This is a genomic window from Nitrospira sp. CR1.1 (genome assembly GCA_014055465.1).
Lineage (GTDB): Bacteria > Nitrospirota > Nitrospiria > Nitrospirales > Nitrospiraceae > Nitrospira_A.
Map to the genome: position 1 here is coordinate 1 of WIAF01000005.1, position 57,671 is coordinate 57,671.

51 protein-coding genes (1 of these 51 running past the window's edge) are annotated in these 57,671 nt (G+C 57.5%); 3 read left to right on the forward strand and 48 right to left on the reverse strand.

Going from position 1 to position 57,671, the window contains the following annotated elements; genetic code table 11:
- Positions 1 to 233: 233 nt before the first annotated feature.
- The 3 genes from GDA65_10380 to gmd form a co-directional block, all read right to left on the reverse strand.
- Positions 234 to 1,685: a lipopolysaccharide biosynthesis protein gene (locus GDA65_10380; protein MBA5863098.1), complete on the reverse strand. Its 1,452-nt coding sequence runs from the start codon at positions 1,683 to 1,685 to the stop codon at positions 234 to 236.
- 11 nt (positions 1,686 to 1,696) lie between these two features.
- Positions 1,697 to 2,395 (reverse strand): sugar transporter, encoded by a 699-nt coding sequence (locus tag GDA65_10385; GenBank protein ID MBA5863099.1) that lies wholly within the window; start codon positions 2,393 to 2,395, stop codon positions 1,697 to 1,699.
- A 1,065-nt stretch (positions 2,396 to 3,460) separates the two neighbouring features.
- A complete protein-coding gene (gene gmd / locus GDA65_10390; GenBank protein MBA5863100.1) occupies positions 3,461 to 4,474 on the reverse strand; it encodes a GDP-mannose 4,6-dehydratase in 1,014 nt (337 codons plus the stop codon).
- Between the two features lie 360 nt (positions 4,475 to 4,834).
- Here gmd and GDA65_10395 point away from each other — a divergent pair, with 360 nt between their 5' ends.
- Positions 4,835 to 6,709: a hypothetical protein gene (locus GDA65_10395; GenBank protein ID MBA5863101.1), complete on the forward strand. Its 1,875-nt coding sequence runs from the start codon at positions 4,835 to 4,837 to the stop codon at positions 6,707 to 6,709.
- 87 nt (positions 6,710 to 6,796) lie between these two features.
- On the opposite strand, the gene GDA65_10400 is transcribed toward GDA65_10395, so the two are convergent.
- The 19 genes from GDA65_10400 to GDA65_10490 form a co-directional block, all read right to left on the reverse strand.
- Positions 6,797 to 7,897 carry a UDP-N-acetylglucosamine 2-epimerase (non-hydrolyzing) gene (locus GDA65_10400; protein ID MBA5863102.1) on the reverse strand — a complete coding sequence of 367 codons (1,101 nt, stop codon included), beginning with the start codon at positions 7,895 to 7,897 and terminating at the stop codon, positions 6,797 to 6,799.
- A gap of 197 nt (positions 7,898 to 8,094) precedes the next feature.
- Complete coding sequence (locus GDA65_10405) at positions 8,095 to 8,334, reverse strand: hypothetical protein (protein ID MBA5863103.1); 240 nt, start codon at positions 8,332 to 8,334, stop codon at positions 8,095 to 8,097.
- A gap of 110 nt (positions 8,335 to 8,444) precedes the next feature.
- On the reverse strand, positions 8,445 to 9,344 hold the full coding sequence (locus GDA65_10410) for a response regulator (GenBank protein ID MBA5863104.1): 900 nt from the start codon (positions 9,342 to 9,344) through the stop codon (positions 8,445 to 8,447).
- The gene (locus GDA65_10415; GenBank protein ID MBA5863105.1) at positions 9,341 to 9,703 is read right to left on the reverse strand and encodes a hypothetical protein; all 363 of its coding nucleotides are present in this window, start codon (positions 9,701 to 9,703) and stop codon (positions 9,341 to 9,343) included. The genes GDA65_10410 and GDA65_10415 overlap by 4 nt, the downstream gene beginning before the upstream one ends.
- On the reverse strand, positions 9,700 to 10,965 hold the full coding sequence (locus GDA65_10420) for a SpoIIE family protein phosphatase (GenBank protein ID MBA5863106.1): 1,266 nt from the start codon (positions 10,963 to 10,965) through the stop codon (positions 9,700 to 9,702). The genes GDA65_10415 and GDA65_10420 overlap by 4 nt, the downstream gene beginning before the upstream one ends.
- Positions 10,966 to 10,988: 23 nt before the next feature.
- Positions 10,989 to 11,339: an anti-sigma factor antagonist gene (locus GDA65_10425; protein ID MBA5863107.1), complete on the reverse strand. Its 351-nt coding sequence runs from the start codon at positions 11,337 to 11,339 to the stop codon at positions 10,989 to 10,991.
- 32 nt (positions 11,340 to 11,371) lie between these two features.
- Positions 11,372 to 11,710, reverse strand: a complete 339-nt coding sequence (locus GDA65_10430) for an anti-sigma factor antagonist (protein MBA5863108.1) — start codon at positions 11,708 to 11,710, stop codon at positions 11,372 to 11,374.
- A 30-nt stretch (positions 11,711 to 11,740) separates the two neighbouring features.
- A complete protein-coding gene (gene cheB / locus GDA65_10435) occupies positions 11,741 to 12,787 on the reverse strand; it encodes a chemotaxis-specific protein-glutamate methyltransferase CheB (GenBank protein ID MBA5863109.1) in 1,047 nt (348 codons plus the stop codon).
- 62 nt (positions 12,788 to 12,849) lie between these two features.
- Positions 12,850 to 13,467, reverse strand: coding sequence for a chemoreceptor glutamine deamidase CheD (locus GDA65_10440; protein MBA5863110.1), 618 nt, complete (start codon positions 13,465 to 13,467; stop codon positions 12,850 to 12,852).
- A gap of 5 nt (positions 13,468 to 13,472) precedes the next feature.
- Positions 13,473 to 14,291, reverse strand: coding sequence for a hypothetical protein (locus GDA65_10445; GenBank protein ID MBA5863111.1), 819 nt, complete (start codon positions 14,289 to 14,291; stop codon positions 13,473 to 13,475).
- Between the two features lie 4 nt (positions 14,292 to 14,295).
- Positions 14,296 to 14,757: a DUF420 domain-containing protein gene (locus tag GDA65_10450; protein MBA5863112.1), complete on the reverse strand. Its 462-nt coding sequence runs from the start codon at positions 14,755 to 14,757 to the stop codon at positions 14,296 to 14,298.
- 203 nt (positions 14,758 to 14,960) lie between these two features.
- On the reverse strand, positions 14,961 to 17,417 hold the full coding sequence (locus tag GDA65_10455; GenBank protein MBA5863113.1) for a methyl-accepting chemotaxis protein: 2,457 nt from the start codon (positions 17,415 to 17,417) through the stop codon (positions 14,961 to 14,963).
- A 25-nt stretch (positions 17,418 to 17,442) separates the two neighbouring features.
- Positions 17,443 to 17,952, reverse strand: a complete 510-nt coding sequence (locus GDA65_10460; protein MBA5863114.1) for a chemotaxis protein CheW — start codon at positions 17,950 to 17,952, stop codon at positions 17,443 to 17,445.
- A 60-nt stretch (positions 17,953 to 18,012) separates the two neighbouring features.
- Positions 18,013 to 20,136 (reverse strand): chemotaxis protein CheA, encoded by a 2,124-nt coding sequence (locus GDA65_10465; protein ID MBA5863115.1) that lies wholly within the window; start codon positions 20,134 to 20,136, stop codon positions 18,013 to 18,015.
- A 93-nt stretch (positions 20,137 to 20,229) separates the two neighbouring features.
- Positions 20,230 to 20,601: a response regulator gene (locus GDA65_10470; protein MBA5863116.1), complete on the reverse strand. Its 372-nt coding sequence runs from the start codon at positions 20,599 to 20,601 to the stop codon at positions 20,230 to 20,232.
- 37 nt (positions 20,602 to 20,638) lie between these two features.
- Complete coding sequence (locus GDA65_10475; GenBank protein ID MBA5863117.1) at positions 20,639 to 21,754, reverse strand: hypothetical protein; 1,116 nt, start codon at positions 21,752 to 21,754, stop codon at positions 20,639 to 20,641.
- A gap of 41 nt (positions 21,755 to 21,795) precedes the next feature.
- Positions 21,796 to 22,026 carry an STAS domain-containing protein gene (locus GDA65_10480; GenBank protein MBA5863118.1) on the reverse strand — a complete coding sequence of 77 codons (231 nt, stop codon included), beginning with the start codon at positions 22,024 to 22,026 and terminating at the stop codon, positions 21,796 to 21,798.
- 144 nt (positions 22,027 to 22,170) lie between these two features.
- The gene (locus GDA65_10485) at positions 22,171 to 22,944 is read right to left on the reverse strand and encodes an OmpA family protein (protein MBA5863119.1); all 774 of its coding nucleotides are present in this window, start codon (positions 22,942 to 22,944) and stop codon (positions 22,171 to 22,173) included.
- A gap of 84 nt (positions 22,945 to 23,028) precedes the next feature.
- Positions 23,029 to 23,799: a flagellar motor protein gene (locus GDA65_10490; GenBank protein ID MBA5863120.1), complete on the reverse strand. Its 771-nt coding sequence runs from the start codon at positions 23,797 to 23,799 to the stop codon at positions 23,029 to 23,031.
- A gap of 129 nt (positions 23,800 to 23,928) precedes the next feature.
- Between GDA65_10490 and GDA65_10495 the strand changes: the two genes are divergently transcribed.
- On the forward strand, positions 23,929 to 24,171 hold the full coding sequence (locus tag GDA65_10495; protein MBA5863121.1) for a hypothetical protein: 243 nt from the start codon (positions 23,929 to 23,931) through the stop codon (positions 24,169 to 24,171).
- Positions 24,172 to 24,229: 58 nt separating this feature from the next.
- On the opposite strand, the gene GDA65_10500 is transcribed toward GDA65_10495, so the two are convergent.
- The 10 genes from GDA65_10500 to GDA65_10545 all read right to left on the reverse strand — a co-directional run bounded on the left by GDA65_10500 (position 24,230) and on the right by GDA65_10545 (position 34,634).
- Positions 24,230 to 24,748, reverse strand: a complete 519-nt coding sequence (locus GDA65_10500) for a chemotaxis protein CheW (GenBank protein MBA5863122.1) — start codon at positions 24,746 to 24,748, stop codon at positions 24,230 to 24,232.
- Positions 24,749 to 24,775: 27 nt separating this feature from the next.
- Positions 24,776 to 26,422, reverse strand: coding sequence for a HAMP domain-containing protein (locus GDA65_10505; protein ID MBA5863123.1), 1,647 nt, complete (start codon positions 26,420 to 26,422; stop codon positions 24,776 to 24,778).
- A 52-nt stretch (positions 26,423 to 26,474) separates the two neighbouring features.
- Positions 26,475 to 28,160, reverse strand: a complete 1,686-nt coding sequence (locus tag GDA65_10510; GenBank protein ID MBA5863124.1) for a DUF3365 domain-containing protein — start codon at positions 28,158 to 28,160, stop codon at positions 26,475 to 26,477.
- Between the two features lie 48 nt (positions 28,161 to 28,208).
- Positions 28,209 to 29,306 (reverse strand): chemotaxis-specific protein-glutamate methyltransferase CheB, encoded by a 1,098-nt coding sequence (cheB, locus tag GDA65_10515; protein MBA5863125.1) that lies wholly within the window; start codon positions 29,304 to 29,306, stop codon positions 28,209 to 28,211.
- An 81-nt stretch (positions 29,307 to 29,387) separates the two neighbouring features.
- A complete protein-coding gene (locus tag GDA65_10520) occupies positions 29,388 to 30,371 on the reverse strand; it encodes a response regulator (protein ID MBA5863126.1) in 984 nt (327 codons plus the stop codon).
- A gap of 87 nt (positions 30,372 to 30,458) precedes the next feature.
- Positions 30,459 to 32,354: a chemotaxis protein CheA gene (locus GDA65_10525; GenBank protein MBA5863127.1), complete on the reverse strand. Its 1,896-nt coding sequence runs from the start codon at positions 32,352 to 32,354 to the stop codon at positions 30,459 to 30,461.
- Between the two features lie 8 nt (positions 32,355 to 32,362).
- On the reverse strand, positions 32,363 to 33,013 hold the full coding sequence (locus GDA65_10530) for a hypothetical protein (GenBank protein ID MBA5863128.1): 651 nt from the start codon (positions 33,011 to 33,013) through the stop codon (positions 32,363 to 32,365).
- Positions 33,014 to 33,039: 26 nt separating this feature from the next.
- Complete coding sequence (gene cheY, locus GDA65_10535; GenBank protein ID MBA5863129.1) at positions 33,040 to 33,420, reverse strand: chemotaxis protein CheY; 381 nt, start codon at positions 33,418 to 33,420, stop codon at positions 33,040 to 33,042.
- Between the two features lie 9 nt (positions 33,421 to 33,429).
- Positions 33,430 to 34,305, reverse strand: coding sequence for a protein-glutamate O-methyltransferase CheR (locus GDA65_10540; GenBank protein ID MBA5863130.1), 876 nt, complete (start codon positions 34,303 to 34,305; stop codon positions 33,430 to 33,432).
- Between the two features lie 98 nt (positions 34,306 to 34,403).
- Complete coding sequence (locus tag GDA65_10545) at positions 34,404 to 34,634, reverse strand: helix-turn-helix domain-containing protein (GenBank protein MBA5863131.1); 231 nt, start codon at positions 34,632 to 34,634, stop codon at positions 34,404 to 34,406.
- Positions 34,635 to 34,838: 204 nt separating this feature from the next.
- On the opposite strand from GDA65_10545, the gene GDA65_10550 reads away from it, so the two are divergent.
- Positions 34,839 to 35,768 (forward strand): P-loop NTPase, encoded by a 930-nt coding sequence (locus GDA65_10550; protein MBA5863132.1) that lies wholly within the window; start codon positions 34,839 to 34,841, stop codon positions 35,766 to 35,768.
- A 33-nt stretch (positions 35,769 to 35,801) separates the two neighbouring features.
- Here the strand turns inward: GDA65_10550 and GDA65_10555 are convergent, their stop codons facing one another.
- The 16 genes from GDA65_10555 to GDA65_10630 form a co-directional block, all read right to left on the reverse strand.
- Positions 35,802 to 36,422 (reverse strand): hypothetical protein, encoded by a 621-nt coding sequence (locus GDA65_10555; protein MBA5863133.1) that lies wholly within the window; start codon positions 36,420 to 36,422, stop codon positions 35,802 to 35,804.
- Between the two features lie 59 nt (positions 36,423 to 36,481).
- Positions 36,482 to 36,826, reverse strand: a complete 345-nt coding sequence (locus GDA65_10560) for a hypothetical protein (GenBank protein ID MBA5863134.1) — start codon at positions 36,824 to 36,826, stop codon at positions 36,482 to 36,484.
- The gene (fliS, locus tag GDA65_10565) at positions 36,813 to 37,205 is read right to left on the reverse strand and encodes a flagellar export chaperone FliS (protein MBA5863135.1); all 393 of its coding nucleotides are present in this window, start codon (positions 37,203 to 37,205) and stop codon (positions 36,813 to 36,815) included. The genes GDA65_10560 and fliS overlap by 14 nt, the downstream gene beginning before the upstream one ends.
- A 15-nt stretch (positions 37,206 to 37,220) precedes the next feature.
- A complete protein-coding gene (gene fliD, locus GDA65_10570) occupies positions 37,221 to 38,615 on the reverse strand; it encodes a flagellar filament capping protein FliD (GenBank protein ID MBA5863136.1) in 1,395 nt (464 codons plus the stop codon).
- Between the two features lie 27 nt (positions 38,616 to 38,642).
- Complete coding sequence (locus tag GDA65_10575) at positions 38,643 to 39,002, reverse strand: hypothetical protein (protein MBA5863137.1); 360 nt, start codon at positions 39,000 to 39,002, stop codon at positions 38,643 to 38,645.
- 67 nt (positions 39,003 to 39,069) lie between these two features.
- Positions 39,070 to 39,897, reverse strand: coding sequence for a flagellin FliC (locus tag GDA65_10580; protein ID MBA5863138.1), 828 nt, complete (start codon positions 39,895 to 39,897; stop codon positions 39,070 to 39,072).
- Positions 39,898 to 40,133: 236 nt separating this feature from the next.
- Positions 40,134 to 40,676 (reverse strand): hypothetical protein, encoded by a 543-nt coding sequence (locus tag GDA65_10585; protein MBA5863139.1) that lies wholly within the window; start codon positions 40,674 to 40,676, stop codon positions 40,134 to 40,136.
- Positions 40,677 to 40,721: 45 nt separating this feature from the next.
- On the reverse strand, positions 40,722 to 42,398 hold the full coding sequence (locus GDA65_10590; GenBank protein ID MBA5863140.1) for a hypothetical protein: 1,677 nt from the start codon (positions 42,396 to 42,398) through the stop codon (positions 40,722 to 40,724).
- Entirely contained in the window at positions 42,395 to 44,212 is a 1,818-nt protein-coding gene (locus GDA65_10595; GenBank protein MBA5863141.1) for a glycosyltransferase, read from the reverse strand. Before GDA65_10595 ends, GDA65_10590 begins: the two co-directional genes overlap by 4 nt.
- Positions 44,209 to 45,510 (reverse strand): hypothetical protein, encoded by a 1,302-nt coding sequence (locus GDA65_10600; GenBank protein ID MBA5863142.1) that lies wholly within the window; start codon positions 45,508 to 45,510, stop codon positions 44,209 to 44,211. The genes GDA65_10595 and GDA65_10600 overlap by 4 nt, the downstream gene beginning before the upstream one ends.
- On the reverse strand, positions 45,392 to 50,692 hold the full coding sequence (locus GDA65_10605; GenBank protein ID MBA5863143.1) for a glycosyltransferase: 5,301 nt from the start codon (positions 50,690 to 50,692) through the stop codon (positions 45,392 to 45,394). Before GDA65_10605 ends, GDA65_10600 begins: the two co-directional genes overlap by 119 nt.
- A gap of 102 nt (positions 50,693 to 50,794) precedes the next feature.
- On the reverse strand, positions 50,795 to 52,420 hold the full coding sequence (locus GDA65_10610) for a radical SAM protein (GenBank protein ID MBA5863144.1): 1,626 nt from the start codon (positions 52,418 to 52,420) through the stop codon (positions 50,795 to 50,797).
- A 72-nt stretch (positions 52,421 to 52,492) separates the two neighbouring features.
- Complete coding sequence (locus tag GDA65_10615; protein ID MBA5863145.1) at positions 52,493 to 54,331, reverse strand: thiamine pyrophosphate-binding protein; 1,839 nt, start codon at positions 54,329 to 54,331, stop codon at positions 52,493 to 52,495.
- 25 nt (positions 54,332 to 54,356) lie between these two features.
- Positions 54,357 to 55,847 carry a radical SAM protein gene (locus tag GDA65_10620; GenBank protein ID MBA5863146.1) on the reverse strand — a complete coding sequence of 497 codons (1,491 nt, stop codon included), beginning with the start codon at positions 55,845 to 55,847 and terminating at the stop codon, positions 54,357 to 54,359.
- 1 nt (position 55,848) lies between these two features.
- On the reverse strand, positions 55,849 to 57,069 hold the full coding sequence (locus GDA65_10625; protein ID MBA5863147.1) for an aminotransferase class I/II-fold pyridoxal phosphate-dependent enzyme: 1,221 nt from the start codon (positions 57,067 to 57,069) through the stop codon (positions 55,849 to 55,851).
- Positions 57,066 to 57,671, reverse strand: the 3' portion of a protein-coding gene (locus GDA65_10630; GenBank protein MBA5863148.1) for an NTP transferase domain-containing protein. The gene runs 165 nt beyond the window's last position; the window shows 606 of its 771 coding nt (coding positions 166–771); the start codon falls outside the window, past its right edge; it ends in the stop codon at positions 57,066 to 57,068. Before GDA65_10630 ends, GDA65_10625 begins: the two co-directional genes overlap by 4 nt.

Here is a 57,671-nt window from a genome sequence, read left to right on the forward strand (position 1 = left end):
GCCAGAATTTGCTCTTCCGTATGCCCTCGTCGTCGTGCCATCGTCGGGTCCTCCTTGGGGTCAAGAAGACCACGCCGCCGACCGTTTTCTCAAGCTGCCGTTGGCCTAGTTTTCGGGTTTTGGGTCATGATCGATCTAAAAGTCTGGCTCTATCTTTGACTCAAATAGAATTTGGATCTATATTCGCATGGAATCGTTTCTGCTCGAATTCATCAAATTTGAGCCACATGAAACTATCCTTTGTAATTGACGGCAGATAGCACAGGAATACCCAAGTCCTTCTCCGCCTCCTCCGGTCGGGTATATCCTTCTTCAATATAGGCAGCCATGAACGCACAGCTGATGCCGCCAATTATTCCGGCAACAATGCCGAGTAAAATATTGAGTCCTTTTTTGGGTTTGACCGGTTTCGGAGGGACGGCGGCGGCTTGGATGATGCTTAAGTTAGCCATTTTGAGCTCGTCCATTTTTTCCGAAACGTGAGCCTCTTCCACCTTAGACAAATACATTCGGTAGTTATTCTGGTCGGCCTCCACCTTGAGTTGCAGCGTAGCCAATTCCTTCTCCAACTGATCGAGTTGGGAAAGATGTCCGTCCAACTGTCGAATCTGCTGTGTCGTCTCAGCTATCTGAGTGGAAACGGAGCTTAATTCGGATTCTGTTCGTAAAATTTCAATCTCGAGTTCCTGATAGATGGGGTTTTTTCCGGTGGTCACTCTATCAGTGAGACGATCCTCTTGCTCTCGGAGGAATTTCTCCACTGTATTAATTTCATTTCTTATGTCGGTGATCAGGCGACTGGTCTCCTTGAACTTCGCTGAAAGGCTCTGTTCTTTAAGTCGAAGCTCCAAGAGATTTGCCTTCAGCCCGTCTACAACTCCCTGGCGCTCCGCAACGCTCGCCAGCGGAATTTGGCTGGGAATACTCCCAAGCTGTCTTTTTACGGAGGTGTGCTTGCTGAGTAGGCCCTGTTTTTGGTTTTGGTATTTCTTTAATGCGGTATCTAAATCTCTTCGCTGCTCGAGGGTTAATTGTCGCTCTTCCTGAAGCGAAGAAAGCCTATGTGTGCGCTTAAATTCCTGCAGCCTTGATTGAGATAGTTCCAATTTTTCCTGATAGTCCGCCGCTTGCTTTTCCAAAAATCCAGCTTGCGGGTTACTAAAGACCTTCAGGTGTTTTTCCATCACGAGATCGAGGAGATTGTTGACGACCCGGGATGAGGCTTCTGCATCGGGGTGCTGAAATTTAATTTTGATGACGTTGGAGTCTTTTAAGGTTGAAAATGACAGCTTGTCTCTCATTTCTTCAATCGCTGCATCCAAGGCAGTCATTTTAGTTGGTGGATCCTGAGCGATGTCGGGATATAACCTTGCTAATCCAATTTTCGTGATGACTCCTTTGGCCACATCTTGACTTGAGAAGATTTGAATTTCCGACTCCACGATCCGATTTTGGTCATAAGATATCGCTTGGCCAGTTGAGCCAACCTCGGGACGATACATGTATTCCCGCCCGATCTTTACCATGACCGTTGCTTCAGATTCATAAATGGGGGTCATAATGAATGAACCTGCCGTCACAGTGAGGACCGCAGCAGCAAACACTCCAATGACCTTATTCTGATGTTTTATGAGAACAGTCAAAAAATCCCTTAAGTTGCCGTGCTGAACCTCATGCATTGCCATACAACCTGTACCTAGAACGGGTTAAAAAAGACACCGAAATTTAATGGAATATTTGCTCGGATATATTGATGCACCCACAGATTGACATTTGAGATCGGTGATCTAGGAACATAGACGATGTCGAATGGCACCAACCCTACATCCTGACTAAAGTCGTTCCCTGTCAGCACATCATCGAGGTCAAGCTTCATCACCAAAGGGTCTTTTCCCTTGATACGCCTGATGACCAAAGCTTCCTTCCATGCTCGATCAGTGAGGCCCTCTGCCCGTGATATCGCTTGCATAACAGTAAGGGGGCGCAGCAGTTCCAACTCACCGGGTTTCTTGACTTCTCCATCGACATATACCCTGGACCCAAAGGAGCGAACAATTACGGTAATTTCTGGATTCTTGAGCTCCTTGCCATATTTCTGCCGCAAAAGAGCACTAAGCTCATTCGGAGAACGGCCGGCGGCCACGACTTCTCCAATGAGCTGCATGGAAATTCGACCGTCTGGGCGAACAGCCATGCCATCATTCATATCTGGATTATAAAAAAACTTCATTTCCAGTTGGTCCCCAGGTTGAATGATGTACTCCTCACTGATAGCAGGGCCTACCAACCCAATTTCTGTTCCTGGAGCGCCTACAGGAGTTGGGCTTTGAACTACAACACTCGGACTACAGGCAGCTGAGAGTCCAATTACCAAAAGCATCCAACGAATTAGCATCTATTTGTAACCCTTTCAGGAAGAGGCACTGGTATTCATCGGGAAATGAGTAAACATTCATGATATAAGGCTGAAATGCTCGTTGAAGTCTATTTTCAGGAGCGAGTCTAGTGAAAACTTGGGTCTCCCTTCACATCAACACGCCACGTATCCTCACCTCTGTTTGGTGAGATCGATACCCAAGCCAGGCTCTTATTGGTTCCGTGACGCAGCATCAACTCCGCCTCGAACCCAAACAATTCTTTTGCCCTGCTCACCTCTAGGCAGCGGCGCGGTTGACCATTAGGCTTGCCGGTATCCCATATCAGATCTCCCATGAATCCCACCTCGTCGGCGATCAGGTGCGCCAGATCTTGAATCGTGCTCTCTTCTCCCGTGGCATATTCATCGGGTCGTCGTCATTCTCGTGTTCAGCCGCTAACAGAACGGCGCGGGCTGCATCGGCATATGTAGAGAACCTCCCGCGACGACAAGCCGTCGCCCCACAGCAGCACCTGCTGCTCCCCCTTGGCTTGCGCCTTAACACACTTCCTGATGAGGGCCTGAAAGACATGCACGTTTACGTGTCAAATTTGTTGCCGGGGCCATAGGGGGTTATGGGAACGAGCACAATCTCCTTGGCGGTAAACCCGTATTAGTGCCGATCAGCCTAAGCCTGGACCAGCATCATTTTCTTAGCCAGTCCGTAAGGCGCATTCGTTTTTTCTGGAAACCAGGACCACAGGTCTTCTTCGCCAAAGGAACTGGAATATACTTGGAATCGGCGCAGATGGTGGCTAGCGCTACAGATTACTCCAGCCCCTGCTCCAGCCCAACTTCTGTTAACTATGTACCCATCAGTTATGGTAGAAAACCAGCCGGAATTCGTGTGATTGCCTTGACGCCTCCGGCTCGTGCCGCGCTGTCGTACAGTCGCTGGACGGTCTCCAGCTGGACGAGATCAGAGTCCCGGCTTTTTGGCACTCAAATCGCACAGCAGCCCGGGTGCCGAAGTTGGCCTATGCCCACCGATCCTCAACACCCCGAGCTGCCAGTTACGACGACGCGTGTATCCGCCCCGGAACCTCATGCACAAGGTACCGCCTTGGTGCCTTCCAAGGTTTGGCGCTCTGCATGCACATCGGCGTCCACCATCATGGCCACCAACTCACCAAACGACACTTTCGGCTCCCACCCCAGCGTGCGCTTGGCCTTCGTTGCATCGCCGATCAACAGGTCGACCTCTGTCGGCCTGTAGTACCGCGGATCAATCTTCACGTGGTCGTGCCAATCCAGCCCCACGTGACCGAACGCGCGGTCGAGGAACTCCCGGACCGTATGCGTCTCGCCCGTAGCGATCACATAGTCATCCGATTGTTCTGCCTGGAGCATCATCCACATGGCCTGTACGTAGTCACCGGCAAATCCCCAATCGCGCTTCGCGTCGAGATTTCCGAGATACAGCACTTGCTGTACCCCCAATTTGATTCGGGCCGCAGCTCTCGTGATTTTCCTGGTTACGAAGGTCTCGCCGCGACGTGGGGATTCATGATTGAACAGAATGCCGCTGCAGGCGAAGAGATCGTAGGCTTCACGGTAATTGACGGTGATCCAGTGGGCGTAGACCTTGGCGGCTCCATAAGGACTGCGCGGATAAAACGGTGTGCTCTCACGCTGCGGAATTTCCTGCACCTTGCCGAACATTTCGCTGGAGGAGGCTTGATAGAATTTGGGGTTGATGCCTGATTCACGAATGGCTTCGAGCAAGCGCACGGTCCCCAGGGCTGTAATTTCGGCCGTGTACTCAGGAACATCAAAACTCACGCGAACATGGCTCTGCGCGCCTAAGTTGTAGATTTCATCCGGTTGAATCGTGCGCAGAATTCGATTGAGCGAACTCGCGTCGTTAAGGTCTCCATAGATGAGTCGTAATCGCGCCTCTGGCACATGTGGGTCTTGATAAATGCCGTCAATGCGGGCAGTGTTTAAAGAGCTGGAGCGACGGACGATGCCATGGACCTCGTAGCCTTTGCCCAACAGCAATTCGGCGAGATAGGATCCATCTTGACCGCTGATGCCGGTGATCAACGCTTTCTTCACTCCGTCACCTACCCCCTCGATTTGAAACGGCCTCTTTCTCAGCGTTCGCCGGTCAGTCATACGTGCGTTCGCTGGACTAGCCGATAGAACACGCTCCTTATCACAATTCAGCTACGTAGTGATAGTGCCGTTCGCCACTGATGCTAGATCCATACAGACGATGTCTCATCGTGAGACACTCATGCGGAGGCAGGTCCGAAGGTGCAAGGACTGACGGCCGACTGTTACGTGGTTTTTCGTCATTGACCCTCAACACTCAACGAATGTACTGTGCCTTCATCGACATCGCATCTTGCCAAGGCCGAATGGACGAAGCCTTGTTCACACGGTTTAATCACGCTCACTGTGTATGGCTGATCCTTGCGCGTAACGCTTTCATTCAATTCCAATGCCCTTCCCCAACGCCTCGCCTCGTCACTAAAGGCGCTCGCTGCGCCAGGACGTCTGGAATGGTGGAGCCAGGCGAGGGAACGCGCGCTGTTTTCGTTGCTGCACCTGCGACAGGGGCTCGGTAAGCAATCGCTACATCGACAATTTACCGCCCAGGATGTATCCCGCTACTCATTCTGCACGAGTCCATCCTCCTGTCTGCCGTCCTTGCCCTGGCATCTTCCGGCGGACGACGGACAGATGGATGCGCTGCTCAAAGGCGCTGTGACGGTGTTCGGGTATTCCTGGGGCTGGGATCCCGATGGCTCCTGCTGGCACAGGGCTCCGGATACAGGAGTCCTGTGGCCGCGCTGTTTTTTTGCTGACATTCCGATTCATGCCGGTAATCCCTGCGGAGATATTCGCATGGCGTGGGAACCCTCGCGCCTTCAGCACCTGGCGTTCCTGGCTAGGCTGGCACAGCAGGCTGAACCCGTCGAACGCGCAGACGCGGTGGCGACGATGGAAGCACAGCTCGTCTCTTGGGTGGAGGCGAATCCGTTTTTGACCGGTATCCACTATATCTCCCCGACGGAATGCGCCCTTCGGCTGCTGGCGGTCTGTCATGCAATCGATGGCCTGCGTCCGTGGTTGCTCTCCCCGGCGCGCGTGTGGCCTGCGGTGCTGACGCTCGTTTCCGGTCATGCGGAATTGATCCGGAAACGCCTGTCGCTGCGCTTGACAACCCCTCATGACACACTGGCGGCAGCGGTGGCGTTGATCTATGCCGGCAGCCTTTTCCCTGAAATGGATATGGCTGAGCGATGGCTCGCGTTTGGGCATTATCTGTTGGAGGCGGAGACTCCCCGGCATATCAGTCATGACGGGGGCAGTCAGGAGCAGGGAGTGGGGTATCTTCAGTTTTGCACGGATCTCTATGGGATGGTGTTAGGGCTCCTCGACCATCGCCACTCGCCGGTTGCGGAACGAATTCGCCCGGTGTTCGCACGCAGCCGCGACTTTCTGGACGAGTTCCGCAATGCCATCGATGGGAGTCTTCCGCCGATCGGAGAAGGCGAGCATGAGTGCGCGCTGTCTCCCTATATGCATTTTGTCCAACCTCGCAAGGCGCACGCTCCAGGACTGACCACCTTTCATCTCTCAGGGTATTCGATTGTTCGCGGCCGGATGGGGGAAAGGGCGATTTTTGACCATGGCGCATTGGGCATAGCTCCCCGATATACGCACGGTCACGCTGATGCGCTGTCGCTGATCCTACAAGTCGGCTCGCGTGATGTGTTGGTCGATCCGGGCACCTATACCTGCACGGGCAATGAAGAGTGGCGGAGGTATTTTCGCGGCACCCGTGCCCACAATACGGTGACCGTCGATGGGCTGGACCAGGCCGTCCAGGACGGCCCGATGGCTTGGTTGCTGCCCTTTGATACTCACCTCGTTTACAAAGATGAAACGCCTGAAGGAAAAATCACCGTGATCGCCAGGCATTATGGATACAGGGATCGAGTAGGGGTGACCCATTTACGCGGGGTGTCGTATGAGCCGCCCGGGTCTTGGCTGATTTGGGACTGGCTCACCGGAACCGGCATGCACCAGGTAGAGCTCAATTGGCATTTGGGCTACCGGCCGATTCCCGTGGATGGGGGCTATCGCTTGGAAGGATGTGATCCCGGGCTCCTGCTCACCGTTGAAGGCGGCACGAGCACTCTCTGGGAGGGCAGCGTACAACCGGTGGCTGGATGGGCCTCGAAACGGTATGGGGCAAAGCATCCGATCACGACGCTGCGAGTCGAATATACCGGTGCTATCCCGCATGAATTCATGACTCGTTTGCGTATTGTGCCGTAATCGTCCGCTGCTCTTCGCTGTGGGGCCGGCTTCGGCAACCCGCCCCCCAATGGATCGGAGCAGTGAACGATACGTCGTGCACTCATCCTACTGTTGTGCGAGAAGCGTCTCCAGATGTTCCACAATCCGCACGGCCGTGTTGCCGTCCCACAGTGGCGGAATGGCGCCCTTCTTCCATTGACCGGCCATCAATCGCTGCAGGGCCGGGGGGAGTTTTCGCGGGTCGGTTCCGATCAGTTCATTGGTACCGATGGTCACCGTTTCCGGCCGTTCGGTATTATCGCGCAAGGTCAAACAAGGAACACCCAGCACAGTCGTTTCCTCCGTGATCCCGCCCGAATCGGTAATGACTCCGCGGGCGTGCTTCACCAGATAGTTGAACTCCAGATAGCCCAAGGGGTCGACATAGTGCAGGGAGGGAAGCGTCTGTCCGGTCTCACGCAGATGTTTGGCGGTTCGCGGGTGCACCGGAAATACCACCGGCAATCCTTGTGTGCCCTCCGCAATGGCTCGTAGCAGTCCAAGCAATTGCTGCTCACCATCGACGTTTGCAGGACGATGCAGGGTGACGACAAAATACTGGTTCGGTGTCAACGCAAGGGAACTCCAGCAGGCCGGGGGCCGCAACCGCTCCATGTGTTGACGCAGTGTATCGATCATGGTATTGCCGACAAAAAAAATGCGCGCATCTGCGACACCTGCGCGGCGTAAATTGTCATTGGCCGTTTCGCTGGTGGTGAAGAACCAGTTGGTGATGGAATCCGTGACGACGCGATTGATTTCCTCCGGCATCGTCCAATCGTTCGAGCGAATGCCGCCCTCCACATGGGCCACGGGAATCCCCATCTTGCGAGCCACGATCGAGCAGGCCATGGTCGAGGTCACGTCCCCCACGACCAGGCAAAGATGGCTTTTGTCTTTGGCCAAAACTTTCTCGTAGTTCACCATAATCGCCGCCGTCTGTTCAGCTTGGGTACCGGAACCAACTTCTAGATTCATGTCGGGATCGGGGATGCCCAACTCCTCGAAAAAGCTGCCCGACATGGCACGGTCATAGTGTTGTCCCGTATGGATGAGGCGAAACCGAAGTTTGCTGCCACGCGACCGTGCGGCATTCAACGCGTTGATGATCGGCGCAATTTTCATGAAATTCGGGCGTGCTCCGGCGATGAGATCAATGCGTGTCATGGGCATGGTTTCCTGTGCTGGGCGGATGATGGATGGACGATCAGTTCATTACATAACGAACCTTGGTCCATCCGTCAACAAAAACGACGCGATTAGGAGCGAAGCGAGGATTGGGGAGGGCTTGTCATATAGCGGATGGTGTGGGCTGACACGTCCGCCGGGGCCGGGGACTCAAGCAGAGCGAAGATCGGGAGGCGCTACTCTTTTTCCACCAGCCGCCAGCCCTGCTTCTGAACACAGCGTTCGGTCGCCTGAATGACCAGGAGCTGGATACCCTGCTGCAGTTTGGGGTCACGCATGGTGTCGGCCTGACACTTGTTATAGTCCAGGGTGAACTGATCCTTCGGCCGATTGGGGTGGACCCACTCGGCGCTGCTACAACCCGCCAACAAGGAACAGAGCATCAGGAAAACAACCGGTCTAGTGGGACGAGCCATGAAGGGCCTCATAGGTGAGCGGTGAGATAGCCGCAGAATCAGCGAGGGGAAGATAAACCGCAAGGAGGAGGCGCGTCAAGCGGCTGCAGCACGGGTGTGGAGAGTACGGGCTAGGGAACTGGCACTGAAAACGTCACTTCTGTCCCGCGTTCGTTATAGGTCAGGTCCGGGAAAAACGCCTTGGCGAGAAAGACGCCGCGGCCGTTGGCATGACGACTGTCACAGGGCTGTTCAGAGGTCGTCATAAAGCGGTTCCAGGCAAAGCCCCTCCCCTCATCCGTGATCGCATAACGGAGGAGGCGGCGACCTTTATCATAGGAAGCCCGGACCACGACACGCCGCGTGGCAAACCGTGGATGGCGCCGGCGCTCCGCAATCAGCGTCTCGAACTGGTCGGCGTTCAAGGCGTCGTGTTTTTCCTGATAGAGGATTTCAAGACTGCCATGTTCCACCGCGTTGACGATGAGTTCGATCAAGGTGGTGCGCAGGTGCAGGCGTTGCGTTTCGGGAAGCGACACGGCGGTCTGCTGGATCAACCAGGTCACACAGTCCTCGACGTGATCGGGATTGGTGCCTAATACAAGCCGATAGTCCACCTGTTCGATTCCCGGAACGTTCTCGATGGTCGCCGGGATCTGTTGGAGCGCTCGATCCAGCGCCAAGCCGAGCGCGTCCGCGCGAAGCGGCTTCTGGAGGTAGTCATCTGCGCCCGCCCGCACGACCTCCACAACTGTGTCAACCTGCCCAGACTCCCCGGTCGCAATCATGACGCTTTTCGAGGACCGTGCGCGGAGTTCGCGGATCAACAGGAGGCCGGCCCGGTCTGCCAGGAACAGATCGGTCATGAGAATATCGGGCGCAGCCATATCGATCATCGCCAATGCTGCTTGAGGATCAGGCGCTGTCATGACTGAAAGCCCACGGAGCCGGGCTTGCTCCATCACCAGAGCCCAGGTCTCAGCAGAGGGATCGACGACCAGCATCGTGGGCGATGGGGTGTGACCAGTCATGAGGGAAAGCCTTTTTCCATGATCTCAACCAGCGCGGCAGTCAGTCGTTTGACCTCTACGCAAGCCTGTTCGGCCGCTGCCGGAAGATCCTGCACGGCGGCCTTCCGGGCGGATTCCTCAAGATGTCCGACGGCGGCGACAGCCGGACGGGCACAAAACTCCATCGCCGATCCCTTCAGTTTATGGGCCTCTTTGATCAACACGGGGAGGTCCTGTGCAGCCAGGGCTGCCTGAAGGGCATCGAGCGCCTGTGCTGAGCGTTCGACAAACAGGCCGGTGAGGGTGAGAAAGAGATCCTGGTCGCCGTCGAAGCGATCCAGGGCTGCGGCAAGATCCATGACCGGTTGCGACTCCATCACGACCTCTCCTTTGGGCTCATCGGGCTCTCCAGCATCTCCAGACCCAGCAGCGCCACGTCGTCCGGGAAAATATCCCCGGCTAGCCACTGCCGTGCCGCGGCCATGGTATCGGCGATGCTCTGTCCAAGACTCTGGCTACGGTGCGCTTCCAGCGTTGCTTGCAAGCGGTCTCGTCCCCAGAGTTCTCCTGTCGGCGAAGGGGCTTCGTAGATGCCGTCGCTGAACAGATACAGACGATCCAATGAAAGAAGCGGAGTATGCAGACTTTCAAACGTGCTGTGAGGATCGAATCCCAACGGAAGACTGGCCATGGACAGCCATCGGGACCCGGCGCCGGCCGCTTGCAGGAACGCTCCGCCATGACCGGCGGTGGCATAGGAGAGCATTCGTGTGGAGATGTCCAGACGTCCCACCCACAGGGTGAAATATTCGCCGTCCTGCGTCAGCGGAAACAGACGGTTGGCTTCTGTAAGGATGGTTCCTGGGTCAAGACTTCCGACTGCTTTCGTCAGATTGTCCTCACGCAGAAAACTCATCAGCGCGACCGCCCGCAAGGCTGCCGCGACTCCGTGACCCGACGCGTCGAGAATGTATAACCCAAGGGCATCGGCTCCCCAGGAACAGACTTGAAACAGGTCCCCGCCCAGGGCCAGGGACGGCTGGTAGGCCCACTGCATGCTGACTCCGGTGGCCGGCATGCCGGGCAGGGGCAGCTGGGCGCGGACGAAATCCGCGGCCGATTGCAGCTCACTCTCCAGTTCTGCTTGTTTGGCGGACAGGAGGCGATGGGATCGATCGAGATCATCGCGCGTGTGTTCGATTTCACGAACCAGCGCGCTCGACCGGAGGCTGGCTTGCACACGCGCCAGGACTTCCTGCCTACTCGCCGCTTTGCTGAGAAAATCATCGGCTCCGCGCGAGAGACCTTCGGCGATCTGTTCGGGGCGGTCGTGCGCCGTCATGAGCACGACCTGGCTGGATTTCAATTCCGGATCTGCGCGGATTGCCTCACAGACACTCGGACCATCCATACCCGGCATCATCCAATCAAGGATAACCAAATCCGGACGCTGGGCGCGGATGGCGGTCAAGCCGGCGTTTCCGTCACCGGCCTCGATCACGCGGTACCCCAATCGTTTCAACCGCCCGGCCATCCCCATTCGAGTGATCTCGTCGTCGTCGACGAGGAGAATGACCGGTGTCCCCTTCGCGGAGGGGCCGGCGATGGATGGCGGCTCGATGTGTCGCACGGGCTCAGCCACGTGTCATGCTCCCGATACCTACCTTACCCGGCTTTCGGTAGACGGCATGCAGCCAGCGCCTCCTGCTCCGAATGGTAGACCGGCAGCAGTTGATGCAGGTTGGCCAGAGTAAGGATTTCTTTGACGTAACTCTGGGGATTCAGGAGACCGATTGTGCTCCGTGTCGCGCTCTGGCTTTGCGTGAGTAACGCCAGGGTCCCGAGCGCCGAACTGTCGAGAAATCGAACGCCTTGCATGTTTAATATCAGGTGACGGACGCCGTTGGCTTTGCTCCGCTCCACCGAAGCTTTAAACGTGGCTCGATTGGCATACGTCAGTTCGCCCACCAGGTCGAGGATGACCGACTCCCCGATTCGCCGTTCAGTAATCTGCATGCCTCATTCCTTTCATCATCGGAAAAGGCACGTCATGCGCTCTTCTTCGTCATGGTCGGGACCGGCGATTCGATCAGCGGAATGGTCTTGTGCAGGTTGGCGAGTTCGATGATCTGCCGCACCGTCGGTTGAGGATAGGCCAGGGACATTGTGCGTTTGTCGGCCTGCAATTGCCGATGGGAGATCATCAGCAGCCCCAAGGCTGCGCTGTCAAGGAACGCCACCTGGGACAGATCGACGACAATATGTTCCATCGGATCGACACTGACGGACTTCAACATTTCCTGAAAGGGTTTACGCTGGGTATAGGTAAAGTTGCCTTCCAGTTTCAAGGTGACCTTATGGTTGTGGACTTCGCTGGTAATTTTCATCGCAGCTCCTCTAGGGCAAAAGGTGAACAATCAGGCACGGGTGACATGAGTCAAAATGGCGGCGGCGATGTCGCCAAGCGGACGGACGGCGTCGGCTGCGCCAAGCTTGATGGCTTCTTTTGGCATGCCGAAGACCACGCATGACGCCTCGTCCTGGGCGATGGTATAGGCGCCGGCTTCTTTCATTCGCAGGAGGCCTTTGGCCCCGTCTCCGCCCATGCCGGTCAGGATCACGCCCACCGCGTTGCCTCCCGCGTACTGCGCGACGGAGTCAAACATCACATCGACCGACGGGCGATGCCGATTGACCGGCTCATCCTGGTTAATGCGCACGGAGTAGCGCGCGCCGCTGCGGACCAGGGTCATATGGTAGTTGCCGGGCGCCACGAGAGCATGTCCCGGGAGGACGCTATCCCCGTCCTCGGCTTCCTTGACGGAAATTCGGCAGAGCTGGTTCATGCGATCCGCCCAGGTTTTGGTGAAACGCTCAGGCATATGCTGTGTGATGAGGACCGGAGGCGTGTTTGGAGGAAGCACCTGGAGGACGTCCTTGACCGCTTCCGTGCCCCCTGTGGAGGAGCCGATCGCGATGATCATATCCGTCGTTTTGATCATGGCCGAGTTGAGCGCCGCGGGACGAGCGGCGCCGGACGACGAGGCCGTTGTGGGACGCACGGAGGCCGTTGCGGCGGCCTTGACTTTTGCAATCAGCTCCTGCGCGATCTGATCCATGCCTTCGCGTAAATCGATTTTCGGCTTGGTGATAAAGTCGACGGCGCCGAGTTCCAGCGCGCGGAGGGTCGTTTGGCAGCCGGCCTCGGTGAGCGAACTGACCATAATCACCGGCGTGGGGCGTCCGCGCATGAGTTTTTCCAAAAACGTGAGCCCGTCCATTTTGGGCATTTCCACGTCCAGGGTCAGCACATCCGGATTCAATGCTTTAATTTTTTCCCGGGCCACATAGGGATCCGGCGCGCTGCCGATCACCTCGATAGCAGGATCTTTGGAAAGCAACTCAGCCAGCACCTGCCGCATCAACGCGGAATCATCGATGGTTAGGACTCGAATTTTAGCCATTGCCACACTTCTCCTGGTCTTCTGGTGTGCGCGTTTGTGCGCCGCCACTCATGGGTCGAATCTCAAAACAGCGTAATATTGTCCTGTGGCGCCGTCGGTTCGACTTCGATCCGATGTTGGTACTCCGTTTCCCGCTCGTAAATCGTACGGTTTCTTATGCGCTCGATCTTTTTCATCAGGACGCGGCCTGACTCCGTGAAGTAGTACACCTTTCTCGGAAAGACATCGCCCAGGTCGCTCTTGGCGAGGGCGTACCCTTCGGTCTTCAGATACTGGAGCACCCATTCCGTATTGCGCGCCCCGACATCGATGTTCCCGTCATAGATCTTTCCCGCCCCGAATAATTTCACTTCCAACCGGTGCCTGAGTCCGCCGCGTTTCAGAATTTCGTTGATCAACTGTTCCATCGCGAAAGAGCCATACCGAGTGGACTCCCCTCCCCAAGCGTCGCCGGACTGATGCTCCTTTGGAGCGGGAAGCATGAAATGATTCATGCCGCCGACGCCTGCGATCGGATCCCGGATGCATGCTGAGATGCAGGACCCCAGGACCGTATAGACAACCATTGGCTCCCGACTGACAAAAAACTCTCCCGGCAGAATGCACGCCACCTCGTGGGGAAAACGGCCATCGCGCATGCGCCGGATATGCGAGAAGGTATCGGTGTCAATCACCGCCATGTCCCTCAGGCTTCCTTCCAATAGATGGTTGGCGCGATGGTCTTGAAGGGGTGGGATACCCACTGCAAACTTTCCGAGTGGCCGATGAAGAGATGCCCACCCGGTTTGAGATGGTGGTAGAACTTATTCACGAGACGTTCCTGCGTGGGGCGATCGAAGTAGATCATGACATTCCGGCAGAAAATCACATCCAGCGGAGCTTTGATGGGAAATCGATCGTCCATCAGGTTGAGACGACGGAACTTGATGATGGCGGAGAGGTGCGGTTTCACCTTCACGAGGCCGGCACTGTCTCCCCGTCCCTGGAGAAAATGATGCTTCACAATTGCGGCCGGCACTTCGCGCACACGATCCTCCGCATACAACCCCTTCGCGGCGTGGGCCAGGACTCGAGTTGAGATGTCGGAGGCGAGAATTTGAAAGTTCCACTGTGCCGGGTGCTGGACCCCCTCATACAGAGTCATGGCGATCGTGTACGGTTCCTCACCGGTCGAACAGGCGGAGGACCAGATTCGGATACGCTTGTCTTTCTTAAGCGAGGGAAGAATACGTTCGCGTAAAAAGTCGAAGTGCTTTGGCTCCCGAAAAAAATCGGTCTTGTTGGTCGAGAGCAGATCGAGCATCCGTGTGAATTCTTCGTCGCTGCTATCCTGCCTCACATAGTCGTAGTACGACGCGAAGTCGTCAAGCTGAAGCTCGCGCAACCGCTTGGTGAGGCGTGATACGACGAGCGACTGTTTGCTCTCCCCTAGTGAGATGCCGGATTCGTCATAGAGCAAGGTGCGGATTTGATCGTATTCTTTCTTCGAAATGGAATAGTCCATCGTCTCAGCTCCGATACCAGACAAACAGCATTAAATACACGAGGTATGCCGTGATCATGGTGCCGCTAAACGTCCAAATGAGAGCATTCCCCATTCGACGGTGCGTGGTCATGCCGGCGACCATGGCGCCGACACTTCCGAAGCGCAGCCGATGGAGCCCCATGTAGAGGTTGTAGGCACCCAGGCCGATGGTGGTGACGGCCAAGAGCATGTGCGTGACGAAGATCGGGACATAGACCGACCAATAGGCGCTTTCCGGCCCCTGGAACGACTCTCGTCCAAACAAGACTTGCTTGAGGACATAGGCCACGAGCCAGATGCCGACGATCGTGCACCCCACAATCATGCGGTGGGAATGGTGCGAGACATCGTGGGACTTCGCGGCTTTGACACCCGCTAATACGACAAGATAGGCGACTGTCAGGCTGGACAAGACGAGATACCAAAGGAGTGTTTTACTGTCCATGATTCATCCCCTGAGTTAGAGGTGGAATCGACCGGAATCGTGTATCGTTCCGGTGTGAGTACACCCGCACATTCTCTTATCGGTCGTGAGATCGTGTTTCTTGAGGACAATCAAATCGCTGGAGATGAAGAAAGGCCGGGGCGGAGGGAAAGCGGCGCGGCCGCAGGAGGGGGCATTGTCTGCCCTCTCCTGCGGCCGGGTTCCTAGAATTCTTCGAAGTCGTCATCCTTTTTGCGCCGGTCGTGACCGTTCCCGGCCGCAACCTTGGCAGGCTCCTTGGCCTCAGCGGGTTTGGACGAGAATCCCGGTTTTTTCAGGGCCGGTTTCGGGGCCGCGGGGGCCGATTTGACCGCGGTCCTTGCGGTCGAAGGCCGGGGATTTGACTCCCGATGACTTCCGTTCGTCTCGACCTTGAACACTTCAACCTGACGCATGAGTTCCTGCGCCTGATCTTTCATCGACTGGCTGGCCGATGTCGTTTCTTCCACCAAGGCAGCATTCTGTTGGGTCGTTTCGTCCATTTGCATGATGGCCTTGTTGACCTGATCGATGCCCTGGGCTTGTTCCTGAGACGCTGCCGTGATTTCAGCGATGATGTCGGTCACGCGTTTCACCGAGCTGACGATTTCTTCCAGCGTCTTCCCGGATTGATTGACCAGCTCGCTGCCGTCACTGACGCGCTGAATCGATTCGTTGATCAAACCCTTGATCTCTTTCGCTGCGGTCGCGGACCGTTGCGCCAGATTGCGCACTTCCGCGGCGACGACGGCGAAGCCCCGGCCATGTTCCCCTGCTCTGGCCGCTTCCACGGCGGCATTCAAAGCCAGGAGATTCGTCTGGAAGGCGATCTCATCGATCACGGTGATAATGTCCGCGATCTTTTTGCTGCTCTTGTTGATCTCGCCCATGGCTTCCACCGCGCGGACGGTGACAGACCCGCCCTTGTCGGCGATATCGCGCGCGGCGATGGCCAGCTGGTTGGCCTGTTTGGCATTGTCGGCGTTCTGCTTCACGGTCGAAGTCATTTCTTCCATGGAAGCGGAGGTTTCTTCCAACGCGCTGGCCTGCTCTGAAGTGCGTTGCGAGAGATCCTCATTGCCCTTCGTGATTTGTTCGGCGCCTGCAGTCACGCTTTCCGCGCCATCACGCACCGTCGAAATCGCGGTGCTCAGGGTGCTCATGGCGCCGTTCAGGCTGCTCTTCATCTGCTCGAACTCACCCTGGTACAGGCCGGTCATGGTTTTCGTGAGATCGTTTGCCGCCATTGCGGTGAGCACCATTTGTGCTTCATGCAAGGGCGTGACGACCGCATCGAGCATCTTGTTGACGCCTTCCGAGAGCGTCTTGAAGAAGCCTTCGAATTCTTCGGCATTGATCCGTTCGGAGAGTTGTCCGGCTGTGGCCGCGCCGATGAGTTTATCAATTTCTACCTGGGCTTTTTTCTGAGCGCTGACGTCCGCCCACTCCACGACGTTACCGAGATAGTCTCCCTTTTCGTTCATGATCGCCGCGACTGCCAGTTCAAGCGTTAAGGGCCCGATCTTGATTTCCGTGCGGTACGGCAAATTTTGAGGGTTATCCAGCAAGCGCCGTTGTTGGGAGGGATTCTTGTGATATTGATCAATGTTTGACCCGACCACCTTAGCCACGGAGAACCCCGGAAGGACTTTTTGGATATCGGATTCCAACCGGCGCAATGTGGTGACGGATTGGTTATTCGCATAGACGATGGTATAGCTGCGGTCGCACACGAGGACGTTGGATCGCGCATTGTCGAGGGACGCCTTGAGCCGCGACATTTCAGTCTCAAGTCTTCGCTTCTCGGTGACATCGGCCCACTCCAGCGCGTTTCCCAGGTACTCTCCGTCAGGGCTCATGATGGCCGTGACCAACAGGCTGAGGGTCAGGGGTCCGATCTGAATATCCGACCGGTGCGGCATGTTAGCCGGGTTCGCTAAAATCCGGCGTTGTTTGCTCGGATCCACGTGGAAATCATCGATGCACACGCCGACGACCGCAGAGGCGTTGAATTTCGGCAGCACCTTCTTGATTTCGGTCTCCAGCGCGACGAGCGTTTTCTTAGCCGTCGAGTTGGCATAGGTGATCACCAGATTACGGTCGCAGAGCAGAATGTTATTCTGCGATTGCTCGAGTGCGCCGAGGTAGAAGCCGCTCATATCAGCTTGCGCTGGCGCGCTCTTCTTTGTCTTTCCCGTAGCCTTACTCATCGTCTTCTCTCCTTGTGTGTGGTGTACACGTTCCGCTCCGGCGAGCATAATGGTTTTGATAGCCGTATAGGCGTCGGTCCACGCTTGCTTGACCTGCGGCGTCCACGCGGATCCGGCGAATTCACCCAATACCGCCAGAAGATTTTCCCCGACCGCGTCGTAGTGAGCCGGTTTCGCGCCGTATCCGACATGTCTGGCCCCCATGTCCTGCAGCACCGGCGTGAGTTTCTCAGGGTGGCGAAGGTTCTGGATTACCAACACCAGGGAGGCCAACAGCTTTTTCTTCTGTTCTTTGATGGATGCGTTCTTGAAGAGCGGCTTGACGGCCGGATACCGCTCGAAGAGCCGTTCGTAGAAGCGGGTCACCAGGGCGTCGCCCTGGGGCGCCACAAGTTTGAAGCTCGATTCTAATAATTCGACGTTTAATCCCATGTCGTAGTCTCCCTGGGTGCGATGGTTAAGCAGCGGCCTTCTCGGTTTCCGTCATATCTCCGTCGGTCAAGAGGCGATCCATATCCAGCAACGCGACCAGTTTGTCGCCGGCTTTGCCGATTCCATTCAGAAAACTGACATCGACCTGGGCGCCGAACTGCGGGGCCGGCTGGATGTCTTTTTTGTCGATGTCGAGGACATCGGAAACCGCATCCACCACGAGTCCCATGATTTTCTCTTTGACGACGACCACGACGATCACCGTGAACATGGTGTACTCAATCGTCGGCATGCCGAATTTCGTCCGGAGCTCCACGATCGGGACGATGGTGCCGCGCAAATTCAGCACCCCCTTAATGTGGGCGGGCGTATTGGGAATGCGCGTCACGGCCGTATAGCCTTTGATTTCCTGAACCCGGAGAATGTCGACCCCGTACAGTTCTTCTCCCAGCTGGAAGGTCAGGAATTGACTGCCGTCCGTCGTGCTCCCGATCTGTTGATTCGAATCTTTGCTCGTCAACTCCTGTGTTGCCATCGTCTCCTCCTACCCCTGTTCGTTAAATCGTGGGCGTCGATCCTGTCCATCACACGTGTCTTATGCTGCCTTCGCCGCGCCCTGACGGGCGATGTTGAGCAACCCGCGCACATCGAGAATAAACCCGACCGTGCCGTCACCCAGAATGGTCGCCCCGGCCACCCCTTCAATTTTCCTAAAATTCTGTTCCATACTCTTGATCACGACCTGCTGTTGCCCGAGGATTTCATCCACCATGACGGCGACGCGCTCGCCTTCGGTTTCCAAAATCAACAGAATGGCTTTCGTAGGATCCGAGAGTTCCGGTTCCAGCCGAAACACGTCGTACAGGCGCATGAGGGGAAGATAGGTGCCGCGAACATTGACCAGCTCCCCTTTTCCGACGAGGGTTTTAATCATCTCGCGCCGTGGCTGGATCGATTCCAGAATCGACAGGAGTGGAACAATATAGGTGTCCTTCCCGACCCGGACTGTCATGCCCTCGATGATAGCCAAAGTGAGCGGCAGCTTGAGCGTGAAGGTGGTACCCTTCCCGGCCGTGGTTTTGATGCTGACCGTGCCGCCAAGGCCTTCGATGTTGCGCTTGACGACATCCATGCCGACCCCGCGGCCGGACACGTCCGTGACCTTTTCCGCGGTCGAGAATCCGGGTTTAAAGATGAGCATCCAGATCTGCTCGTCCGACAGTTTGTCGGACTCCGTGATCAATCCCTGTTTGATGCCTTTGGCAAGGATCTTCTCTCGATTCAGGCCACGCCCATCGTCTTCCACGGTAATGCAGATATTTCCACCCTCATGAAACGCATTGAGGCGAATGATGCCCTGTTCGGGTTTGCCCGCGGCGACGCGTTCGTTCGGGGGTTCAAGACCATGATCCGCCGAGTTCCGGACCAAATGCGTCAAGGGATCGCCGATCGATTCGATCACGGTCTTATCGAGTTCCGTTTCCTCTCCAGACAGGATCAGATGAATCTTTTTCCCTGCTTTTCCGGATAAATCGCGTACCAGACGGGGAAATCGGCTGAATGCATTCCCGATGGGCACCATGCGAATGCCCATGACGCGTTCTTGAATCTCGCGCGTATTGCGCTCCAGTTGCGCGACGCGTTCCAGCAACACCGGCAGCTGAGTCATTTCGAACCGCGATCCGAGATCGCTCAGCATCGACTGCGTAATGACCAGTTCGCCGACCAGGTTGATGAGGCGATCGATTTTGACCGTGTCTACGCGAATCGACGGCGTCTCGGCTTTTTTCGACGGCGCGCTGCTTTCGGTTTGCTTTTTCAGCGCTTCAGAAATTTGTTCGGGCGTCGCGATCTTTTGCTCAACTAAAATTTCGCCGACGCGCTTCTGTTGGGATAAGGCCTGGTTGAGTTGTGACTGCGAGACGACGCCGGTCTCGACAAGAATCTCGCCCAACGGTTTCGTCCCGTCTGGCGCGTTATGGGTCTCGTGGGTAGGAGGAGGCGTATCCACAATGGTCAGGGTGCTGTCCTCACGCACAAAATCGAAGACAGCCTCGATGACTTTCAGATCTTTGGCCGTGTCTATCTCGATGGTCCAGCCCAGATAACATTGCTCGGGGTCCATTTCGGCTAACGCGGGCAAGCGGCTGGGATCCAGAGTCACGCTGGTTACGGCACCCAGATCGCCGAGCTCCTTGATGAATTGAGCAGGGTCCAATCCACGCTGAAATAAGTATCGAGGGGGAACCCAAGTAATCGTGAAGTGATGGGCTCCCTGTATCTCGGCATGACGAGGGGCGGCCGCCGAGGAATTGTGTGTGGCTATGGGCGCCCCGCCCTGGCAGGCTTCGAGTTGAGTTCCTAATGTCGCAACCTGAGCTTCGTCCGGGGGCTCGCCGGTCTTCGCGCACTCGATCAACGTTTTCAGGCAATCGAGCGACTGGAGTAGCAAGTCCGTGATTTCCACGGTCACGACCATCTGGCTGCTGCGCAGCTGGTCCAATACCGATTCCATCTTATGGGTGAACTGCGAGACGTCCGTGAAGCCGAACATGCCGCTGTTCCCTTTGATGGAATGGGCTCCCCGAAAAATGCGATTCAATAAATCGATGTCCCCCGGCCTCTGTTCAAGCTGGAGCAGGCCTTCTTCAATCGTCGTCAGATGTTCTTGGGATTCTTCGAAGAAGGCGTCTTTAAAATGGGACAGGTCAGTGCTCATGGTCTCTCCGCGTCCTTCGTCGCACGTCTGAGGCGCATTCGCGTCTTGCCGGAGGCCAGCAAGACGCGAGCGACCGGTGAGGATCGAGCTCAATCAGCCTGGCAGCACTTTCTTGATCACGGCCATCATCTGTTCAGGATTGAAGGGCTTGACGATCCAGCCGGTTGCGCCGGCCGCCTGCCCGGCTTTCTTTTTGTCGTCTGAGGCTTCCGTCGTCAGCATCAAAATCGGTGTGAACTTGAGCGCTGGCATTTTCCGGATTTCCTTGATCAGCGTGATGCCGTCCATCTCCGGCATATTCAGATCGGTGACCACAAGGTCCGGCTTGGCCCCGCCGTTCACTTTGCCGACCGCCTCTTTTCCGTTGCCGGCTTCCACCACCTGATAGCCTGCGCTGGTCAGGGTAAAAGCCACCATCTGCCGCATGGTGGGAGAATCGTCGACAACCAAGACTGTTTTCGCCATGGCGCGCTCCTTAATTCTTTCTACAAACCGGTGTTACTTAAAACAACGTGACATTCGCATCTTCAGACGGGGCATTCACGGGGGCTTCCCGTGATCCATGTCCATTGGTCGACCGAGTGAATATGGCGCGCTCGTCATCCATCGTGTAGCTACGGTCCAGGTTCGCCAGAATGTTCATCTTGACGGCGATCTGGTCATGCGGTTGTCCCTGGAGCAAGGCATCCATGATGTCGCGCACCTCGGTTAACGGCTCGATCACATGTTCAAGCTTTTGCCGCGTAATATCCTGAAACTGGAGCGACATGATGATTTGACCGACGTCTTTGGCGAGTTCATCTGAGTGCGACTTTGAATTCATGACGGCTGAATGCAAGGTGGTATTACGCTCGGCTAAACTACGGGTCATCTGGTCAAGCCGATGCTTGATGGACAGGGTCTTGCTCAGATCGACGGAGGCCAAACTTTCAACAGTCTGCATCGCCTGGGTCGTACTCCGCTGCACGTCTTTGACCATTGTATTGATGCTGCTGGCGGCCTGGCCTGAGCGATTGGCCAATTTGGTCACTTCGTCGGCCACTACGGCAAAACCGCGGCCATGTTCTCCGGCACGGGCAGCCTCAATGGCCGCGTTGAGGGCGAGCAATCGGGTTTGGTCCGCAATGAACTCGATTTCGCCGATCATGCCGGTGATGGCCTTGGTGCTGCGTTCAACCTCGTCCATGATCGTGGCGATATTCAACGCCATTTCCGACGATTTCATGACGTCACTGACAAAGCCTTCGAGCATGGTGTCGGTGGTTTTGAGGACGGTATCGAGATTCATCTCGCCGTCGCCGAAGAGGTGCATCGATTCATTGGCCTGCAATGACGCGCGCGAGGCGATCGTGCTAAACCGCCGGCCGAGGTCGGTTGCGGCCTGCTCGGTCTGATGGATCACACTCTTCATTTGAGCGTTGAGCACCGAGACCAGCGGGATGATGGAATGCCCGAGCTGCTCCCAGATCGCCTCGCGATCCGCCTGTTCCTTCAGGATTGTTTCTTGTGCGGATTCAAGCGCTCGTCTGGCAGAAGCGGTCTGGCGTTGGCACCAGATCCAGGAGAGGAAGGCGCCGAACACGAAGGCGCTGGATAGGAGCAACCAGTATGAAGTCATCGGCGGCTTTTCCCCTGCGTGATCTCGAGGTGAAACACGTGTTACGCGCCCAGGTCAGTCATTCGCGTTCGTATGGAATCGGTGATGCCTGTCAGCGCACAATGCTCCGACCGGCGAACGGCGATGAGCAATTGAATGGCGGCGGCATCCAGTTTGTCGATTTCTGAAAGATCGAGTTCCACCTGTGGATGCGCAGACAGCGCTTGTTTGATGTCCTCGCGCAGTGTGCCCACCTCGAAGATCGTCAGATCGCCAACCGGCTTCAGCGTCATACACCCGTTCCTTTCGAGAGGCGGTCGTTACCTCACGTGGTTCTGTATCGGTTCCTCTTCCAAAAATCTTTACGGGTAAAAAGTTGTATGCAGACCGTCCCTTGGGACTAAGCGGGTCGGCTGATCTGGGCCCTTAGGTTATGGTCATAGGGCCGGAGGTCCCTCATTCGGTAATAGCGAATCGAGCGTTTCCTCCGTCAGATTCTTCTCCAGCACAATGATCTCCACCCGTCTATTTTTCGTCCGACCTTCAGGCGTGTCGTTCGTCGCAATGGGTTTCGAGTCGGCAAAGCCTGTGGCGGAAAGATGTGTGACCGGGACTTCATTCAGTTCGGAGAAAATCCTGACCACCATGACAGCGCGCACGGCTGAGAGTTCCCAGTTGGAAGGAAACTGAGCCGTCCGGATCGGCACATTGTCCGTATGGCCCAACACGCGGACATGGCGATCCATTTCTATCAGGATCTGGGCCAGGGACTTCAGGAACGGCAGCGCTTCGGGGCGAACGCGCGCTTCCCCGCTGCCGAACAGAATGGATTCCGGGAGGGATATCATGATGGTGCCGTTTCCGGTTTCTATGATTTTGATGTCCGGCATTTCCAGCGCAAGCGAGGGATGAATCTTCTTGATGACTTCCTTCATGCGCCGGATGACAGGGTCGTTGGGGCTCGACATGTCGGTATTGATCATCTTGGGCTTGGAGTCGCCGACGGCGAAGGGCAGCCGGCTGGAAGGCGTGCTATTGACCGGATTCAATGCTGCTTTGATGGAATCACTGACCGTTCGATATTTGCCTTCATTGACAGACGACACCGAATACATCACGACAAAGAAGGCGAACAGCAGCGTGATGAAGTCCGCATACGACACCAGCCAGCGTTCGTGGTTTTCATGTTCTTCGTGTTTTTTCTTCGCCATGGCGTCAACCCTTGCGGGTTATGGGTGAGCTGTGCGGCCGTTCGGCACAAATTGAATTTCCGACGACGACTGGAGAATGACGCGTCACTTTTTGTCGTCCTTGGTGCGTTCGTGCGGAGGGAGAAAACTTTCAAGTTTCTCTTGCAGGAGTCGCGGGTTTTCGCCCTGAGCCAGACCGACCAGGCCCATGATCACCATCGTGCGCAGGCCGGCTTCTTCCTTGAGTTTGAACTTCATCTTATTGGCGATGGGAAGAAAGAACAGGTTGGCGAGTCCGACCCCATAGACGGTGGCCACGAACGCCACCGCGATGCCGCCACCGAGTTTCGACGGATCGGCGAGGTTTTCCATGACGTGGATCAACCCGAGCACGGCGCCCAAAATACCGACGGTCGGCGCATATCCGCCGGCGGCTTCCCAGACCTTTGCGGCATGGACGCCTTCTTCTTCATGATGCTCGACTTCGATTTCCAGGATTTCCTGGAGCAGTTTGGGATCGGTGCCGTCGACGATGAGCTGGATCCCTTTTTTGAAGAACGGGTCGTGGAGATCTTTGAGTTTGCCTTCTAGCGCGAGTAAACCCTGTTTGCGCGCCACGTTCGCGAGATCAAGGATTTGCGTGATCGTGCCCTTCACATCGTGCGGAGGGTTGGTAATCACGAGGGTGACACCGGTCAGCGCCTTGATGACGACAGACAGCGGATTCTGCACACAGCAGGCGCCAAGGGTTCCGCCTGCAACGATAATGAAGGCCGTCAACTGAAGAATGGAGCTGAGATGTCCGCCTTCGAGCGCCTGTCCGCCGATGATCGAGCCGAGGGCTACGACAATGCCCAAGATTGTGGCGATATCCACGGGTCAGTACCTCACGGCCTCGTCGCACGGTGACGTCCGGCACCTCCCCAGAATGGTGGGCTTGCGCCCACGGGAAGCGCTTTGATAGCGTGCAACCGAATCACACACGTTTTCCATGGAGGTGCTCTTGTGGGTCCTGCCGATAGCTTGATGCTCGATGCCAAACAAGCCATCCTCGATGAGCAACATCGAAAATTTCAGGTCTTGCAGAAGGAAGGCCGTTGGCCGGAAGCCATGCAACAATTCCATGTCACCCTAAACTGCGCGTCAGATGTTCTGGCAGAGTCGATTCAGTTGCTGGAACAGGTGCTCGACGCACGAAATCGCCGAGGCCCCTCCCTACCCGATTCTTCCGGACCTCACCAGCCCTGACTCGCGTCTTCCCAATCCCCTCAGAGAAGGCGGGCCTTTCCAGCCCTATCCCACCTGTTTAAGCAGCTTCCCGGGCCAGCAGTAACCGGCTCAGATCCACCAGAATCAGAAGCCGGTCGTCGATCCGGCCTACTCCCTGGGTGAACTCCGCCCCGGCCATGGTTCCCACCGAGGGCGGCGGTTCAATGGCGCTTTTTGGGACACGCAAGACCTCTTCCACCGAATCCACGATCAACCCGACCAAACGCGCCTGCACCGACACGACCACGATTCTGGTCTGGCTGGTCTGTTGCGCTCCGGTGAGGCCGAAGAGTTTGCGAAGATCCAGGACGGGAATGATGCGGCCCCTCAAATTAATGACTCCTTCCACGTAGGGCGGCGTCTTGGGCACTCGCGTCACTTCCACGATCCGGTTGATCTCCTGCACGCTCAGGACATCCACCGCGAACTCTTCGCTGCCGATCAGACAAATCACAAACTGCAGCAGATCATCGGCGGACTTCTCGAGCAGACGGTCCGCAGAATGTTCTGCGGTCACCTGGATGTGAGATTGCACCTGTTGTTCAGTCGCACTCATGCCGGGCTCCTTCTCGTAATTGGCTGCTTAGATCTTGAACCCACCCACGATTCCCTGCAATTCGACCGCCAACTGGCTCAGGTCCTGACTGGCCTTCGCCGACCCATGCGCGCCGGACGAAGACTCTTTCGTCACCTTCGCCACGTTTTCGATGTCACTGGCGATCTGTTGTGTCGCAACCGATTGTTCTTCGGAGGCCACCGCAATCTGCCGGATCATATCGGCGCTTTCCGAAACCATTCGCACGATTTGGGAGAGGGCTTCACCGGTCTTGTTGACCAGGTCCACACCTGCCGTGACTTTCTGCGTGCCCTGCTGCATCGAATCGACGGCTCCGCGCGTATCCTGCTGGATCTGGCGGATCATATCCCCGCTTTCCTTCGTGGCTTTGGTCGTCCGCTCGGCGAGCTTCCGGACTTCATCGGCCACGACGGCAAACCCCCGGCCCTGTTCGCCGGCTCGAGCCGCTTCGATCGCGGCGTTCAAGGCCAGCAAATTGGTCTGATCAGCGATATCTTCGATCGTCCGGACGATTTCGCCGATCTGATCGGACGACTTGCCGAGATCGGAGATGATGGTCGCCGAGTTCGATACCGCCTCGGACAACTGTTGCATCCCGGAGATGGTGCTCGAGACCACGGTCCCGCCTTCTTGCGCGATTCTGACCGTATCTTGCGCCAGGCCGGCCGCTTTGCCGGAATTCTGCGCGACCTGTCCGACCGTGGCATTCATCTCTTCCACGGCGGCGGCAGTCTGTGACGCATGGGACGTCAACGTAACGGTCCCCTTCGAGATCTCCTCGGCGGTGGCCGACAGCTCGACGGAGGCGGACGCGACCTTATCCGTCACGTGTGCCACCTTCTTGATCATGTGCTGCAACTTCTCGATGAATTCGTTGAGAAAGCCTCCCAGCTGTGCGAGTTCGTCCGACCCGTGTACCGGCAGGCGTACGGTGAGGTCGCCCTTACCCTCAGCTAAATCTTTGCAAACGCTGATCATCCGAGTGAGCGATTTGTGCAACAACGAGCGAAGGAGTAGACCGGCAGTCACCGCAAGCGCCAACGTTCCGCATGCAAGCAGCATCAGACTGCGAGTCCGGTCTGCGATCACGGTCGCCGCGCGCGTTTCGAGTTCGCGCGCGCCGGCGGTCGAAGCCCGCACGACATCTTCGACCGCCGATTGATGCGCCTGAAACAAGGGCGTCAAAGTGGAATCGACGATGCTTCGGGCTTTCGTTCGATCACCGGCGGAAAGCGAGGGGATGAATTGTGTGTCGATCGCGTTCAGGAATGTTTGACCTGTCGGTACCGCACGATTGAGAAGACCGTCGCGGAGTGCGCCATCGGGAAGCGCGGTTTTCCAGTAGGAGACGCGCGACTCGAATTCTGTGCGTTGTTCCGCGAACTGAAGGATCAATCGTTTCAGGCTCGCAGGGTCTCTCTCCTCGGCCATCTGATACACAGTCAATAGCGTACTCCTGACGTACAATGGAGGGGGCAGAATATCGGCCAGCAAATCTTTGCTCTGTACGATCTCTCCATAGAGAGGGCCGTTGACTTTGAGGTCGCTCAATGTCGTATAAGCGAGTGCCCCAAAGCCAAGGTATCCGGCCGTGAATATACCTATCAATAGGTACAGTCTACCTGTAATAGAGAGATCTTTGAGTAAAGACACAGGTGCTCCTACCCGCCCACTCCGTTCGATCACACGCTAACCTGCGGGCTGTTTAGATCTTGAACCCGCCCACGATTCCCTGCAATTCGACCGCCAACTGGCTCAGGTCCTGACTGGCCTTCGCCGACTCATGCGCACCGGACGAAGACTCTTTCGTCACCTTCGCCACGTTTTCGATATCGCTGGCAATCTGTTGTGTCGCAACCGATTGTTCTTCGGAGGCCACCGCAATCTGCCGGATCATATCGGCGCTTTCCGAAACCATTCGCACGATCTGGGAGAGGGCTTCACCGGTCTTGTTGACCAGGTCCACACCTGCCGTGACTTTCTGCGTGCCCTGCTGCATCGAATCAACGGCTCCGCGCGTATCCTGTTGGATTTGGCGGATCATATCCCCGATTTCTTTCGTGGCTTTGGTCGTCCGCTCGGCGAGCTTCCGGACTTCATCGGCCACGACGGCAAACCCCCGGCCCTGTTCGCCGGCTCGAGCCGCTTCGATCGCGGCGTTCAAGGCCAGCAAATTGGTCTGGTCGGCGATATCTTCGATCGTCCGGACGATTTCGCCGATCTGATCGGACGACTTGCCGAGATCGGAGATGATGGTCGCCGAGTTCGATACCGCCTCGGACAACTGTTGCATCCCGGAGATGGTGCTCGAGACCACGGTTCCGCCCTCTTGCGCAGTTTTGACCGTATCTTGCGCCAGGCCGGCCGCTTTGCCGGAATTCTGCGCGACCTGTCCGACGGTGGCATTCATCTCTTCCACGGCGGCGGCAGTCTGTGACGCACGGGACGTCAGCGTATCGGTCCCCTTCGAGATTTCCTCGGCGGTGGCCGACAGCTCGACGGAGGCGGACGCGACCTTATCCGTCACGTGTGCCACCTTCTTGATCATGTGCTGCAACTTCTCGATGAATTCGTTGAAGTATTGGCCCATCTGGGCGATTTCGTCATGGCCATCGGCCGGCACGCGCTTGGTGAGGTCGCCTTCGCCCTTGGCGATGTCGCGGGAAATCTCGCTCATCTTGGCCATCGGCTGCAGGACAATGTTGCGCAGCAGCAGATAGGTCACGACAAGAATGATCGTGACGATGGCGCCCATCAAGCCGCCCGTGTTCCACATGGAGCGATTCGAGAGTGCAATGGCCTCGGTCATCGGCACTGATAAGGTCAACATGCCCAGCACATCGCCGACCTGGTTATTGGTGTGGCAGGTCAGACAGGCAGTCGAGGAGGCCTTATCCACGGTGGCCCGGCGGAACGTGGGCACGCCGTTCACTTCGTCTCGACGCGCATAAGATTCCGCTCCGCCCATGATCGCCCTGATCGCTTCATTTTCAAAGTTGTCTTTCGGTGTATTGGATGGGTTCATGGGGTTCTGGCTGATGAGCCGAACGCTATACAATCCGGTGCGATTGGCCTCCTCGCCCATTTCACGAACGGCCGTTGCGGGGAACGGAATCGCATCGGCGACACCCGTGTGGTCTTTCACGACCTGGATGTCATTCCCGGCCTTGGATTTCTTGATCTTGGCCACATAATTCTGGGTGATGTAGGCGCGGCTGATCATGATCTGCGTGGAAATGACATTGGCACGTCCGGTCAGCATCGTATCCATCTTCGCTTCTTCGTGCTGATACAGCACCCCGAGGCCGATTGAGATGACGAGTAAGGCAACCAGAGAGATTGATAGAATAAACTTCGGCCCGATCGACATATGCTTCATCATGCTCCCCATAACTCCTCCTACCTCTCCCTGTGTGAACGGTTAAATTGACAATGCTTCTCACACCATATTCATGAGCTCGCCGATGACTTTTGAGAGCGACACCACTTTCTCCGCACAGCCTGCTTCGACGACGGCTTTCGGCATGCCGTACACGACACTCGATGCTTCGTCCTGCGCCACGGTTCGACCCCCTGCTGCCTTGATGGCTTTCATCCCCTCCAGTCCGTCATGCCCCATCCCGGTCAAAATCACTCCGATGCTCCGTTCCCCAAACAATGCGGCGACGGATTGCAGCATGATGTCGACGGACGGGGCATGGGGATGTTTTTCATAGTTGGGCGACAATTTGACCACCGATGTGGTGATGGTTTTCTTCACGATGCGAAACTGCATTCCGCCCGGCGCCACCAACACTCGCCCCGCTTTCACTTCATCGCCGTCAACCGCCTCCCGCACCTCCAGGGCGCAGAGATTGTTCAAGCGTTCGGCGAATGGTCTGGTAAACGAACTCGGCATGTGTTGTACGATGACGATGCCAGCCGGGCAGTCGGCAGGGATGGTCGGGACAATTTCAAACAAGGCTTGGGGGCCACCCGTGGAACATCCGATCGCAATCAGTTTGGTGCCGCGCGTCACGGAGACTGATCGACTGCTCAACGCCTTGGCCACAGGCACGCTGGTTTTCGGCGCTCCGGAGACGCTCAGTCTCTTCAGTTTGCTGCCCGCATATCTGGCGGCAAGAACCTTGGGCACCAGCAATTTCTGAATGTCTGCGATCCGCGAGGCCACGCCGTCCAATTGTTTGGGGATGAAATCGACCGCTCCCCATTCCAAGGCCTGCAACGTCTCTTGCGCACCTTCGACCGTCACCGAACTCACCATGATGACCGGAACGGGATTCTTGGTCATGATCTGCTGAAGTGCCTGCAGCCCCGTCATCCCCGGCATTTCCACATCCATCGTGACCACGTCGGGCTTTAACTGTTGAACCTGCTGGACAGCTTCCTCGCCGTTGCGCGCCACCCCCACCACCTGAATCTGTTTTCCCTCTTCCAACATCGTGGTGAGGCTTTTCCGCATGAAGGCGGAATCGTCGACGACCAGGACGCGAACCTGGTTCGAGGCGCTCTGCGGCTGTGTGACTGGTAGTGCCATAGGATCTTTATCGATACATCGGCTGTCCGGGAAAAAAGCTTGAATCAGCCCTCCCGGATAGACGGTGTGTGCGGCCTGGACTCAGGCGGCTTTTTTCACCTGCAGGTTCGGATTCTGAATATACAGCGCCAGTTTCTCGCCCAACATCTTCGCGTCAAACTTCGTAATGTAGTCCGTCGCGCCGACTGCCCGTCCCTTTTCCATATTGCAGGCTCCGGTCAGGGAGGAGTGCAGCATGACCGGCAGGTGCGCCAGCCTCGGGTCGGCCCGAATGTGTTTGGTCAGCGTGAATCCGTCCATCTCGGGCATCTCGATGTCGCTGAGAATGCACTGGATCTGATCCACTCGTTCTTTCCCCTCAGACGTGGCCTGATCCGCCAACGCCTGCAGCTTTTGCCAGGCCTCCCCGCCGGTCGTGGCCATCACATACGACATGGAGAGGCGGTCCAAGGCTTTGCGAATCTGCATCCGGGCCACGGACGAATCGTCAGCGAACAAAACGCATTTCGATCGCAGTTCCGGCGCGATCGTCATACCCGCGAACACATCGTCGTCCGTACGGGGACAGATATCGTTCAGGACTTTTTCCACGTCGAGAATCAGCACCATGCGGCCGTCTTCCAGCATCGTGACGGCGGTGACGGCCCCTTTGTTGTTTTCCCGGACAATCGCGGGAGGCGTCTTAATGGCAGACCAGGAAAAGCGAATGATGCGATCCACGCCAGCCACGAGGAAGCCCTGCAAACTGCCGTTGTATTCGGAAACGATCAGATACGGGTTCGCCACAGGCGCCCCGTTGATCTGCCCCTCATTTTCCATGCCGAGGCCTAAACTCCGTTTAAGGCCTACGACGGGGACCATGATTCCCCGGATATTCGCCATGCCGACAATGCGGCTATCGGCTTCCGGAATCTGGGTGAGCTCCGGCAGCTTCATCACCTCACGCACTTTGAAGACATTGATGCCGAAAATTTCGTTCGTCCCGAGCTTGAACAGCAGCAACTCCATTTGATTTGCGCCGGCCAGCCTGGTCCTGGCATCGATTTCATTGATCAGTGTGGACATACTTCCTCCGATCTCGCGCGGCCCTGTTCACCGACTCTGCTTGAACACCTGTTTCCTGTTTTCAGACCGTGGCCTGCGCCTCTTGTGTCAGGCGGCGATGCCCGGGGTATGCCAAGCTTGGGCATTTTGAACCAACTCCGACGTATCCAGAATGAGAACCACTTTGCCCTCGCCGGTGATCGTGGCGCCTGACACGCCTTTGACGGTTTCGAGATAATCCCAGATCGACTTGATGACGACTTCTTCCTGGGATCGAAGCTCATCGACGACCACTCCGACCCTGCGGTCTCCCAATGCCGCGACGACCACATAAAACCGCTCGCGGTTGGAGTCCGTTGGGATATCAAACTCCTGCGCGAGACGAATGAGCGGCAACACGCGATCGCGCAGATGCAGCACTTCGCGCCCGTTGATCGTCTTGATCTCGGAGCGCGAGATTCGAACGGCTTCGATGACGGTGCTCAAGGGAATCGCAAAAATCGAACGCTCGACTTCCACCATCAAGGCCTGAATAATCGCGATCGTCAGCGGCAGTTTGATGATGATCTGGCTGCCCTTGCCGGGCTCGGATTCCAGATCCACGCTGCCGTTGATTTTCCGAATGTTTGTGCGAACCACATCCATGCCGACGCCGCGGCCGGATACGTCCGTCACCTTTTCGGCAGTGCTGAATCCCGGCAGGAAAATCAGATTCAAAATTTCACGATGCTCCATGGTCGCGAGTTCGGCTTCGCTGATCAGCCCTTTCGCCAGGGCTTTTTCCTTGATCTTTTCGACCTGAATCCCGCGCCCGTCGTCGTTGATTCGAATGACGATACTGTTGCCTTCCTGGCTCGCAGCAATAGTCAGCTGGCCCTCCCCGGCTTTTCCTTTCGCCTGGCGTTCGGCGGGTGTTTCGATCCCGTGGTCGATCGCATTGCGCACGAGGTGCACCAACGGATCGCCGATTTCGTCGGCGACGGATTTATCAAGCTCCGTTTCTTCTCCGCGCATCTCCAGATGGACCTGTTTGTTGAGCTTTTGTGAAAGGTCCCGCACCATGCGGGGCAACTTGGCAAACACCTTTTTGATCGGGAGCATGCGGGTCTTCATCACGGCCAATTGCAGGTCGGTCGTCACCAGGTTGAGTTGCGCGAGGGTTTCGCTCAACACCCGTACCTGGGGATCGGACTCGTGCTGCTGCTCCAATTGAGTGCCGATCTTGATGAGACGATTGCGTCCGAGGACCAGCTCGCCGACCAGATTCATCACGCTGTCGAGACGTTTGGTTTCGACGCGAATGGTGGCATCTTCCTCCACCGGTTTCGGTTGTTTTTCTTGTTTGTGCAGCGCCTGGTCGAGCGCGCGCTCGGTAATGGCTTTCGCCTGGAGCAGAATTTCGCCCAGCGGCGTCTTGGGTTCCGGCTGATGTTGCTGCGCCGTGAGCGCATCGAGGACCTGTTCTTTGGAGGCCAGGCCGTCGTTGACCAGAATTTCGCCCAGCGTCGGCAGCGACACGACCGGGGCGGCCGGAGGTGGCGTCGGCGCCGCGGCTTCGACCTTCGGGGGCGCGGGGGCGGCCGCATGCGCGGCTATCGGCGCCGAGGCGGCGGCGGTTCCGTTGAGAATCTCGTCCAGTTTGGCCGCAATCGCCGCCGTGGGAACATGATTGTCCGTGCCTGATTCCCGGATGTCGGCCATGATCGCCTTAATGACGTCGATGGTTTCGAGAATGACGCTGATGATGGCCGGATTGACGGCCATTTCGGCCTGGCGCAATTTATTCAGGATATTTTCGCCGCGATGGGCTACATCCACGAGATGGTTGAAGCCGAGAAAACCGGCGGATCCTTTCATGCTGTGCATCGCGCGGAAGATCTCATTCAAGAGATCGGTGTTGTTGGGATCGGACTCCAACGTCACGAACCGCTGATCCAGCACTTCCAACATCTCGTTGGATTCAGTCAGAAAATCGTTGAGTATTTCCTGCATTTCATCGCTCATAACCCACCTCAGTTAAAACCGAATTGCTTCAGGATTTCGTCGGCCAGATCCTGATTCATGGATGTATTCTTGGTCGCTTCCAACTGCTTCAGCATTTGGCTGGCCTTGTCCTGCTCATTCTTCGCGGCCTGCTTTTGATAGGGGCCGAAGACCACCACGAGCTGCAACAATTTGTGTTCGACTTCTTGCAGGATGGTGACGAGCTTGTTCACGCTCTGCGCCACCAGGTCCTGAAATGACAATGCCGTCATGATATCGAGCAGCCGTTTGTCGTCGGCGCCGATGGAACTGCCGATCGCTTGCATCTGCTGCAGCAGCGCGGGCGCCGCCTGAATTTTCTGCAAGGCAATCGTGAGGTCCTTGATCATGCCGCTGAGCTTCAGGTGGTTGTCCTGAATGGCTTCGACTTCCAGCAGGACTCGATGGGTCCCCTGCTCGGTCATCGTCTTGAGATTCGTGAGGTGGGTTAACGCTTGCGGCAGCTGTTCGGTAGAGGTACTGACCGGCGCGCTGAATTCGGACAGCGTCTTCATCGTCGTATCGATGAAGCGGGCCAATTCGCCGAGTTCTTCATACAGCTTGGTATCCGGCGCCTTCTCAGTCGTCTCATCTTCATCGACCGGGTGTTGTGTTTTTGCCGCCGCGCGTGGTTGTGCCATTATCCCCCCCACCGGTTAAGAGTCGATTACTTGAAAATCTTGTTGATTTTGTCCTGCATCGTCTCTGCGGTGAACGGCTTGACGACATAGTTGCTAACGCCGGCCTGCACGGCTTCCATAAGATTTTCCTTCTGGGCTTCGGCCGTGACCATCAGAACCGGAATTTTTTTCAAGCTTTCATCCGCGCGGATCGCGCGCAGCATGTCGATGCCCATCATGACCGGCATGTTCCAGTCGGAGACGACGAAGCCATAGGTATCCGCTTTCAGTTTGGTCAATGCTTCCTGGCCGTTTTCCGCCTCTTCTAGATTGTTGAAGCCGAGTTGCTTCAAAATGTTCTTGACGATCCGCCGCATGGTGGACATGTCGTCAACAACGAGAATCTTCATATTTGGATCAGCCGGCATGGGTCCTCCTTACTGTTTCTCATGAATAACTGAACGGCCCGCATGAATGGTTTTGAAATGCCCTGCCTTGTCGAGCAGGGTCTCGGAAAATCCGATCATCAGGTAGCCCTTCGGCCGGAGGGCATCGCGCAGGTCCGATACGATCTGCGCCTTGGCTTTCTCGTCGAAATAGATGAGGCAGTTGCGGCAAAAAATGATATCGATCCCGCGGATCAGTTTCAGCCTGGGACGGTCGTACAGATTGACATTCATGAACCGCACCATGTCCTTCACCGGCTGCGCCAACGTCTGTTCTTCCTTTTTTCCGGTGAAATAACGCGCGAGCATCGCCGGAGGAACCTTCCGCAACGAATGGGATGAATAGGTGGCTGTCCGTGCGATGTTCAGGACATTCTCACTGATGTCGGTCGCCAGGATATCGATGGTCCAGCCGGCAAGCGGAGGATAGTCGCGAAGCAGCAGCGCAAGGGTGTACGGTTCGTCACCGGTCGAGCAGGCGGCGCTCCAGATGCGAAGTTGTTTTGTCTGGGCGTTTGTTTTCATGACTTCCGGAATCATCACTTTCATAAACGTGTCGAGCTGAGCTTCATCGCGAAAAAAGTAGGTTTCATTCGTGGTGATGACTGTGTACAGCTCGGTGATTTCCCGGTCCCGGTAGGCATCGAAGCGCAAAAAGTTGAGATAGTTTTCGAATGTCTGACAGCGGCACGCCTTCAAACGAGGGAGCAACCGGCTTTCGAGCAGGTACGTCTTGTTATCCTGAAAATGAATGCCGGTCATCTCATAGATGAGATCCCGGAGCTGCTTGAATGTGTCCGGGTTCAGCTTTGGCGCGGGCAGCTCCGTTTTTCTCACCGTGTTTGTCTCGGCCATCGCGTACCTCATGTGAACCGCTAGAGATGAGCTCAAACAGCGGACACCCCTGGGAGTCCGCACCGCTCACGTGTTGTCGGGCCCTGCATGGCGGTCTCTTCGCGGAGAGATCAGTGGTGCTGGGTCCGGCTGTGTATCCATTCGTGAATGTCGCGTCGGAGGAACCGCCAGTGCTTTCCGATTTTGGAGGCAGGCAATTCTCCCAGACGCGCGAGTTTATACACCGTGGATTTCGGCACGCGCAGGAACCGTGCAACTTCCGACACGGTGAGAATCTCGCCTTCCGACGCCGATACACTGTCGAGGCTGACGTTGGTTGTGGGCGTAAGAGCGTTGTTCATAACGGATATGGTATCGGTGGGCGCCATCTCAAACTTTAGTTGCCGGTTCTTGAACGATGGGGTTTAATAAGGGACAGGTTGCGAGCCGACCGGTACGGTTCTCCCAAGAGGGCTCGTTCCGCTCAGGTTTCTGGCCTGAAACCGCATGAATAAGCCGGGCTAGCGCAGACATCGCAATCGCACATCAGACTGAGAGAGATCCGGATGGCTACGATCGTTTCGATAGGATCAGGCAAAGGCGGTGTTGGAAAAAGTGTCATTGCCGCCAATCTGGCCATGTTATTGGCCAAACGGGGCCAGCGCGTGGTGCTGGCCGATCTCGATGTGGGTGGCGCCGATGCCCACATCCTGTTTGGCCTGCTGAATCCTCCTCGCACCCTGACCGATTTCGTCGAGCGGCGGGTGGAACGGCTGGAAGAGGTTCTTCAGCCGATCTCGGCCCACCCCTTCCTGCAGCTCCTGCCCGGCACCGGGGATACGCTGGCGACCGCCAATCTGCCCTATGCCAAGAAAAAGCGCCTGATTCGCCACTTTTCCCAGCTGCAGGCTGACGTTATCCTTGTCGATATCGGCGCCGGCACCAGTTACCATGCGCTGGATTTCTTCCTCATGGCTGACCGGTACCTGACGGTGGCGACGCCGGATCCGACATCGGTCCTCGATCTGTACCGATTCATCAAATTGGCCGCGATTCGGCGTGTGTTATCGGGATTCTTGTCCAGGGACGCCGTGAGCGAGGCGCTCTCGGATCGCGATTTCGCCAGCATCGACGAAGTCATCCAGGCCGTGGGCGAGACGGATCCGAATGCCAGGGAAACAGCCAGCCGGACCTTGCAAGGGTTTCAGCCCCACCTCATCGTGAATCGCGTCTCCGGCAAATCGCGCGTGAATGTGCTGCAGTTGAAAAAGCTATTGAAGGAATATGTCGGGGGAGACTTGACGATGCTGGGCGAGATTCCCGACGATCCGGCTATGACCCGCGCAGTTCGCAGTTATCTGCCCGTGGTGGAATTCGAGCCCACCGCGCCTGCATCCGTCGCGCTGAACGGCGCGGCAGATGCGCTCTTGATTGAACTCAACCGACCCTCGCCGATACCTGCCGAATCTGTCCCCTCACCGGAGCGGGCTGCATAGCCGGTCGCCGCCCCTACTCTGACACACCACGAATTACAGGTGGCTATGCGAAGCTTTCCTCGTCCGTAGCCGCTCGGCTTGAACCTGAAGGATATGCCGGATAATTAGTTCCTGTTCGTCCCCGCCCAATTCGACAAACTGGGTGGCGAGATGGAATCCTGGCGAGCCGTGTTCGAGCGGCGTCACGCGGATGATCTTGGCCGTGGTTTCGATCATGCTGAACGGCGGCAGGATGACCTTCAGTACGAGAAGATCCTCTGCCTGAAATTCACGGGGTGTGTCGAATCCCAACCCGCCCGCGCTGATATCCACATCGGTCAGTCGCGCGATGGCCACGCTGCCCGGGTGACTCTTTACCAACGACTTGAGAATCGTCTCCAGCATCCAGTCGATTTTCGAAACCCATGGCAGGAGCGGAGAGCTCGCAAACGTCTCTCCCGCCCGAACCAGTAAATCAATGGTCGGCTTCGACACCGCCGTGGCGATGGTGTCTTCTGTCGCCGGCGGCAAGTACCGGTTCATGGCTTCGACAGGTTCGTCGGCTCGTCGGTATTCCAGCAACAAGCGATCGTCGATGCGGAGCCATTCACGCCGCTCCTCATTCTTGATGTCGTTGTGCGGGCGTTGAAGCGGCCGGTCAGGTGAAGGCCTCATACCAAACCTCTCTAGCGGAAAAGAGTACGGGGGAGTCAGGTTCTCTGGCCGCGCGACCCTCAGGCTTCACGATGTATCGTTACACTGTCGGAGGCGAGTTGTCCGCTACTTTCACGTAATTGGCGCAGGTGTCGTTTCACTTGGGCGGCTTCGGCCAATAAACCGGAGATTCCCGCTTGAGCGAGCAGGATGGCCTTGCGAACGTCTTCATCCATGGTCAGAAGCTGTTGCGCGAATGTACGGTCTGGCGGGCAAAGGGCCAGGCTGATCGCGCGCGCGCTATAGCAGGCGTCGACTTGATCCCAGTCGCCGGCCCTGGCGGCGTCCAGAGCTTGAATAGTGAGCCGTTCAATGGAGAGACGATCGTGGGGGGGATTGATATCGGAGAGGCTAGGCGCCGACATGCGCCACCGCTTCTTGCCTTGCCACGACCTGCCATCCTTCCCGCAGGGTCGTCAGACAGCGAATCGGTCCGTCCAGGTGTTTTCCGTTATGCCGGAGATTGGCCTGGATACACTGCTGAACCATGTAGTCGTACAACCGGTGCAGGGACACGGCAATCTCCCCGCCCCGCTCGAAATCCAGGACGCTGGATAACTCTCCAACGATGGCCATGCTGCGGTCGAGGAATCGGGCCTTATCCTTGTAGTTGTTGGTGAGAATGGCCTCCCGGGCAAGCTCCATCGATTGAATGGCGGAATCGTAGAGCAGCACGATCAGTTGCACCCGGCTGGCTGTCATGACTTGCGTCTGTTGATAGGCGTTAGCGGCGGTGGCAATCATGGTGACCTTATCTGGTTATTGTAACGCCCTGAGAGCGCTGGTTTGGCTTTGGAGCTTTTGCAGCAATGAATCAAGCGATGCGAATTGAAGCCGCAGCCGCTCTTCATATTGCGACGCGATGTCTTCCTTGCGCCCGATTTCGTCGGTGAGTTTGCCGATCTGGTTGGTGATAGCCGCCTTCCTGACGGTAAACGCACCGGTATCGACGGCATCGAGAAAATCGACAGCCTTGACGACACGGTCCGCGATGCCGCTTGACGTCGGTTGCGTCACAAACAACGCCTTCGTTGCGCTGTAGTTGCTCGCCAATGCCGCGTCCAATTTGGCATCGTCGATCGTGATGGTGCCATCACGCTCCGTTTTGAACCCGACCGCCCCCACGCTCTTATAGGTGGCCAATCCGCCGACCTCTCCGGAGAGTGCGGTGCGCAACTGGCTCAACACGCTTTTCGCCGTACTCTCATTGAAAAAAATTCCACCGGTCTTCGTCGAAATATCGTACGTCGTCCGCTCATTGACGAACTTCACGATATCGTTGTAGGCGGTCGCCAGAGCCTTGATATTGGTTTTGACGCTGTCGGGGTCGGTGGTGATATTGACTGTGACCGGCTCCGGTGCGGGTGTGGTGACGGTCTTGGATTTCAGGGTGAGGGTGACATCCGGAATGGCGTCGCTGATCACATTGCTTTCACGTTCGATTGAAATCGTCGTCTGATCCGGTTCCCCGATCACGACAATAGCGTTCTGCCCGGCTTGTAGCGTGCTGCGGCCTCCGGTCCCGCTCGTGTTGGTAAAATCTAGACTTGTGGTGTCCGTGACGACCGTCACGGCATTGGCAGCACCCGTTGCGGTGGCGGTGAGGGTCAAGCGATATGCCGGGCTGGACACGGTTCCGGTGTTGATCACGGAGGCGGTCACACCGGCTCCCAGATCGTTGATGGCGGAACGAAGGTCGTCGAGTGTGGCGCCGTCGTTAAGCGTCACGGTTTGAGGCGCGCCGGTTCCAACTTGGAAAGTAAAGGTGCCAGGGCCGCCGGAGACGATCGGAGTCGTCGTGGCTGCGACCGCTTTGGCAGCGTTGTTGGTAATCTGATGCGCTTTGGCTAATTGAGTAACTTGGACCGTGTAACTGCCGGTGGCCGCGCCGACGCCGGCTTGAGCGGTCAATTTGGTCTCGTCGCTGACCGTGGTGGTCGTCCGGTCAAAGCTGTTCGGGAGGCGAAGGGCATTGGCCGCGCTCTGGAGCGCAAGCAGTTTGTTGCCGAGTGAACCGTAATCCGTCAGTTTCGTCTGCAGGTTTTTCTTCTTCGCGTTCAACGCGTCGATGGGCACGCGTTGGACTTTAGCCAACTCAGTGACGACCTGGCCAAAGTCCACGCCATTGCCTAACCCGCCGAAGCTAATCGCCATGACATCCCTTTCATGTCGCGAAGCAGGTTACACCTTGTGGTGCAGGAGCAGCCCGGTGGGCGTTTCCAGCCTCTTCGCGAGGTCGATCACTTCCTGCTGCGGAATTTGGCGGATGATGGTGCCGGAATCGCCGTCCATCACCTTGACAACCACTCGATCCAGATCCGGATCCACGGTGAACTCCAGTCTGGAATCCGCTTTTTGAAACACTTCACGAACCCGTGATAGAGCCTGGTCCAAGTCCTTTGCTTTCGCCTCGCGGGATGTTTCCTGAGGTTCAGGCGCCGGCGCCTCGGCCTTCTTCTCGACAGAAGGTGGCGCCCCGGTATGACTTCCTTGGATGCCGGCTGCGGGGAGGTCTTTATAATTCGAAACCTCGTGGACCATGGTACCCTCCTAGGATCAGTCCGTGGGTAGCCCTCCCTCACGGGAGAGCTACCCGCCGGATGATGCCTTATCCTCGCAGCAGCGCCAACGCTTGCTGTGGCAGCGAATTGGCTTGTGCCAAAATCGCGATGCCGGATTGGGTGAGGATCTGGTTCTTCGTGAACACAGATGTCTCCTGGGCAATGTCCGCATCTCGAATCCGCGATTCGGCCGCGGTGAAGTTTTCGGCCGTGACCGTCAGATTCTGGATCGCGACTTCGAACCGGCTCTGGATGGAACCGTAATTCGCGCGGGCGGTTGCGACTGCGCTGATCGCGCTGTCGATTTTCGCCAGCATCGTCTGCGCGGCCGTCGCCGTCGACACGCTTGCGCCGGTCAAACCGACCGCCGCCACGTCGAGGTCATCCAAGGCCACGTTCAACGAATTGCCCGATCCACTCTTGAAGCCGATAAAGACCTCAAACGTGTTGCTGCTTCCGCTCAGAAGCGGCTGACCGTTATATTCCGTGGTCGTGGAAATCCGGTCGATTTCCGAACGCAATGCCACAAATTCCTGGTCCAGGTAGGAACGCTCGGTCGTTCCCAACGTTCCGCTGGCCGACTGAGTCGCCAACTCACGCATACGAGACAACAAGCTGCCGATCGTCGCCGCCGCACCGTCGGCGACCTGCGTCAAGCTGATGCCGTCACCGGCGTTTCGATTGGCCTGATTGATACTGCGAATTTGCGCCCGCAAGGTTTCGGACACGCCCAAACCGGCCGCGTCATCGGCCGCACGGGTGATCCGCAAACCAGATGACAACCGCTCGACTGAACGGCCCAATTGAGCCTGGTTGACCGCCAGGTTTCGCTGAGCTGCCAGGGACGCAACGTTGGTATTGACTACTAATGCCATGACGTACTTCCTCCTGAAGATTCTGCGCTACTCTCGGAGTCGCCAGCGTCCGTGCCGACGAGGTGGTAATCAGGTCTGGTGGAGATGTGGCCACATCCCCGCTGCGTCTGATTACCGTGTTGCTGTGCCCTTTATCGGTAGGCTGTCAGGAAGACTTAAGCGGTTCAGAAAGTGCAGAAAATGCCTGCAATGAGGAGCAGCGCCAGCCGGTGTGCCCTATCGAATAACAATGAACACTAAGCAGCTAGGCCGGCGTCGGCGAGCCGGGGTAATAATTCGTATTCGAGAAGATCCGCGACACGGATCGCGTCGGCCGTGGTTCGCGCACCCAACAGTTCCTGGATCCAGGGTAGTAACGCGGCTGATGACAGCCCTTCGACACCCTGGGCATGTCCGGCTTCCAACATTTCGGTGTAATCGGCCAGCCGTCCGAGCCAGGCATCGATGGTTCCGACCTGCGCGGTTCCTGAACGCAAGGGAGCAAGCAGCACCTGCCCATCGGTTCGGAGCTCTGCGGCAAATCGTTCGATGGCGTGCTTCGCCTCAATGATGATGGTGTGCAGCGACTGGGAGACGGCCTGCATCGCTCCCACATCCCTGGCCTGTTGATTGAGGAACGGCGGGGTGAGATCGCGGTCGCTGATCGTTTTTCCTCCGATGGTCAACGACGTCACGATGCGATGTTGGGCATGTGCCCTGTCGCTCAATGCCGCCAACGCGTTCATCATCGACGTGTCATCAGGCAACTGCAGCTGTTCGCCATCAAGGGTGATATGCATGATCGGACTCCTTTAGAGAAATTCGCAGGCCACCTGCGTCTCCGGCTAAGCGGAACGCGCCATGGGAAGAGGTCGGGGTTTTTCCCGATGAACCGGTCCTCGGGCGGTGTTGAATGAACGGAAACTGGTTGCCACCGCGCGCAGCCGTTTTTGCCATCGTCGATACGTGGCGAGCCGGGATTGCGCCAGACCGGTCAGTTCGCTTTCATCATCATTGTGGGTATCCCTCACCATCGCCACTGCGAGAGAGGCAGTCGCCGGCGATTGCAGACTGAGCGTCAAGACCGTTTGGCGTTCCGCGCTCTCCTCACGTTGCATCTGTTGTAACGCGGCGATCGGCAACGGGCGTCTGGTCGTGAGGCGGACCAGCTCTTCAGCTTTCGATACCAGCTTCTTTGCCAAAGGCGCCAGGTGCTCGAGCACGGCCAGAGCCTCTGTCCAATCGGGAGGCGGTTCGGGAATACAAGGAACCTGGCTGGCCCGGCCGGTGAATTCTTCAAACCAGAACCGGCGCCAGAAACGACCATACCAATCGACCTGAGGATCTTCCTGCCCGGCATAGAGTTCCGTGCTTCCCAACCCATCCTCATCAGCGCGGGAGCGATAAATTCTCGCTCCTGCAAACGACCGGGGAAATGCGGCTCCCGTGAGCACGTGCACGCACAGCGCAGCGATCTGATCCGGCACGATGCGATCTTTGCAGGCATGATGAAAACAGACTTGATCGAACCCGCAGGGAGCGCATCCGAGATCCGGCTGCACCATCCAATGCCCGGGCCCATAGGGTCCGGTCTCTCGAAAATCGACGTGACCGACTGACAGGTCGAGAACCGGAGTGCCTACTCCCACGGCGAGATGCATGGGGCCTGTGTCGTTGGTCAGCAGGAGTCGACATTGCGACAGCACAGCGGCGAGTTGCGGTAACGAAGTCTTTCCAACCGCGTCGCAGATCGGAGCGGCGCCTCCCGCCTGCCGGTATGTCGTATGAGCGAGTCGAATCGCTTTCCGTTCTTCTTCGGTGCCGATAAACACATAGCCGACGGCTGCCTGCCGACTGAGAGCCGCTAACGTCTGACCAAACAATTCAGGCCGCCAGGCTTTCATCGGGTCGCTGGCGCCGACCTGCACCGCCACCCAGGAACACTTCTCTCCCCCATGGGGTGCCAGAAAGTCTCGCGCCCATTGAGCGGTGTCGGATGCAATATGGAGCGAGAGCGGCGCAAACGGACCGATGCCGCTGCCGCCCAGGGCATAGATGTCGACGAGGTTGAAATGGTTGAAGCGACGTTCATGATGCACATCCGTGAGATACGCCATCCAGGGGTTATGAATGCTCACATCTCCATCTTTCGGGGCGGCGATGCCGCGTATTTCCTTCGCTCCGACGTATGACGTCAGCAGTCCGCTCCGCCGGTTGAAAGTCAGGTTCACGACCCGGTCATACTGGGCTTCAACCAGAGGCGCGGCCCACCTGGCCATCTCCTGGTAGAGGGTCACGACATCCTTCGTTTGCGCGCGACTCTCATCCACCAGGCGATGAAAATCGTACCCGACAATGTGCCGGAGGTGCGGCAGGAGCTTCGCCACTGGAGCAAACCGTTGATCCACGACCAGGTCGACTTCCGCTCCCGGCCATTCGTGCTGGAGGCGCTGGAGCAGCGTGCCCATTTGCACGAGATCGCCCATCCGGGTGATATTGATAAGAAGGACTCGCTTGCTCATAACAGGTCGCGCGTTTCACTCCGGTATTCATCCAACATCAGCACCATCAACTCTTCGCGTTTGAGGGTAGCGGTCGGACCCTTACTTCGAATCCGCGCGGCCACGTCTTTCAATTCGATTCGTTGGCCGTTCGGACAATCTCGCAAGAGAGCCTCCAGGGGACGATCCTCCGCACAGCGCGCCAACAAGGAGTCCCGTTGCCGGTCTCCTCGCAGCACGGATCCGATACGATCCGGCTGCGACAATCCGATCTGTCCCAGGAGATCTTGCATCCGATGCACATAGGTATGCTCACTCAACACACGTGCCCGGGCGGCATTCGCCATGGCCCGGCGAGCCGACGGATCTGCCAGCCATCGTTGTACGAATCCTGGAACATCGCCAAAATCCTTGAACGACACCATCTCCTGCTCAGTGAAAAATTGAGGCAGCTGTGAGCGATGATCAACCAATTGAAAAGCCCCGCAGGCCGCCAATTCAAACGTGCGTGGATTGACGAAGTCGGCTTGGGGATCCAAGCCTGCGCCTGTGGTGGAATGCAGATTCAGATTGATCGCCGTGGCATTAAACACCTTCATACAGGTGGCGGTGTCGATCCGGGACCCGTCCAGTTGCAGAACGGCGCGGAGATCGTCGGCTCCGTCCCATTCATTGCCCCAGAGTTTGAACGACCAGGGCTGGCGGAGCAGCGCCGGAAACAGCCGCCGGCGATTGGCATACCCTGCGCCGACGAACGACACATCGGACCCGAACGTGTGCCGGTCTTCATCCGATAACGTCAGGGGACAATGCAGTTCCGGGTCGGCCGCCATCGGGAGATAACTCACCTGCCGCGCTCCGGCCTGGCGGAACGCGTCCAGGCAGGCGCCCTGCTGAAACACAAACCAAAATTCGTATCCCGGCGCCAACTGCTGCCAGTAGGTCAGATGGCGATAGTTCTCCACGAACCACATCGCGGTGAGAAATTTTTTCTTTCGAAGATGTTCGAGGACCTGCAACGTTAATGGAGCCTGAGCCAGCGAGAGCACGAGATCGGGAGGCGATTCGGCGAGTGTGGCCAAGGTCCATTGACTCAACACATCGGCCATCCGGCCTTGCATCAATTGACGGTTGCGCGCATCTTTCAGTGTCCCCATCACCTCGTAACTTGACGCGTGGACGCTGTGATCGATCCACTGCACCTTGTGGCCGAGTGTTTCCAGGGCCCGTTTCACGTAGCCGGCGATCGGGAGCGATCCCCCGTAAATCGGTCCCACCAGGGCAATTGTCAGTTGGCCGCCGGCCTGGCGGGAAATCCTGCGTCGCAACGCCTCTTCGAAGGCACGGTGGAAATCTGCATCCCACAGGGTTGCCGGCGAATAAGCCAGACAGCGTATCGGGCGGCCTGCTTTGCTCAGTCTCTCCGCAATTTCGGTCGGCGATCCCGGCAACCAGAGAATGGATTCACTCCAGGCCTCGAGCGAGCGTCCTGCAAGAGCATCATGAAATTCGTCGAGGTTTGGAATCAGGACAGCCACTGCCACATCAGGCGCCAACTTGCTTCGAAGCGCCTCGACATGATGGAGCAGCCCTACCCCCGCTACGACGACCGTTTCTCCCGGTTGGCAGGCCGCTGCGTGCGTGTCAGCCCAGGTCTGGGCTTCACGAATGGGGTCGTACGCGCTATGAATCCAGCGACCGGATCGGCGGGCCGAAGGAGAACCGCTTTTCGACGGTTCAATTGTGAGTACTCCGCCGGCAGCGGACTTGACCGTGGTCGCGAGGTCTTGATCTCGTGACGCCAGGCGGTTGAGGTTGTCGTGAAAGATATTCATGCCGCAATCGATTCGCAAAGGACCGGGGCGCAAGCCCGCCAGATGTCCGCACGCGAGGTCTCGACGCCTTCCGTACCAAAGCCGTCATCAAAAAATGCTCCCCATCGATCCATACGACTCCTCCAGAGGGTCCAATCGGCCGCGCGACAGCGCTGGCCGTCGCATATCAGCGCGATGCTCTCCATGATCGGCCAGCGTTGGGGCTGTACATCCGCGGCATGTTGATAGACCCAATGCCCCTCGCCGTAGGGGCCGGTTTCGTGCACCCGGGCACGTGAGAAATACAATCCCACGGCGTGAGTGCCCACCAGCGTGCCGAGATGAAGGGGGCCGGTATCGGCGCCGATGATCCAGTGGCACTTCTGCAGCACGCGCATCAACTGGGACAGGCTTGTGCGACCGGTCGCATCCCATACACGGCCGTGGAGTAACGCGGGAAGTGATTCGAGGATTGCCTGCGCGCGTTCACGCTCTCTTCCGCTTCCGATCAGAACGACGTGTCCTTCCTGTGTCTGTGTCAGGAATTCACGAATCCATTGGCTCCATACGGCCGGCGCCACACACCGGTCCGCCTCCCCTGCCCCGGTGGCCAGCGCAACCCAGAGTCCCTGGCGTTCGCCGACCCCGGCAAGGTCTTCTGGAAGTTCGACTGCCGGAGGCACATGCAACGGCGCCTGTCCTTGCGGCCTCACTCCGCACATACCGCACCAGACGTCAGCGAGATGCACGCGATTCGCCCCTCGTTCTTTGGCGACCTGCCGTAGGTGCTGCACCCATGGACGCATGCTCGCCTCAATGAGATCTGAACCGGTGTCGCGGAAGGGACGGCGTGATAACAGCTGCGTCATGAGGTGGCTTCGTTCGTGTTGGTTCAGAGGATACACCCGTTCATAGGCCGTCTCGCCGAGCGACGCGATATAACTCTGCATCGCCTGCAGGGTGGCAGTCGGATTCGTCTGCCAACTATTCGCCCAGGCTTGCCATTGCGCCCCGTCCCAGGGGATGAGCCGGCCGAGACGACGGGCTCCGGCAAGAACCGCTGTCAGCGGTGCCGCACAGACGACATCCAGTATCCGTTCCGGAGAGGCCTCCTGCAGCGCTTCGATGGCGGGAAGCGTTTGCACCAGATCGCCCAATCGGGCCAGCTGAATCACCAGGTCGCGAGGCGCCGATGAAGACTCATGCGGCATGGTTTGGCACCAGGCGGCGTTCGGATTCGGCCAGTTGCTTCGCCAATTCGTCCATGCCCTCGAACGTCGGCACCATGGCGCGCAACCAGTCATACTCCCGCTGTGCATCCACCCGGCGTCCTGCTCTCAACAGTACTCCGGCCAGGGCAAATCGCACAGCAATATTGCCCGGATTGCGCGCGACAAACGAGGAGAGGCGTGCCGCGAGCGCTTCCCAGCGTTGGAGCATCGTTCCACAACGAAGCAGCCAGTGCATGCATTCTTCGTCATCTGGATCATGAGCACAGAGAGCGACGATTTCCGTCCAAGCTGCCTCCGGTTGATTGCCGCCCATCAAAGCCATCACCAATCCCATCGTCGCTTTTCGTTGATCGGCGCCAAAACGTCGAGCTTGCTCAAACGCCCGTTCCGATTCCGCATAGGCCAGACGTTGCATCGCGACAATGCCGCGCAGGAGCCACCCCTCCCCGTGAGAAGGTTCATGCTCAAGCAGTGCCGCCAGATGATGGTCGGCGTCCTGAAATGCTCCGGTCTCCAATGCCCGTTTCGCTAAACCGATCCTCGCGTAGGGGCATTCCTCTATGCTCAGTATGCGTTTCCAAAATGGAATGGCTAACGTTGGTTGCGCGACTCCGGTACAGAGCAATGCGCCCCAACGCAGAATCCAGGGATCGGACGGCCACTCCTGGACTCGCCGCAAGTAACCGGCGACGGCATCACAGTCCTGCCGCATCCCCGCACGCTGAATATCCGCCAGCATCGATCGCTGAGCCGTAGTTTGCGCGTCGGCAATCACGTCCAGTCTGTAGCTCAGCATCCCGTCCTTGATGTAGCTATGGACCGCATAGCCGTCTTCAAAATGCAGAAGATCTTCGTCGGCCAGCCACCAACAGGCTCCCCAGCGCTCCTGCAGCCGGCGACTATTGTCCTGCTCGTGGGCTTTGCGTCCAGGGGTTTTGCTTTCCAGATGATACAGCACGCTTTGGGGTTGATAGACGACCTTCCAGTCCAGTTTCCTGATTTTGAGACAGAGGTCGACGTCCTCAAAACCATTTCGATAGCCTTCGTCGAATCCACCTGCCTGCTCGAACACATTGCGACGGACAAGCATGCAGGCCGCCGTGACACATTGCATCTCGCGCCGGCGCGACACGCAGGCTGCTTGGGCGTTGCCGCCACGATAGAGATGGTATGGCAGGAACCATTCCCTCGAGAATGCGACACCGGCATGTTGAATCGTACCGTCTTCGTACAACAGTTTGCTTCCCACCACCGCCACGTCGGAATGGGTCTTCACCTCCTCGACGAGCGCACTGAGCCAGCCGGTCTGTGGAATCGTGTCGTTGTTCAGGAAGACGAGGTACTCGCCCTTGGCTGCCTGGGCGCCCTGGTTACAAGCCTTGGCAAACCCGAGGTTCTCGTCGTTGGTGATAATTCTCACGTCGCCGCCAAGGCCGGAGAGAAACGCCGGAGTTCCGTCCGTCGAGTGATTGTCCACCACGATGACTTCGTAGGAGACGCCTTGAGTGACCTCCGCCAAAGCGGTCAAACACTGCGTGGTGAGCGCCAGGTTGTTCCACACCGGGATGATGATGGAACAATCGAACGTCTTGGCCTGCGCGCCAGATCGCATGCCCTCCAGTTTTTTCTGCTGAGCTTCAAGGACGCCGGCAATCCGCTCCGCATAGGGCCGGTATTTTTTGTAGATAATCTCCGTCGTGCGGCGATATGTGTCAGATGTGCTGCTCGTCATCGAGGACCCGTCACGGCGCCAGGTGAATGCCGCCGTGATCTTCTGAATATGCAGAAACGGGTGTACTGTTGCCATTCGAATCCAGAGATCCCAATCTTCGTGAGCGAAGAGCGATTCGTCGAAGACGCCGGTTTGCTCAAGGCAACGTTTCTCATGCATCACACACAGGACCGGGAAATAATTGCTGATCAACAGGTCGATACAATTGAAGTCACGGGAGTACGGCAGGTCGCGTCCGACGGCAACGTAGTGATCGCCCTGTCGCTCCTCATGGATCCGCCAGGCATCCGTATAGGCAATTTTATGCTGACCATCCCTGAGCGCGGTGACCAAGGTCTCTAGGTGTTCCGGAAAGTAAGTGTCGTCGTCATCGAGGTAGGCGATATAGGTGCCTTTAGCGACCCGCAACCCCGTATTCCGAGCCGCCGCAAGTCCACGGTTGCGATCGTGACGTATCGTCGTGATACGACCGTCAGTGTTGAGCGGCGCGACCACCTCGCTCACATCGAGCGTGCCGTCGTTGACGACGATGATTTCAAAATCGTGAAATGTTTGTCCAAGAATGCTCAGCAGCGCCGTACGAAGGCGATCCGGTCGATCGCAGGTCGGCACAATGACTGTCACGGCCGGCGCAGAGTCGAAGGGCAGTGCCGATACTGCTCCCTGCTTGTTCGGCGCCTGCCAGACGGAGACTTGGTAAAATGGGATTAGCTTACGAGATTCGTAGTCGGACGGCATCGGTGCCGGGAGAAACCGAAAATTCGGCAGTTCAATACAGACACGGTTGCGTCCGCGACAGGTGAACAGATTTCCGGCGAAGAGCCGGCTGACGTCGTCTTCCGACAACCAATCTTCGACGGGTTGGTTCGGCGGGGCGATCTTCTGCCACAGGTCAAATACTTCCCGGCGTGGTGTCGTGATAATCACATGACCTTGTGGCTTGATCAAGCGACGAAGCACTCGCACAAATTCCGCTTGTTCCGGCCGCGGAACATGTTCGATGACTTCAGAGCTCAGGACGACGTCGAAGGGTGTGAAAGCCGGTTCTCGCAATAGCGTGTCGGCCGTTCCCGAGTAAAAGCGTACATGTGGGAACAGCTTGCGTGCATAGGCCACCACACCGCTCACCGGTTCGACTCCTGTGCAGTCACCGTAACCGGAGGCGAGGTTTGCCAGCCATCCCCTTCCGCATCCCAGATCCAAAATGCGAAGACGTTCTGAATTGCCATGCTTCGATCGCTCGCGAACGAGATGTTCAAGAATCGACGCGATTTTCACCCAGCGGGCCGTTTCATCGTTGTTCGGCTCAGGCGTCGACCATTCCGGGTTTCGAATGAAGAGGTCTTCATAATATCCATCGTCGTGCTCATGTTCGGTTGGCATGACCGGTCCGGAGGCAGCCACGTGTGACGGCGTGATCTGGGCCGCCATCGGCTTTGGAGCCGTCTCATCTTTCTGGACGGCAGAATGTGCCAGACGGTGAAAGGTGGCCAATAACTCATCGTCGCCATGAATGGCATACGTTCGATCAAGCTGCTGCTTCTGCTCCACCGTGATCTGTGATAACAGGCGCGCAGCCTGTGCACGCTGTGCCTCGCTGAATAGATCAGGGTGGTGAAATGTGAGGTGCGCCTGTACGAGCGCCATGTTCGAGTGCACTTGGGCCACCATTGATCCGGCTCTATTCCGATACTGAAACAAAGGCTTTTCGATGTGAAAAGAGCGGAATCCTCGTTTGGCCGCAGCAAGCCAAAAATTCCAGTCCTCGGCGCCGATATACATTGCGCGAGAGTATCCCCCCACGGCCTGCCAGACCTCTCGCCGGTAGAGTGAACAATAGTCATGCACGTTTCCCTGCAGGAGATTGGATACGTTCGAGATGCCTTTGCGATGAATATGGGATGTCACGCCGAAATTCTGTTCATCCACATACACGATGGAGACGTCGGGCTGTTGCTGCAGCACGGCAGCGGTGTCTTTGAGAAAGTCGGGGTGCAGACGATCGTCGGCGTCCAATGGAAGGATATAGCGCCCCTGTGCTTCCCGTATGCCGGCGTTTCGCGCGTCCGCTAATCCACCATTTGCTTTTCGAATCACTCGGAGACGTTTGTTGGGATATCGGGCGACCAATTGTGCGGCGATGATGGGGGTGTTGTCGGGGCTCCCGTCATCGACGATAAGGCATTCCCAATTGTCATAGGTCTGTGCGATCACGCTCTCCACGGCATCGGAAAGAAAATGCGCTTGCTGGAAACAAGGAATGATGATGGAAATGACTGGGGGCGATAGGGGGGACACTGCATCGCCTCCTGTCGCGGGCCGACTCGCGACATCTACGTGTGTTGCCGTCATCGTGCGGTCATGAGCCGGCGCCGGAGCAGTATGCCCTACGTGATCGGCATGGAACGAAGGTTCTGTGCCTGAGGTCATCCATTCGAGCATCTGCCCGATGCGTACTTCAGCGGTATGATGGCTCCTGACCTTACGGTTGGCGTTCGTCGCCAGCTGCAAGGCAAAGTCTCGATCATCCTGCACCCGGGTAATGTGCGATGCGAGAACGCTCGGATCATCTTGATTGAACAACAAGATGTCCTTGCTGTCCTCGAAAAGAGAGCGATTCCGTGGACGGTTGGGGATGTCCCAGGATATGACCGGCCTTCCAACGGCCATGGCTTCAAGCACACGGCCACCATAGCATTTCGCGAATCCGGGCAGGTTGATGATACAGGCCCAGCGCGTGAGTTCTTGCATCCATTGCGTACACTCTGCCAGACGAATCTGCCGGAGTTCCGACAGATAGTGAGGCAGGAAGGCTTCCACCTCGGCCGGTGTCTTTTTCAGCACCTGCGCCGCTCGGGCTTGGAGCCGGTCGAATGCGCGATGAATGTCCGTCGTTTGTGAGCCTGGCGAGATCAGTCGGCCTTTCAATGCTGGATGCTCCAGCCAAGCGCGGCGATGGCCATAGAGAGTGCCATGAAATGCTGCGACATGATTCTCAGCTTGGGATGTCGGAGGGAGCATGAATCGCTCTGGAACGAACGTGGGACACCACGTGGCTTTCGCAATCCCCTTCTTTACAAGCGCGTCTGAATCCAGTTCGTCACAGGTCAACACGTGGGTCAGGCATTGCATCTGCCGCTCTACGACGGCTGCCCGGCGGAGCGTAATGGGTGAAAATCGATGTTCCTCATCAGAATATGAGAGCGACTCCATGACATATCCGACACGTATCGGTGCGAGCGACGCGATCCATTCCAGGAAGTCTGCGTCGAAATCGTAGTGCACAAGCCAGACCCATACGAGATCGAAGCGCTTTCCTTTGCAAAGCTGCCGCGCATGCTGCAACCATGACGCGAGCGAAGGAGCCGACGGCGAAGGTGGAATTGCCGGAATGGTGTGGCATTCGAATCCGTGAGCCTCGAGTCCATCGCGCACGCCAAAATTAGCGCTATAGGTCCATGGACGAGCCATTTCCCATGTGGCAAACTCCAATTGAATGAGTAACGCCTGCGGTTTGCCTTGTGCGCTCAGGGACATGGTTGCTCCTCCTTCGAATCTCCTCGGTCACGTCTGCTCAATCTGCCAATCAACTCCCAGCCGTTTCCCGCATGTGTGCAGCGTCTGCGTTTCCATCAGCAACTAGCCGTTGGGGTTCGTGGGGTGGCCGAAATGGCCAGCCGGCGCGGGTGCCGTTTTTGACGCGGAGGCGATGGTCAACAGCGGAGCCGCGCTGCTTGAGCCGGTCGGGCCGACTCCCACGGGCTGCGCGCGCATGGCCGGTTCCTGAATGCGACCGAAGGCCCCGTCTCCCAGGCTGATGAGTTGTTCCTGCGATGCCTGTCCCGATCCTGCGAAGAGCTTTTTAGAAAGAAGCCGCGCAACACGGACCAGCATGAGCGAGCCACCAATGACTCCATGCTTTTGCAGCATGGGAATCCAACGCCAGGGGGCGGAGTAGATGCTCACGAATCCTTCGTTCTGCAGGTCGATCAGGTCATTGGGCGACAGCTCCCCCACCGTGGTGACGGCCGATCCATAGCGTCGGTATTCGGAGAAATCCTGCGTCATCAACCGGACACCCTTTTCGCCGTTCACCGCCAGTTTGTGAAACTCGGTTCCGGGATAGGGCACCGCGATGGCAAAGTTCGCCTGTTTGACTTCTCTGGCTTGCCGTAGGAATTTCAACGTCGCCCGGACCGTCGCCCGGGTTTCTCCCGGCAACCCGATCATCACGGAGTTCAACGCCTCGACCCCGTACGTGTTGCAGATGCCGTTCGCTTTGACGTAGTGCTCCAGCGGGACCTGCTTCTTCATCGTCCGCCGTATTTCGGGATCGACAGTTTCGAGTCCGAACGACAGACGAATGAGGCCGCTTTTGACCAATCGGGCAATGACGTCTTCCTCGACGAGATTCGCCCTGGTGCTACCCTCGAATGTAATCTGCAAGCCTTCCCGATCGATGAGGTCGCAGATCTCCAGAATGTGGTCTTTCCACAGGGTCATCACATCGTCGACGATGTAAAAGTGCCGGGTGCCGAACATCTCCACGACCTGTTTCATTTCATTCACGACTGATCGTGGGGAGCGCACACGCATCTCCGTCGTCTTCAGCGCTTCGGATGCGCAGAAGATACATTTCCAGGGACAGCCGCGCATGGTTTGAATCGATGTGAATGGCAGACGTCCGCGGAGCGTGCCGAGCTTGTACCGGGACATCGGCAGTCGATGCCGTGCAGGGATCGGCAAGGCGTCGAGATTCGTGATGTCTGCGGGTTGACCGGTCGAGACGACCTTACCGTCTCGTCGATAAATAATCCCGGCAACTGCCGACAGATCCTTGCGCTGTCCATACGCATTCAGAAATTGCGGCCAGGACTCTTCCGCCTCCCCGATGAAGGCATAGTCGAAGCAGCCCAGGAGCGCCTGCTCCTTCATGATGGTGATATGAGGGCCGCCGACAGCGATGGGAATGTCCGGTGCCAGACGTTTGATGCCCTCCGCCACAGTTTTACTGAGATGGAAAAATGGGCTTGTCGCGGTAAAGCCGATGATATCGGGCTTCATGGCGACTGCACGTTGGACCATCTCGTCCAACGGCACCTGCTCGGATTCGCCGTCGAGGATCGTGACGTTGTGCCCGTGGCGTTCGGCAATGGCGGCCAGCAGCGCGAGGTTCAGCGGCGGCCAGGTCGAATTCCGGCGGGCGAAATGGCCGAACAGTCCGTAGGCCCCGGTCCATGTGGGATACAGCAACAACACGTTCATAGATCACCTCAGGTGAGCGACGAGAGACCCATCACCAACAACCCGGCCCGGCACATTCATATGATTGATCCCTTAGGGCTGCGACTGATCCGTCCGGCGCACGACATCGGGGTATTCCGGGTTCATCCACCCTTCTGTCGGCTCGATGACCATATTGGCGCGGAATTCTTCGCGCGGCAGATAGGGATACATATCCTCAATCGGCGTCTTCCAGCCGAAGATCCTCGGCTCATAGGTGTGGAACTCGTGCATGTCCACATCGCACACGACCGGACCGTCGAACGCCAGCACCTCGTCGATCTTCGCGTCCATCTCAGCATGGTTCGCGATGGCGATGGTTTTGATGCCGTAGGCCTGGACGATCTTGAGGAAGTCCGGCGGGGTGTACCCTTTCGGTCCGCAGGCTTCCGCACGGCCCTGAAAGTTCGTCTCCTGATACGCCTTGGTGATGCCGTAGATGCGGTTATTCAGAATGAACGTTTTGACTTTGACGCCATAGTTGAGGAAGGTCTGGAGTTCCTGGGGGTTCATATTGAATCCACCGTCTCCGATTGTGCAGACGACTTGACGGGTCGGCGCGGCAAACCAGGCGCCCATCGCCCCGGCGAAAGAGAATCCCATAGGAGAATTGCCGTTGTTGGTCAGATTCCGCTGGCCATATTTCGTTTCGAAGGCATGATTGCTGACGACGATGTTTCCGCCGCAATCCCCGACCAGGATGTCGGTGGCGCCCATTTTCTCGGACAAGCGCCGCATGAACGCATAGGGGTGCACGCGCTCGCGCTGCGCGAAGAACTCGGGGCGCACCGGATCGTACCGTCGTTTCCATTCCATAACCCGGCCGGTCCAGGCGGAAAAATCCGGCGCAGGCTTGCTGCGTCGATCGAGCGCGATCAGCAGGCGCTGCGTAAAGACTTTGGCGTCACAGAGAATGTTGACATCAAACGGCACCTGCTGGAACTTTCGCTGCACCATGGCCGGATCGATCTCGACGAGATACTTCCTGGCCTGTCGCGCAAAACTCTGCACGTTGCCGCCGGTGATTCGCCCGGAGATGCGGCTCCCGATGGACAACAGCAGGTCGCTGTTCTGAATGCCGAAATTGCGCCCCGCGCCGCCGTAGGTCCCGACCCGTCCGCCATAGTTGTCATAGTCGGAACTGATGACATCCAAGGCATTCCAGGTTGGGAAACAGGGCACGTTCAATCGCTTGCCCAAGGCCCGCACATCGTCCTGCGCATCGGCCAGGCGCACGCCTCCGCCTACGAGAATCACCGGGCGTTCCGCTTGTTGGAGGTCACTGATGAAGCGGGCGATCTGCTGGTCAACGACCGTGAGATCGAAACTCATCGCCGCCGGCGGTTCAAAACCCGTGAGCTGTTTGGCATCAATCAGGGCTTTTTGGACATTGAGCGGAATATCCAATAACACCGGTCCCGGCCGTCCCTCCTGGCACATCCACAGAGCCTTTTCGAGTTCAAACCGGACGTCTTCCGGATTCACGATCATCTTAGCGTATTTGGTGACCGGCGCCGCCATTGCCACAATGTCCGTTTCCTGGAATCCGATTTGCCGGATCGATGGGTCGGGGCGGAGAAAGCGCGAGTTGATCTGGCCGGTGAGGAATACGCAGGGCACCGAATCGTAGAAACAATTTCCCATGGCCGTCAGCAGGTTCATCCCGCCCGGTCCGCTGGTCGCGATGGCCACACCGGGAATCCCCTTCACTTTGGCATAGGCTTCAGCCGCAAACCCGCCGGCCTGTTCATGCATGACCGCCACATATTCGGTGGCCGCGGTTCTGGTGAACGCGTCGATCAAGTCACCGTTGGCGGCGCCGTACACCACGAACATTTTGTCGATGCCTCGCTCGGCCAGGGTATTGATGATGTAATCGGCCACCTTGATCATGGATGCTCCTTTCCCTGCGCCCATGCTATGCCGCCAGGTTGGCCGCCGGATCATGATGGCGCCGGCGTACCTGATGCCGGCACATCTCCGCTACGTGAGCGACGATGCGCGGCCCGAACGTTCGTTGCACCATCGCCAGATAACCAGGATGGCCGAAGTACTCCAGAAATGCGCGATCGCGGAAATCCAGGACCTGGGTGGCGGTGAGACTGTCGGTCGGCAAAGGTAGGCATTCGTAGGCATGTTGCGAATACCCGATCCATCCCGGGCCTCCCGCATCATCCGGCAACGCCCATTGCTTCTGTTTCGCGAGGCCGTAGAGGGGAGAACCAGGGTAGGCCATGGCACAATAAAAGTTGGCCCATTCGGTGTTGAGCGTCAGCGCCAGCTCCAATGTGGCGCGCATGCTCTCGAGCGTGTCGTCCGGCAGGCCGAAAATGTAATTTGCCGCCACATGGATGCCAAAGGAGCGGATACGGTCCACCGTCGCGACGATCTCACGTTCACCGAAGCGGCCTTTCTCGACCCCGTCACGGACATGCTGGCTGCCAGATTCGATGCCGAGTCCTAACCAGGTAAAACCGGCGCGCGCCAGTTTTTCCAGCACTTCATCCTGCACCGTATCGACTCGGGCATAGGCCCAGATGTTCAGGCGATAACCCCGTTCGATGATCCGGTCGCAAATGCCGATGACATGACGGCGGTTCAGGACGAACATCTCATCCGGGATTTTGATATTCGAGACGCCGTACTCACGCACCAGGCGGTCGATCTGGCCGATGACGTTGTCCGGGCTCCAGACACGCAACATCGGCGTGCCGAACGGCGCGTTGATGCAACAGAAGGAGCAGGTGAACGGGCATCCCAGGCTGGTCTGAAGCGACGCGTAGGGAGACCTCGACTCGGGGTTTCCGAAACAGTGCCAATTGTGGGCGCGATACCGGCTCATATCGAGCAGGTCCCACGCTTGCCCCGGCAGGTCACGATCCAGACTCGCCAGGAGCGGTGCGGGCGCATTCCCCACCGGATGCCCCTCCTCCATGTGCCACAGTCCCGGGACGTCGCGCAGCGAATGTTGCGGCGCCCGCAGGGCAACGACGAGGCCGAAAATGGTTGCCGGCCCCTCACCCTGACAGACATAGGTGTAGGGCTCCTCCAACAAGGTCCGTTTCGGCAACGCCGAGGGGTGGGTCCCCATCACTAGAGTGGGAATGTTGGCCAGCGTATTGAGAATCTCGCAGACTGTCCGGCCGGCGGGCATACACTGCGTGGACGCGGATGGCTGCTGCCCATAAATGACAAAGACCGCCAGCCTGGGCGCGATGGCGGCAATTTGCTCTGCCGTCTGCTGATGAGTAAGCCCCTGAGCCTCCGCGTCGAGAATGGCTACGGAGCAACTGTGCTGCCGGAGATAGGTGGCGATCAAGCCGGACCACACCGGCGGCTCAATCGCGGCGAACTCGCGGCTCAGTTCCTGATAGACCTGAACCCGGCTGGGAGGCGTCACCAGTAACACGTCAAGCGGCTTGGACATGGCAGCCTCCCAGTTTCTGTGCAAAGGCAATGGTGCGAGAGACCCCTTCCAGGACGTCCTCCTCCTGTCCGCACACGGCCAATCGGATACGTGAGGCATAGGCGTCGCCGAAGCATCGTCCGGGGGTCACCGCTGTGTGTTCCTCCTCCAGAAGCCGCCGGCAAAATGTTATGTCGTCGAGGCCGGTCCCGGTGATATCGACAAACAGATAAAACCCCGATTCCGGATGATGGCCGTGTAAGAGTCCGGAGCGAGTGATGCGGTCATGACAGGTTCCGATGAGACGGCGATTGCGAGCGCGCACCTCCTCAGCGTAGGCGTCGAGCACCGACAACCCTGCGACGCAGCCCATCTGAGTAAAACCGGGCAGGCACGAGTAGAGCGTGGAATTGGACAGTGCGAATTTGGCAATGACGGCCTCATGGGCCACGGCATAGCCGGTGCGAAATCCCGGAACGGACAATACCTTGGAAAACGACGACATGACCACGACATGGCCGATCTGCGGGGCCGCCAGGCTGACATGCGAACGGTCGAAGGTGAGATCGGCATAGGTTTCATCGCTGAGAAGCCAGATTCCTGCCTCTCCGCAGCGTGTTGCCAATTCATGAAGAAGTTCCGGCTCATAGACGGCGCCGGTGGGGTTATTCGCATTGTTGACGATGATCGCCCGCGGTTGTGCCGCCACAGCCGAATCAATCGCCGACCGTGACAGGTGAAAGCCGTCGCGCGCCGAGAGGGGAACGGGTACGACCTCTAGCTCGAGATGAGCGGCTGCCGCCCAATAGGAGGGAAAGGCCGGTGTAAACAGCACAACCCGCTCTCCAGGATTGCACGTGATATCCAGAAACTGGTGAATGAGCATATTGGCCGGACTGATGACGACCTGCGAGGCGGTCACCGGTCGCCCGGTATAGGAGGCATACCGAGCGGCCAGGGCCGCACGTAATTCCTGCAGACCTGCCATCGGCGCATATCCCACCTGCCTGGCCTGAAGTTCCTGCATCGTCGCCTCAAGAATCTGAGACGGAGGGGCCATGCGGGGGTTGCCGAGTTCTAGGTGGTAAATACGGTGTCCCTGGCGTTCCAGGGCCTGCGCGCGATCCATCACGCGAAACATTTCCTGTCCGATCAACCGTTCCCCTCGTGAAGAGAAGCTCGGTCGGTTCAGAGTCTGTGGTATCGGCCTTCCCGGCTGGGTCATCGTGACATCGATCCTTGTCTCTGATTGAGGAACGACGTCGGGAAATAGGCCGAGGTGTCCTTCCAGGTCTCACGGAAATGCGCCAGACGTTCGGGCGTGCCGATGTCGTGCAGCGGGCTGGCAGTGACGAATCCGTAGCACTGCTGCGTCACCAGGCGCGGGAGCAGTTCACGCTCCAGAGACCAGACCGGCGTCTCTGGAAACAGAGCCGTGACGGCGCGATCGAACAGGTAGACGCCCGCGTTGTGATAGGTCGTGGTCCGCCTTCTTGGCTTTTCCACCATCGACAACATTCGATCGTCCTCCCCCAAGGCCACCGCGCCGGTGTCTTCGCGTGTTTCATCGCGCGTCACGGCAATCGTCGCTCCCGCCCGTTTGCGGAGATGGAAGCGCAAGAGCCGCTCCGGATCGATCTCGCAGAATGAATCGCCATTCAGGACAAGGAAGGGGTTGCTACGTACCAACGGCATGGCGTGGGCCAGGGCCCCACCGGTGCCGAGTGGCACCGGATCGCGCACGAACAAGGTCTCGTAAGCGCCGCGATGACGCAGGAACCAGTCCTCGATCATCTCTCCGAAATGTCCCGTGCTGAAAATGAAACG

Bases quoted from the DNA above. Each gene is read 5' to 3' on its own strand.
- cheB (MBA5863109.1), bottom strand. From the start codon at position 12,787: ATGGCTAAAATTCGAGTCCTAACCATCGATGATTCCGCGTTGATGCGG.
- GDA65_10385 (MBA5863099.1), bottom strand. From the start codon at position 2,395: ATGCTAATTCGTTGGATGCTTTTGGTAATTGGACTCTCAGCTGCCTGT.
- GDA65_10440 (MBA5863110.1), bottom strand. From the start codon at position 13,467: ATGGCGGTGATTGACACCGATACCTTCTCGCATATCCGGCGCATGCGC.
- GDA65_10585 (MBA5863139.1), bottom strand. From the start codon at position 40,676: ATGCATATCACCCTTGATGGCGAACAGCTGCAGTTGCCTGATGACACG.
- GDA65_10485 (MBA5863119.1), bottom strand. From the start codon at position 22,944: ATGGCGAAGAAAAAACACGAAGAACATGAAAACCACGAACGCTGGCTG.
- GDA65_10605 (MBA5863143.1), bottom strand. From the start codon at position 50,692: ATGTCCCTGAGCGCACAAGGCAAACCGCAGGCGTTACTCATTCAATTG.
- GDA65_10480 (MBA5863118.1), bottom strand. From the start codon at position 22,026: ATGACGCTGAAGCCGGTTGGCGATCTGACGATCTTCGAGGTGGGCACA.
- GDA65_10525 (MBA5863127.1), bottom strand. From the start codon at position 32,354: ATGAGCGATGAAATGCAGGAAATACTCAACGATTTTCTGACTGAATCC.
- GDA65_10470 (MBA5863116.1), bottom strand. From the start codon at position 20,601: ATGGCGAAAACAGTCTTGGTTGTCGACGATTCTCCCACCATGCGGCAG.
- GDA65_10475 (MBA5863117.1), bottom strand. From the start codon at position 21,754: ATGACTTCATACTGGTTGCTCCTATCCAGCGCCTTCGTGTTCGGCGCC.
- GDA65_10575 (MBA5863137.1), bottom strand. From the start codon at position 39,002: ATGGTCCACGAGGTTTCGAATTATAAAGACCTCCCCGCAGCCGGCATC.
- GDA65_10550 (MBA5863132.1), top strand. From the start codon at position 34,839: ATGGCTACGATCGTTTCGATAGGATCAGGCAAAGGCGGTGTTGGAAAA.
- GDA65_10410 (MBA5863104.1), bottom strand. From the start codon at position 9,344: ATGACTGGTCACACCCCATCGCCCACGATGCTGGTCGTCGATCCCTCT.
- GDA65_10460 (MBA5863114.1), bottom strand. From the start codon at position 17,952: ATGGCAACACAGGAGTTGACGAGCAAAGATTCGAATCAACAGATCGGG.
- GDA65_10500 (MBA5863122.1), bottom strand. From the start codon at position 24,748: ATGAGTGCGACTGAACAACAGGTGCAATCTCACATCCAGGTGACCGCA.
- fliD (MBA5863136.1), bottom strand. From the start codon at position 38,615: ATGGCGATTAGCTTCGGCGGGTTAGGCAATGGCGTGGACTTTGGCCAG.
- GDA65_10600 (MBA5863142.1), bottom strand. From the start codon at position 45,510: ATGCACAGCGGGAGTATGACTGGTTGCGCGCCATGGTGCCGACGTTCG.
- GDA65_10510 (MBA5863124.1), bottom strand. From the start codon at position 28,160: ATGGGGAGCATGATGAAGCATATGTCGATCGGGCCGAAGTTTATTCTA.
- GDA65_10560 (MBA5863134.1), bottom strand. From the start codon at position 36,826: ATGTCGGCGCCTAGCCTCTCCGATATCAATCCCCCCCACGATCGTCTC.
- GDA65_10530 (MBA5863128.1), bottom strand. From the start codon at position 33,013: ATGGCACAACCACGCGCGGCGGCAAAAACACAACACCCGGTCGATGAA.
- GDA65_10545 (MBA5863131.1), bottom strand. From the start codon at position 34,634: ATGAACAACGCTCTTACGCCCACAACCAACGTCAGCCTCGACAGTGTA.
- GDA65_10610 (MBA5863144.1), bottom strand. From the start codon at position 52,420: ATGAACGTGTTGTTGCTGTATCCCACATGGACCGGGGCCTACGGACTG.
- cheY (MBA5863129.1), bottom strand. From the start codon at position 33,420: ATGCCGGCTGATCCAAATATGAAGATTCTCGTTGTTGACGACATGTCC.
- GDA65_10405 (MBA5863103.1), bottom strand. From the start codon at position 8,334: ATGGCTCGTCCCACTAGACCGGTTGTTTTCCTGATGCTCTGTTCCTTG.
- GDA65_10580 (MBA5863138.1), bottom strand. From the start codon at position 39,897: ATGGCATTAGTAGTCAATACCAACGTTGCGTCCCTGGCAGCTCAGCGA.
- GDA65_10430 (MBA5863108.1), bottom strand. From the start codon at position 11,710: ATGAAAATTACCAGCGAAGTCCACAACCATAAGGTCACCTTGAAACTG.
- GDA65_10445 (MBA5863111.1), bottom strand. From the start codon at position 14,291: ATGGACTATTCCATTTCGAAGAAAGAATACGATCAAATCCGCACCTTG.
- GDA65_10455 (MBA5863113.1), bottom strand. From the start codon at position 17,417: ATGGGATTAAACGTCGAATTATTAGAATCGAGCTTCAAACTTGTGGCG.
- GDA65_10555 (MBA5863133.1), bottom strand. From the start codon at position 36,422: ATGAGGCCTTCACCTGACCGGCCGCTTCAACGCCCGCACAACGACATC.
- GDA65_10450 (MBA5863112.1), bottom strand. From the start codon at position 14,757: ATGGACAGTAAAACACTCCTTTGGTATCTCGTCTTGTCCAGCCTGACA.
- GDA65_10380 (MBA5863098.1), bottom strand. From the start codon at position 1,685: ATGGCAATGCATGAGGTTCAGCACGGCAACTTAAGGGATTTTTTGACT.
- fliS (MBA5863135.1), bottom strand. From the start codon at position 37,205: ATGATTGCCACCGCCGCTAACGCCTATCAACAGACGCAAGTCATGACA.
- GDA65_10615 (MBA5863145.1), bottom strand. From the start codon at position 54,331: ATGATCAAGGTGGCCGATTACATCATCAATACCCTGGCCGAGCGAGGC.
- GDA65_10425 (MBA5863107.1), bottom strand. From the start codon at position 11,339: ATGCAGATTACTGAACGGCGAATCGGGGAGTCGGTCATCCTCGACCTG.
- GDA65_10465 (MBA5863115.1), bottom strand. From the start codon at position 20,136: ATGAGCACTGACCTGTCCCATTTTAAAGACGCCTTCTTCGAAGAATCC.
- GDA65_10595 (MBA5863141.1), bottom strand. From the start codon at position 44,212: ATGAATATCTTTCACGACAACCTCAACCGCCTGGCGTCACGAGATCAA.
- cheB (MBA5863125.1), bottom strand. From the start codon at position 29,306: ATGGCACTACCAGTCACACAGCCGCAGAGCGCCTCGAACCAGGTTCGC.
- GDA65_10540 (MBA5863130.1), bottom strand. From the start codon at position 34,305: ATGAGGTACGCGATGGCCGAGACAAACACGGTGAGAAAAACGGAGCTG.
- GDA65_10520 (MBA5863126.1), bottom strand. From the start codon at position 30,371: ATGTCCACACTGATCAATGAAATCGATGCCAGGACCAGGCTGGCCGGC.
- GDA65_10590 (MBA5863140.1), bottom strand. From the start codon at position 42,398: ATGAGCAAGCGAGTCCTTCTTATCAATATCACCCGGATGGGCGATCTC.
- GDA65_10625 (MBA5863147.1), bottom strand. From the start codon at position 57,069: ATGACCCAGCCGGGAAGGCCGATACCACAGACTCTGAACCGACCGAGC.
- GDA65_10400 (MBA5863102.1), bottom strand. From the start codon at position 7,897: ATGACACGCATTGATCTCATCGCCGGAGCACGCCCGAATTTCATGAAA.